The sequence below is a fragment of the Mameliella sp. LZ-28 genome (assembly GCF_012274245.1).
Classification (GTDB): domain Bacteria; phylum Pseudomonadota; class Alphaproteobacteria; order Rhodobacterales; family Rhodobacteraceae; genus Antarctobacter; species Antarctobacter albus.
Genome location: NZ_JAANYX010000032.1, coordinates 391,449 through 446,266 on the forward strand (window position 1 = coordinate 391,449; position 54,818 = coordinate 446,266).

Here is a 54,818-nt window from a genome sequence, read left to right on the forward strand (position 1 = left end):
AAGCTGGGACAGGATTGAACTGGTCGGGTTCGATTATGCCGACAGCGCCGAGGCGCTGAGCCATGTCACGCAAGAGGGGGAGGACGCGGTCTTTTACGACAACGGCGTGAGGATCATCCTCATGGATCGCGACGTGGGCAGCCTGACCGAGGATGTGTTCTTCCTGCTTTAGGGGTGGTTCCGGGCGCGCCGAGATGCGATGCCTGCGGGTGAAGGTTTTTTTCAGACGGGCGGCCGGCGAGGGGAGACGCCGGGCCGCCCAGTATTTCAGGAGGAGGCATCCGTGCCGGGACAAGGCGAGCAGATAGCCGCCCTGCCGATGCGCAGGGACGCCAAGGATCAGGTCAAGGTCCTTATGGTGACATCACGCGATACCGGACGCTGGGTGATGCCCAAGGGCTGGCAGATGGATGGCAAGAAACCCTGGCGTGCGGCAGAGATCGAGGCACTGGAAGAGGCGGGCGCCAAGGGTCATGTCGGGACCGAGATGATCGGCACATACAGCTATGGCAAGGTCATGGACGATGGCAGCGTCGTGCCCTGCACGGTTGAGGTCTACCCGATGTTTGTGGAAGAGCTGCTGCGTGACTGGAAAGAGCGCAAGGAACGCAAGCGCAAGTGGTTCACCCCCAAGGCGGCGGCACAGCGCGTCGACGAAGGGGACCTGGCCGAATTGTTGCTGCGGCTTCAGAAGAAGCCGCACAAGGAGCCCGCCATCCGCAAGCTGATCGACCGCATGGATTGAATGCGGTCGATGGACCGCGGTCCATTCGGGGCCAAGGGGCGTCAGTCCACCGGCAGTCCGCTGGGCACCGTGTCTGGCCGGCCCATCGGGCGTTTCTCTGCGGTTTCGCCGGTCAATGCGTTCAGAAAGGCCTCGAGCGCGTCGATATCCGCCTCGACCATGTCGACCGGGGAAATATCGAGGTAGGCGACCTGCTGCGCGGTTTCCAGCATGTCGCCGACAAGGGTGAAGTCGCGATCATTCAGCCAGGCCACGTCCGGCAGGCGGGCCATGCCGGGGGTCCATTCGCTGCGGGCGGTCAGCGGGTCGCACATGTGGCGGATCATGGCGCGCAGCGTGGGATAGGCGCCGTTGTGCCCATAGGGCGCGGTCAGGGCCACGTTGCGCAGCGAGGGCGTGCGGAACTTGTAGGCGTCCTCTGGGTTGCGGGTGGTTTCCATCCGTCCCAGGTCATGCGGCATGGTGTCTTCGCCAAAGGGCCGGCCCGGCCCGAACTGCGGGATGCCCACGGCGTAGAAATTCTGATCGGTAAAGCGTGGCCCGTTGTGGCAGCCGGAACAGCCCGCGTCCCCGAAAAAGAGCTGCCGCCCACGCTCTGCCTCGGGTGAAAGCGGCGTGCCCTCGGTCAACCACTTGTCGTAGGGGCTGTCATGGCTTTGCCATTCGGTCCCGATGAAGGCGGCGATGGCATTCACGATCTCGACGATGGTGATGTCGTCGGGATCGTGCACATCGGGATAGGTTGCCTTGAACAGGCGCTGGTATTCCGGCACCTCGCGCACACGGTCGGCCAGCATGGCCCAACCCAGGTCGATGCGTTCGGCAAAGGCGGCGCTGACCGGGTTTTCGTCCGGGTGCCCGGCCATTTCTGTCGGAGAGCTGATCGGGAACAGGGCCTGCGCCGCCAGCAGAGAGTTCAGCCCGGCGGGCGTGTATTCCTTGGCCGGTGTCTTGAATGCGACATAGCCTGCGCCGATCCGTTCGACCCGACCGTCATGGAACATCTCGCGCACCTCTCTGTGTCCGAGGTTCCAAAGCGCGGGCGCGTTTCGGGGCACCCGTTCGGCGATCCGGTGGGTGCCCTCGCCCGGGGTCCGGTCGGGCCCCAACCCGGTGCCGCCTTCGCCGATGCCCAAGCTGATGCCGTCGGCGCCGTGCAGGCTGTGGTGATGGCAGGTCGCGCAGCTGATGTTCTGGTTGCCGGACAGGATCTTGTCATAGAACAGCAGGCGGCCAAGCTGGGCCTCCTGGGCGTCGAAATCCAGAAAGTCCTGCGCCAGGATCGCATCTGCCCGCGAGTGCGTGGGCATCAAGGTGGCCAGGGTGATCAACAGGGCAGGGGCCCAAAAGCCGGGGAAAGAGCGATAAAATCTGAGGATCATGACGAACCTGTCTTTTGAAATGCCGAGTGTGTCAGCGGATAACAAAACTGTGAGCAATCAGGGGCCACTTGGCAAGCTTTGGAAAAGACGGGAATTTCCAGATCCCGCTTTCGCTAGGGGAAACAAAGGGTTTCCGTAGCGGAAATCGTTCCCGATCCGGGCCGTGACGCCCAGCTTTCCCGCCAACGCGGTTTCTTGCGGCGTTCCGGGCGATCAGTTGGCGGAAAAGCTGCCGTAGCGCCCGCCCTGAAACAAGAGCGGAGCACCTTCGCGGGAGCTGACCCGTTCCACATGGCCCAGCAGGATCGAGTGGTCGCCGCCGTCATGCGCTGCCACCTGACGGCACTCGAAACGTGCCAGGCAGCCCTCGATCAGGGGGACACCTGACGCGCTCCGGCGCCAGTCGAAGGCGTCGAAGGCATCGCCGTCGCGGGCGAATGCGCGGCAGAGATCGAATTGGTCGGCGCCCATGACATGTATCGCGAACCGATCTGCCGCCATGAAGAACGGGTAACGCGACGAGGATTTCGCCGGAGCCCAGAGCACCAGCGGCGGATCCAAGGAAACCGAGGAAAAGCTGTTGGCGGTGATGCCAAGCGGGCCGGTCGTCGTGGCGCAGGTGATCACCGTCACCCCGGTGCCGAAACGGCCCAGGGCATCGCGGAAAGCGCGGCCATCGGTCTGTGCGGGATCGAAGTCTTGCGTCATCTGGCTCGTATCGCAGCCGGGTCCACCTTGGCCGAGGGTGGAGAACCGGGCATCCTTTCCTTGTTGGCCGCCGGCACCATCCTAGATGCGCGCCGCCCGGTCCACCCCGTTTCCGGCCGGGAAGGAGGGATGGACAAGCGCAATCGCACCCTGTTGGTGGGCGCCACATTTTTGTCACAGCTCATGGCAGATATGGCGCATGGCGCCGCAGTTTCCCCCTCATATCGGGCAAATCGGGAAATTCTCTGTAGCGAAAGCGATAAAATTAGGTTATTTCGCGATGAGAAATAACAAGCCCGCCATACAAAAAATAAGGCGGGCACAGAGGTAGAGCGGTGTGATTATGAACGCGATTAAATTCGTGACCCGTACCCGTGCGGGCATTTTGGAACGTGGTGAAGTCAACAGCGATGGTCAAGGTTACCTGATCGACGCAACCGGCGGCCAGGAAATTTCCCTCAACATCAGTCAATCGGATGTGCGCGGCTACGATCGGACCGCGAATGACCTGCTGATCACCCTGGCCGATGGCCGCGTGATCGTGCTCGAAAATTACTTCGACGGCGGTGACGCGGGCGGCAAGCTGTATCTGAGTGCCTACGGGACCTTGAACGAAGTCACTTTCGTCGAGGCCGAGGGCGGGGCGCTTTTTGCCCAGTACGGCCCGACCGAGGAATGGGGCAAGTGGAGCCCGACAGACGCGCTCATCTTTATCGACGAACCGACCGTTGTTGCAGAGGCGCCGGTCCCCGTGGACGAGGGTAACGAGGTCAGCATGCTGGCCGCTGGCCTGATCGGCATGGGTGGCCTCGGCGCCGCAGGCCTGGGCGCGGCCGCGCTGGGCGGTGCCGCGCTGCTGGGTGGCGGAGACGGCGACAGTGGCGGCGGCGGTGGCGGCGGGGGGCTTGGCTGGACCCCGCCCACCGTGGATGACCCGGACGCTGATTACACCATCGACGGCGGCGATACGCCCAGTCTCACCATCACCGGCACGGCCAACCCCGGTTCGATCATCGAGATCACCATCGGCGGGATCACCGTCACCGGCGAGGCCGATGAGGACGGCATCTGGAAGATCGTCTTCGAAGGCGACAATTTCCCACCCGATGGCAGCTATGCGGACATTCCCGTCAAGGTCACGGACCCGGACGGGACCGTGACTCACCTCGATGGTCCCTCTTTCGTGATCGACACCACGCCGCCGCCGGTCGACGTGACCGACGGCACCGTCTCCACCGGCGACCTCGTCAACGATGACGACCATCAGGACGGTGTCACCGTGACCGGCGAGGGCGAGCCCGGCTCGACCATCACGATCACAGTGGACGACACCACGCAGACCACGGTTGTCGACGAGAACGGCAACTGGTTCTTCGACTTCTCCTCGGCGGTCTTCCCCCCGGGCACCTACGGCAAGGACATCACCCTTGTTGCCACCGATGATTTCGGCAACAGCACCACGGTCTACGACGTGGTGCAGGTGGACACCGAAAACACCATTAAGCTGACCAACCTGCCGTTGACCGGCGACAACGTTATTTCCTGGGGAGAGGTCGCCGCAGGCGTGACCTTCACCGGCACGACCGACGCGGGATCGACCGTCACCGTGACCGTCGATGGCGTGACCCACAGCACAACCGCCGATGCCGATGGCAACTGGAGCGTGACATTCGCCCAGGGAGACCTGGCCACAGGCACCTATTCCGCCACGGCGCAGATCGTCTCGACCGACCCGGCGGGCAATGTCGTCACGACGAGCCATGATTTCGACGTGGACACCGAGACCGCCGTCACCGTGAACACGGCAATTGTCGGTGGGGATGGGGTCATCAACGCGGGCGAGGCCGACGCAGGTGTCGCCGTGACGGGCACGGCAGAGCCGGGCGCCACGGTTGTCGTCTCGACCAATGGCGAAAGCTATACGACCACGGCCACCGCAACCGGTGGCTGGTCGGTCGACATCCCCTCTGTCAGCCTGCCGCGCGGCACGATGGCGCTTGAGATCAGCGCCACGGCCACGGACCTGGCCGGCAATACCATGACCGCCACCGGCAGCGTCGATATCGACACCGAACTGGCGCTGACGCTCGACACTTCGACCATCGCGGTGGACGGTATCGTCAACAGCACCGAACACGCGGGCATGATCGCCTTTACCGGCACGGGCGAGCCGGGCGCGACGGTCACACTGGAACTGAATGGCGAGACGGCCACCGCCGTCGTCGGCGCCGATGGCACCTGGTCCATGCCCTTTCCGGCCAGCGTCCTGCCGACAAATGCGGGGCAGGCCGACAGCATCGCGGTCCTGGCCACCGTCACCTCGACCGACCCGGCGGGCAACATGGCCTTCGCCTCGGGCGGGTTCGAGATCGACGTGACCAACCATGTCGAGGTTTACACGGCTTCCGTCGAAGGCGACGGGGTGGTGAACGCCGCCGAGCGCGCCGATGGTGTGCTGTTGACCGGATACACCGAGGCAACGGACGCGGGCTCCTCTGTCACCGTCACGGTGAATGGCACAGCCTATGACGCGACGATCAACTTCGACGGCACCTGGTCCGTGGTCCTGCCGGCGGCAGAGATCCCCGAAGGCCAGACCTCGCTTGACGTTCTGGCGACCTCCATCGACGGGGCGGGCAATGTGGTCACGGCCACCGGCACCATCGCCATCGACACGACAACCAATGTCGCGGTCATGACCAGCGGCGTCGAGGGTGACGGCGTGGTGAACGCCGCCGAGCGCAGCGATGGTGTGACCCTGACCGGCACCGCCGAACCTGGCAGCACCGTCATGGTGACGCTGGGTGCGGTGACACACCAAGCCACCGTGGCGGCCGATGGCAGCTGGACCGCCGATTTCGCCGCGGCCGAGATCCCGGCAGGCGAACGCACGCTGGACGTCACCGCGACCTCGACCGATCCGGCGGGCAACACTGCCACCGCGAATGGCAGCATCGATGTCGATACACTCGTGCGCAACTTTGCCATCACATCCACCCCGGGCGGGGTGGATACGGTCATCAACGCCGACGAGGCGGCGCAGGGCCTTGTCCTGACGGGCACGACGGAACCGGGCGGCAGCGTGCGCATCACGCTGAACGGCCACACCGTGCAGGCCTCGGTGGACGCGGGCGGCAACTGGACCGCCAGTTTTGACCCCGCGCAGCTGCCCAGCGGCGAGCAGACCGTCACGCTGACGGCAGTCTCGACCGATCCGGCCGGCAATACCGAGACCATCACCCAGCCCGTCACCATCGACACCGATGCGGGCACGCTGACCATCAGCCCCGACCCGGTCGAGGGGGACGATGTGGTGAACCTGGTCGAGGCCTCGGACGGGGTGACGATCAAGGGCACCTCGGACCCGGGGCAGGTGGTGAACGTGACGCTGAACGGCGTGACGCACGCGGTGCAGACCGATCCCTCGGGCAACTGGTCGCTGGACTTCGCCCCCGGAGAAATTGCGCCGGGCACCTATACCGCCGATATTTCCGCCACCATCACCGACAGCGCGGGCAACACCCTGACCCGTTCCGACAGCGTCCAGGTTGACACCGAGGTGCTGAACTTTGCCGCCTCCGGTGCGCCGGTCGAGGGCGACAATGTCATCAACGCCGACGAGGCCAGCGACGGCTTTGTCCTGACCGGCACGACAGAGCCGGGCGGCACCGTCTCCGTCACCTTCGAAGGGGTCACCCGTGACGCCACGGTCGATGCCTCCGGCAACTGGAGCGTCGGATTTCAGGCCGGGGACATTCCCGCCGGAGAAAAGGCCACCTCTGCGGTGATCGACACCACGGATGCGGCGGGCAACACGGCAACGACCTCGGTCGCTTTCGACATCGACACAGAGGTCAACCTGCTGGCCATGTCCTCGGACCCGGTCACGCCGGATGGAGTCATCAACGCGGCAGAGGCCCGTCAGGGCGTCACCCTGACCGGCGTGGTCGAGCAGGGGTCGAGCGTCTCGGTCACCGTGGGCGGCATGGTTCATGTGGCCACGGTAGACGCCTCGGGCAACTGGTCGGTGGACATTCCGTCCTCGGCCATTCCCACAGGTACGTTGTCTGCCCCGGTCCTGATCGAGGCCGTGGACGCCGCGGGCAACACTCGCGCCATCACGGAAACGCTGAGCGTGGATACCGATGCACCCGGCACGCTGAACTGGACCGGCTATGGCCGCGACGGATCCGGGGTGGACCTGATCCGGACCGAGATCACCGAGGACGATGTTTTCCTTGGCCAGCTGAGCGATCCTTCGGGAACGCCGGATGTGACGGCGGTTTCCATCGATGCCAGCACGGATATCGAGGCGATCGGCCAGACCTACATCGACCTCGACGGGTCGGTGGCGGATGGCACGCACCTTGTGCTGGCCTCGACAGATGCGGCGGGCAACACCTCCGGGTCCTACCTCGTCACCGACGATCCCCTGACCAACACGGTGCTGATGTCCGACGACATCGCAGAGGCCCTGTCCGACTTCCAGATCGACACCATCGACCTGCATTTCGCCGAGGACAGCAACCTCACCATCACCGAGGCGCAGATCAAGGCGCTGTCGGAGAACAGCGACACGGTCACCATCCGGGGTGGATCTGACGACAGCGTGACAATCACCGGAGCCACCGCCGAGGGCAACGACGGCAACGGGTTCAACGTCTTCAGCCTTGGCGACGCGACCCTGCTGATCGAGGATGACATCACCCAGATCCACGGCGTCACCTGACCCGATCAAGACCGTCCGCAGGCCCGGCGCAGAACCGGGCCGCGGATCCCGCTTCATAACCATAATCGCGCCGAGACGGGGGCACACATGAGGATAGGCAGGCACGGCCTGGGCATGATCGTGGTGGCGGTCGCGCTCTCGGGCTGCATGAAGGACATGGGCGTTGTGTCCCGTTTCGCAGGTGGCTCCAATCCGCCAGCGGAGGAAACCGTTGCGCGTGCGGCCAATGCGTCGCGCCCTGATCCCGCCCAGGCCGCCCCTGTCATCCATGCCCTGTCTCTGCGTGACACGGTGGTTGAGCCGGGCACGCCCTATGCCAGCGTCGCAAACGCGGTCATCGCCTCGGACAACCGGGTGGCGGCTGCGGAACTGCATGTGGCGCAGCTGCGGGCCGATGCGGCCAAATACAACTGGCTGCCTGCCATCGGACCTCGCATCTCTTTGAACTCGCTGGGCGATTTTGTGGCCGACCTGGTCATCAACCAAGTGCTCTTCGACAATGGCCGCAAAAAGGCGGAGCGGGACCTGGCCAGGGCGCATGTGGAACTGGCCGCCGTCAAGCTGGTCGAAGACGGCAACGACCGCGTGGACGACGCGCTGAAACTCTATATCCGGGCCGAGGAAAACCGCGAACTGGCCGCGCACCTGGAACTGGCGCTCAAGGATATGACCCATTTCGAGTGGATCATGAACGAAAGGGTGCGGGGCGGTGTCTCGGACATGTCCGACCTCAATATCCTGCGACAGAAGCTTGCCAGCATCCGCGCCCGGCGGGGCGAGGCGCTGGAAACCGCGCGCACCGCGCTGGAAGAGCTCGACGCGATGGCGGGGCGCCCGCTGACAGAGGTGCGAGGTCTTGGTGGGCTGCGCGATGCCTCGGGCGGGGCAGCGCTGGGCGTGCTCAGGGCGCAGGTCGAACGTGACATCGCCGTGGCCGAGGCGAAAATTGCCCGCGCAAGCCATCTGCCCAGTCTCGTGGCCAGCGGCTCGGTTGGTGACAGCGGGCGGCTGGGCAGTCTCGACATCGGGTCGGATTCGCTGTTTTCGCTGGGCACCGTGTCGGACCTGCGGGCCATCGAAGCCAGCAAGGAGGCCGCCGAGCGCCGGATCGGTGAAGCCCGCGAAACCGCGGACCGCGCCCTCCGCAGCCAGTCCAGCCAACTGGCCGCCTATACGCGCCAGGCCAAGGAGGCAGAGCTACTGACCCGGCAGGCCAAGCAGAACCTCGACCTGTTCCAGCGCCAGTACGACGGCGGCCAGAGACAGGTCATGGACGTGGTCGGCGTCTACGAGACCTATGCCGCCGCGCTGGAGACGGCCATAGAGCTGAAATACAAGGCCGCGCGCGCGGAACTGGAACTGGCCCGCCTGCGCGGGGCCCTGGCCGAAGGGGCGCAGATGTGAGCAAGGGCATGTTCGAGATGGCGGGGAAGGCCGGCAAGGCGATGTTGCGCGCCGTGCCCGCCGGGGCCGCCGCCAATGCCGCCCGCCGCGCCCCTCGTCATACCGACCGTGCCCGCGCCCGTGCCACGCTGATCCGCGTGCTGGCCGGGCGGCTTGGGGTCGAGCCCAGGCTCTCGGACATTCTCGAAGCCCTGTCGCCCCGTGCCGGATCGGGCGACAGCTATGATGCCGGGGCGCTGCTGGCGGGCCTGCAGGCCGCCGGGCTGGTCGCCCATGTCGAAACGCCGGACAGCCTTGTGCCCGGACTGTGGCCCGCGCTGGCGCTGATGACCAATGGCCAGGCGGTGCTGGTGCTCTCGCAAGAGGGGCACAGCCTCACCATCTACGACGAAACCGCCGCCTCGCGCCGGTCCGAGGTATCGCTGGGCGAATTCGGCTCGGTCTTTGCCGGGCAACTCCTGCAGGCCGAGGCGCCGGTGCAGGCCCTGTCCGAGGTCCATGCCGCGACCGAACGGCAGGCGCATTGGTTCTGGGGCCAGTTCGCGCGCTTTCGCAAGCATTTCGCCGAGGTCGCGCTGGGGTCCTTCGTGGCGAATATCCTCGCGGTTTCGGTCGCCCTGTTCTCGTTGCAGGTCTATGATCGGGTGATCCCGCACCAGTCCGAGGCGACGCTCTGGGTGCTGGCCGCGGGCGCCGTGATCGCTTTGCTGTTGGAGGCCCTGCTCAAGGTCTCTCGCTCGCAGCTCCTCGACGGGGCGGGGCGCCAAATCGAGATGGGCGTTCAGGGCCTGTTGATGAATCGCCTGCTGGGGATGCGGTCGGACCTGCCGGGGCGATCGCCCTCGCAGCTGTTTGCCGCCGTGCGCGAATTCGGCTCGGTGCGTGAGTTCTTTACCGCCTCGACTGTGGGGGCGCTGGCCGACATCCCCTTCATCTTTGTCTTTCTGCTGCTGGTCTGGTCCATCGCGGGCAGCGTGGTCTGGGTCCTGATCGCGGGCGGCCTGTTGATGGTCATCCCCGGTTTCTTCCTTCAGAAACGCATGATCCGCCTGACACAGAAAATGCAGGGCGCCAGTGCCCGGCAATCGCGCCTGCTGCAAGAGGCGGTGGTCGAACTGGACACGATCAAGACCCAGCGTGCCGAAGATCGCTTTGCCCGCGTCTGGGAGGAACTGACCGCCGTTCAGGCGCTGAAATCCTCGGATCAACGCCGTCTGGCCGCCACGCTGACCTTCTGGAGCCAGGGGGTGCAACAGGCCACCTATGTCGGTGCGGTCATCACCGGAACTTATCTCGTCTTTGCCGGGGAATTCACCGTCGGCTCGATCATCGCGGTGGGCATCCTGTCATCGCGAACGCTGGCGCCGCTGACTCAGCTTGCGGGCATCCTGGCCCGCTGGGGCAACGTCAAGGCGGCGCTAGACGGGCTGGACGGCATCGCCAATGTTCCCCAGGACCGTGCCGAGGCGCGCCATTACCTGCGCCGCGAACGCCTGCAAGGACAGTACGAACTGCGCGAGGCCAGCTATCGCTACGATCCCGAAGGCGCCGCTGTACTGGACCTGGACAAGCTGACGATCCAGCCGGGCCAGACGATCGCGGTGCTGGGGGCCAACGGGTCCGGCAAGTCGACACTGCTCAAGCTGTTGTCTGGTCTCTACGCGCCCGCCAGCGGCAAGATCCTGATCGATGGCACGGAAATGGCCCAGATCGAGCCGCGCGACCTGCGTCGGTCCATCGGTTATCTGGGCCAGGAGGTCCGGCTGTTTCACGGCACGCTGCGTGACAACCTCAACCTCAGCCTGCTGGAACGCGACGACGACCGCCTGCTGGAGGCGCTGGATTTTGCCGGGCTGGGACAGTTCGTGAAATCGCATCCCAAGGGGCTGGACCTCGACATTCGTGACGGCGGCGAGGGCCTGTCGGTGGGGCAGCGTCAATCCATCGGCTGGGCGCGGCTCTGGTTGCAGGACCCGGATGTCTGCCTGCTGGACGAACCCACGGCCGCGTTGGACCAGACGCTGGAAAAAACGCTGATCTCTCGGCTGGAGTCCTGGCTGGAGGGGCGCACGGCGGTGATCGCGACGCATCGCGTGCCGATCCTCAGCCTCGCCTCGCGCACGCTGATCCTGGCGAACGGCCGCATGGCGATCGACGGGCCGCGCGACCAGGTGCTGGATCACCTGCGCACCGTCCAGACGGGGAGCGCGTAAATGGCGACCACGGCAACCAATCTTTCCGCGCAGCTGTCGAAGGACATCAAGGGGCCATCGCTGACGATCTGGCTTTGCGCCGGGTCGGTCTGGGCCTTCATCATCTGGGCCAACTTTGCCTGGCTGGACGAAATCGTCCGCGGCGATGGCGAGATCATCTCGTCCTCGCGTCCGCAGATCATCCAGAACCTCGAAGGCGGTATCCTGTCCGAGCTGTTGGTCAAGGAAGGCGACGAGGTGCTGCGTGGCGATGTGCTGGCGCGGCTGCATGGAACACAATTCAGATCCTCGGTCGATGACCTGCAGGACCAGATCACCGCGCTGGAAATCCGCCGCCTGCGGCTGGAGGCCGAACTGCAGGGCGCCTCGGTGGTCGAGGTGCCGCGCGACCTGGCGCAGCGGTCACCGCAGATGGTCGCTTCGGAACAGGCGCTGCTGGCTGCGCGGCAATCGGACTACTTCAAACGACGGCAGGGCGCGGACAGGGTGCTGGAACAGGCGGCCTCGGAGCTGAAGCTGATGGAGGACCTGCTGGACAAGAAGGTGGTCGCCCTGATCGAGGTGACCCGGGCCCGCAAGGCGCACGCGGACGCGCAGAAATCCTATGACGAGATCGTCACCCAGACGGAACTCGTCCGGGCCGAGGAATACTCGGAAACGCTCAAGGAACTGGCGACACTGCAGCAGAACCTCAAGGCCTCGCAGGACCAGTTGGACCGGACGGTATTGACCTCGCCCATGCATGGTATCGTCAACAAGCTGTCGGTCACGACCATCGGCGGCGTCGTGCGCCCGGGCGAGGAGATCATGCAGATCATCCCCGTCGACGAAGACCTGTACGTCGAGGCCAAGGTGCGACCGCAGGACATCGCGGGCATTCGACCGGGGCAGGAGGCGACGATCAAGCTGACCGCCTATGACTACACGATCTACGGCACGCTGAAGGGCCGCGTTTCGGTGATCTCGGCCGATACCTTCAAGGACGAGCGCCGCCCCGAGTCGGAGCCGCATTACAAGGTCACGGTACGGGTGGACATGTCGGCCCTGACCGACCGCCAGGTGGCGATGGAAATCCGCCCCGGAATGCAGGCGCAGGCCGAACTGCACACGGGTCAGAAAACCGTCCTGCAATACCTGCTGAAACCGCTCTACAAGTCGCGCGAAGCCTTCCGCGAACCGTGATCCGAATGGGCCGCCTGCGGCGGCGCTTTGTCTCTCGCCCGCCGACTTCGGCTCTGGGCTCGGAGTCTTTCGGGTATTTGCGCCAAGAAGAAGCCCAAGGACGCGCCATGTGTTTCTTCTTGGTTCAAATACTCCCGGGGGTGCGGGGGCTGGCCCCCGCGTGGCGACCTATCCGTCCGAATCCATCCAGATGGTCACTGGCCCATCGTTGACGAGGCTCACAGCCATGTCGGCGCCGAAACGGCCCGTGGCAATGGGCAGGCCCTGCGCCTGTAGCGCGCTGGCGAAATACTCGTAGAGCCTTTCTCCCTCGGCGGGCGGTGCGGCGGTGGAAAAGCCGGGGCGGTTGCCGCGCGACGTGTCGGCAGCAAGTGTGAACTGGCTGACCACCAGCGCAGCGCCCCCGATGTCGAGGAGAGATCGGTTCATGCGCCCCTCGTCGTCCTTGAAGATGCGCAGCTTGGCAATCTTGGCGGCGAGCTTGTCGGCTTCTGCCTCGGCATCGCCCTGCATGGCGCAGATCAGCACCAGCATACCCTGGCCGATTTCTCCGATGGTGGCGCCGCCGACATCGACCCGGGCCGAGGTGACGCGCTGGATCAGGGCCCTCACAGCTCGGCCTCCCAGGGGGGATTGGCGCCCGCGCGGCTGACGGTGACGGCTGCGGCGCGGACGCCCAGGTCCGCAGCCTTGGCGAGATCGGTGCCCCAGGCTGCGGCCAGGGCGGGGCGGGTCAGCAGACCGGCCCGATGCAGGCCGGCAAGGAAGCCTGCGTTGAAGGTGTCGCCAGCGCCCACAGTGTCGACCACCTCGACTTTTCGGGCCGGGACGCGAGTCTCGCCCTCGCGGGTGACGACATCGACACCCTCGGCGCCGCGCGTGACCAGCACCACCGCAGTTCCTTCGCGCAGCAATGTGTCGGGGTCGGTGCCGAGCCAGTCCATGTCCTCGTCCGAGAGCTTGACGATATCGGCACGGGACAGCATCCGCACCAGGCGCGCGCGATAGGCGGTTTCGTCGGTGATGAAGCCGGGACGGATGTTCGGATCGATCATCACGACACGGTCGCCCGCACCGGCGCAGAGCGTGGCGTAGCTGTTGGCCTGCGGCTCCGAGACAAGGCTGATGCCGCCGAAGAAGAGCGCCTCTGTGCCAAGGCCGAGGTCCGGCAATTCTGGCTCCGACAGCATTCGCCCGGCGGTGTTCTCGTCGTAGAAGGCGTATTGCGCCTGCCCGTTCGTGAGGGTGACGAAGGCCAGCGTGGTCGGCCGGGACGAGCGGGGGCAGAGGCTGTAGTCGACCTGCGAGGCGGCCAGGGCCTCGGCCAGGATCTGGCCGAAGAGATCCTGCGACAGCCCGCCAAGATAGCCGGAGGGCGCACCAAGCCGGCCCAGGGCGATTGCCGTGTTGAAGACCGCCCCGCCCGCATAGGGCGCAAAGGCCTGTTCCCCTGTGCCCGTCTCGCGGGGCAACATGTCGATCAGTGCTTCGCCGCAGCAGAGGATCATGGGCGCTCTCCCTGTTTGTTGTTTGCGCTAACTATACCGCAGTACGGCCCTGGTCAAAGCCCGAGCGGCGTAGAAAGTGGAAGAGTTCGGTCCGCCAGCGGCAAGGCGCTGCGATTTACTGGTTCACGGCGATCAGGTAGCCGATGCCGCCGGCGACGATCAGGCCCAGCACCACGGCAAAGGTGATTTTCCAGACCGACCAGGGGCGTTCGCCGCGCACCCGGCCCGACCGGCCGTTGACCACGAACCGATAGCTTTGGCCGCGGTACTTGTAGGCGGCCATCCAGACCGGCAGCAGGACGTGCTTGAAGGTGATGTCGCGCATCTCGGTGTCGATGTTGTGCACGCGCTGGCGGTCTCCGCCGATGTCGAATTTCACGTCGCGGTGAATCTGCTGGTCCATCTTGACCTTGGCCTCGGCGAAACCTTCGTCGAGGTCGACCTGGTAGCCTTCGGCCCGGAAACCGGCCAGGAATTCCGGCCTGTAAGGCTCCATCGCCGAGAGATCCCAAGGCTCCAGCGCGTCGGTGTACCGTTTTGGCAGGGCCTTTGAGGCCAGCACCAGAACGTCGTCGAAGAAGCGTTTGACCCGGCCAGACACGCGGGTCCAGCGGATCTTTTGCACGCGCTCTGTTTCCATCTTGCCGTCGCGCATGACCTGCCGGGTCTCGTAGTAGACGGTTCCGCGTTCGCCGCGATAGTCCGAGCTTGTATCCGCATCGAAGGTCCAGAAGGGGACGTAGATGCCGGTCAGCTTGCGTCCCTTGCGGGCGTATTCCTGCAAGCCGTTGGGCGCGAACCAGAGCTTGCCCAGCCATTCGTTCATCGCATCGTGTGCAGCGCGTTCGTCCAGTGCGAAGGGCAGCAGACCGCGCGGCTTGATGTGCCGGTGCGTGCCGGTGTCGGTGACGACGGGCGTAGCGCAAAACGGGCATTCGGCGGAATGGACGTCGGGATCGAATTCCACCTGCGCGGCGCAGTTCGGGCAGGTCGAAACCCGGGTTTCCTCCATTTCCTGCAAGGGCAGGAGATTGTTCATCGCGGCTTGGAAATCGAGTTCGCGGATGCCGCCCTCCCAGGGGCCGGTGGCGACATCGACCTCGGAGGTGTTGCCGCAGTGTTCGCAGACCAACATGCCCCTGTCCGGGTCGAACCGGAAATCGGCGCCACATTGGTCGCAGGGAAAGCGGTGCTCGTCCGTGGCGTCCTTGGACGAGGCCGGTGGCGGTGGGGCGTCGGAGGGGGGAGGTGGGGGCAGATCACTCATGTCGAAAAAGGCATCAAGCTGTGGCGTTTGTCCGCATCCTTGCGCGGATTGGTTCCCGGGGAAAGGGAAAATCCCGGTTGCCTGCCCTTGGCGCTGCCCGACGCGGAGGCTAGCGTGGCGGCAGCTGGCAAGGGAGCGTTCGAATGATGCGAGGTCTGGTCCTGGGATTTGTGTGGCTGGCGGGGGCCGCCCTGGCAGAGCCCGTGACCTATGCCTTTGAATGGACCGGCGGTGGCGGCTACTCGGTCAAGGGCGCGCTGCAATATGACAGCGCCGCCATCAGTGGCCCCTTCGTCCTTGCGCAGGATCTGAGCTGTTTCGTGATCGAGGGCAGCAAGGAGGGAGAGCCGGTGGGCCGCTGGGCGCTAACCATGCTGAATGAGGAAACCAGCTGGCGGCTGCATTTCGACCCTGCGTCGGCTAGTTTCCTTGTGGACGGCGAAGGCATCTGGATGCCGCAGGCCTGGAATATGAACGGCGAGGGGAATGACTGCGGCAAGGACGGGTTCGGCTTCAACATCGGCAACGCGGCGCAGGACATCTGCGTCGACAACCGGTTGATCTTTGAAAGCCAGGTAGCACCGGGCGAGCCCTTTCCGGCGATCAGGGTCGAGGGGTTCGACTTTCCCGGCGATGCCTGCAATGCTCCGCCGATGCTGAGCCTGCTGACGCGGTGACACCCGTGGGCCGTCAGGTGTCTTCGGGTGGCCTGACGGCGGCGTGACGATCCCAAAAGGCAACGGCCCTGGCATAGGCGTCGGGGTCAATCTCTTGCCCCGACCCGCCGGCCGCGCGCCCCAGGGCGTTGCGCCATTGCGTGATCGGTGGCATCGGTGGCTCGACCGGTTCCAGAGTGCCTATGATAGAGACCACGCCCCAGTCACAATCGGGAACGCCCTGTTCCTCTGGGTAGTCGGCGGCCTCGGCCACCAGTTGCGCGTGGCTGTAGAGGATCACGTCCAGCCAGTGCGCCACGGGCGCCTCGCCTTCGAACCAGCGTTCCAGAACCGCCATTTCGCCCTCACGGCGTGCGGCGTAGCCGCTGCGCAGCAGGTGGGCGTTCTCCGGGGTGATGGGGCCAAAGCCGCAACGGGTGGGGGTGTCGTTTTCAAGGAACAGGTGTTTGCAGAAAGGGGCATAGCCATCGGCCAGCGCCGCGCCTCCCGCAATGGCGGCGTTGCATCGGTCGGTCAGCTCTTCGGGTGAGATACCCTCGATCAGCGTGCCGCTGGCGCGCGGCTGCCAATTGCGGCGCGCGAAATCGGTCATGGCGATCTGCATGATACGTCCTTGCTTTGCGATGTCTGTGGGGCGCGAGATCCCGGGGCAAGCCCGGGACGGGGGCACGCTGTCGCTTACATCGGCGGCGGCGGTGGCGGCATGACGGTGAAGAGCTGTGCAAGCTCCGGCACCTCTCCGGCCCGTTTCCATCCGTCCTGCCCCTGGGTCCAGGCATGGGTTTCGCGGGTCAATTCACCGCTGGCGACCATCTTGCCCAGGTCCGCCTTGGAGTAGGGGCCGGAAGTCTGCCCGTTCTTGGCCAGGTGCCAGACATGTTCGACCGGCGGTGGCGGCGGCGCCATCGGCGCAGCGGCGGGCTGCGGGCGTTCCTGCTGCTGGGGCGCTGCGCCCCAGGGGCCTTGCTGGCCCATCGCATTGGCCATCTGCATCCCCATGCCGGCGCCGAACCCCATGCCCATCGACTGGTCCATCGCGCCGCCCTGGCCCATTGCCTCGGCGGCCTTCCATTTCATGTGGTCGTCGAGGTTGCCCGCGATCCCGCGCGAAGTCCGCGCATCCAGCGCCTTTTCCACGGCTTCGGGCAGCGAGATGTTCTCGATGTAGAGCTCGGCCAGTTCAAGCCCGTACTGGTGGATCACCGGGTCGATGGCCTTGCGGATCAACTCGGCGACCTCGCCGGTATTGGCGGCCATGTCCAGCACAGGGATTCCGCTGGCAGAGATGTCCTTGGAGAACTCCTGCACGATGATGTTGCGGATCTGGAAACTGATCTCGTCCATCGTGAATTCGCCGTCGGTGCCGACGATTTCGGTCATGAAGAGCGCGGGGTCGGCCACCTTGATCGAATAGGTGCCAAAGGCCCGGATACGGGTCGGCCCGAATTCCGGGTCGCGCAGCATGATCGGGTTCTTGGTGCCCCACTTGAGGTTGGTGAAGCGGTTGGTGTTGACGAAATAGACCTCGGACTTGAACGGCGACTGGAACGCATGGTCCCAGTGCTGCAGCGAAGTCATGATCGGCATGTTGTTGGTCTCGAGCATATAGAGACCGGGGGTGAAGACATCCGCAAGCTGGCCCTCGTGGACAAAGACCGCGGCCTGGCCTTCGCGCACCGTCAGCTTGGCGCCGTACTTGATCTCGTGGCCTTCACGTTCGAACCGCCAGACCATCGTGTCGCGGGTGTCGTCCGTCCAGTGGATGACGTCGATGAACTGTCCCGAAAGGAAATCCCAGATGCCCATGTTACTCTCCCTAAATCAGCTTGGTCCCGTGGTGCCCATCAATTCTGCGGCTTTCTTCTGCACGATCGGCAGTGCCTCTTCGGCACTCATCCCCGGTTTCAGACGCGGGTCGTAGAGGATTTTCAGCAGCATCTCGTCATGGCCCGTCAGCAGCGCGAATTCATCGTCGTCGTTGAAGATGGACGGCCGGGCGCGGGGGCTGTCATTGCCCAAGCCCATGCCCTGTGCCAGTTCCTCGTGGATGCAGGATCGGCGCAAGAGCGGCGGATGTTCCGACCGGATCACCGCGATGGCGGTGCCATAGTCATAGCCGCCCGGGCTGCGCGAGAAGGCGACCACGACGCAGTGGATGCCGCGCGGCAGGTTGTCGAAGATGCGCAGCGCAGTCGGGTTCACGTCCGGCACGATCTCGCGGATGCGCGGGGCGATCAGGCCGGCGTCGTCCTCGGACATAAACAGGACGTGGTAATTGGGGTTGCGGTCGACCATCGAGATCGGATGCCCGGTGACCCGCGACAGGCGTGCCGCGAACGAGGCGACCTGGGCGCGAGACTCTGCGATCTGGTCCTTCGGGACGCCGGGGCCGAACTCGGTCGTCATGCGGACCGGGATTGTCCATTTCTTGATCGCGCTGGGCGCGCCTGACGACGGCCGCAGGCCGGCGCCGCGTTCGTATTCCTCTTCGAGCGCGATGGCCGCGAAGTTCCGGACCAGCATCGTGTCGGTAAAGGCCGTGTCCGGCCCGCCGCCATCGGTACGCAGGAGGCCGCGCGCCAGGAGATCGTTCTGCACGCGGCCATAGTATTGCGTCAGGGCCCGGCTGGCGCGCGAGGGCTCTGCAGCCGGCTTTTCGGCGGGGGCCAGCGTTGCCGGCCGTGCCGCCGGTTTGACCCCCGTCTTGCGCGGCGCAAGATCAGAGCCGACACACCCCGACAGGATCAGGGCAGCCGAAAGTGCCAATGCTGTTTTCAGGCCGCCCTTCATGGTCTTCCTCAGCCCGGAACCGATCCGGCCGCTTCGCGCCGGGACTTGGCAGAGGCAAGCGTATCGCGCAGTTCGTGCTCCATCTTCTGCAGTTCCTCCTCGGCCTTGGCGCGGCGCGCCTTGCCCTCGTCGGCGATCTGCAGGCTGTCCTCGATGGTGGCGATCAGGTCGGCGTTGGCCTGCTTGACGGCCTCGATGTCGAAGACGCCGCGCTCCATCTCTTCGCGGATCATCTTGTTGCTGTCGCGCAGGTTGGCGGCGTTCGAGGTCAGCAGTTCGTTGGTCAGGTCATTGGCGTCGCGCACGGCGGCGGCCGCCTGTTTCGACCGCTGGATCGTCAGCGCCTGCGCCAGCTGGGTTTCCCAGAGCGGCACGGTGTTGACGAGGGTCGAGTTGATCTTGGTGACCAGCGACTTGTCGTTTTCCTGCACCAGCCGGATCGAGGGCAGCGACTGCATGGTGACCTGGCGGGTCAGCTTGAGGTCATGCACCCGGCGTTCCAGGTCGTCGCGGGCGCCGCGCAGGTCACGCAGTTCCTGCGCCTTCATCACCTGTTCGCCCTCGGGTGCGGCCTGCACCTCGGCCTCCTTGGCGGGGATCACGGTGGTGTCGAGTTCCTCGATCTTGGCCTCGCCGGCCGAGATATACAGGGCCAGCTCATCGTAGAACTGCAGGGTCTTTTCATACAGCAGGTCGAGCGACTTGATGTCCTTGAGCAGGACATGCTCGTGCTTCAGCAGGTCGTCAGTGACCTTGTCGATCTGGCCTTGCACGGTCTCGAAACGGGCGGTGAATTTGGCGAAGGGCGCGGCGCGGCCCAACAGTTTCTCCCACCAGCTGCGCTCGCGGCGCACGTCCAGCTCGGACACGGAAAAACCGCGGATCGTGGTGACGATGTTGCGCAGCGAGTCGCCCGCCGGACCCACGTCCTTGTTGCGCACGTCGGTCAGCATGGCCTGGCTGATTTCCTGCAGTTCGGCCTGGGCGGCAGAGCCGAAGGAGACGATGGAATTGGTATCCGCCATGTCCAGTTCGTCCATCCGAGAGCGGATCTCGCCACTGACCTCGGCAGGTGCATCCTTGAGCGGCACGACGGCGTTTGCCTCGACCGGATCGGGCAGAACAACGGCGTTCACCTCGTCGACCAAGGCCACGGTCTTTTCGGCTTCCTGACGTATGTTTTCAGACATGGGATCCCCCGTTCAATAAATTCATCTTGGTTCGAGATGGACGCCTTCGCGTTGCAGGCGGTCGCGCAGCACCTCGATTTCCACGTTCAAGTCTTCGTTGTTGTCCGCCAGCAGCTTGTCGATCTTCTTGTCGAAGCTTTCTTCGAGATCGGTCAGCAGCATCATGTAATCGCTGCGGGCATCGCGGTCCTGCTGGCGGGAAAAGATGTCCGCGAATTTCACTGTCGCGTCACGCGCACCCATCAGGTAGACGCCCAGGAACTTGCGCGCACCGGTCAGGTCGCGGGGGTCTTCCTCGACCGTGCGGATCATCTCGCGGACCTTGACGGTAAAGCGGTCCACCCGCGCCTCGACCTGGCGGTCCCCGGCGCGTTTCACGGCGTCGGTCATGGCGTTGAGATAGCTTTCCGCCTCGTCCACGACCTTGGCGACGCGATCCTGGGTGAAGGTATCGATCCCCTCCATCCCCTTGTCTTTCAGCGGGTCGATACCAAAGGCACCAATGTGCAGAACGCTTGCGGCGCCGCCGAAGATTAGCGGCGCGATCAGGCCGGGTTCCGACCGCCATGCGGCGATGCCGGCCCCGATACCACAGAGCACGGCGGCGAAAATCTTGCGCGGGATGGCCGGGCGGCGGGCGATCTTGCGTTCGTGGTAGGCGGATTCGGCGATCAGCCCGTCACGCAAGAGCCAGGCGCCCAACAGCAGCGCCGCCGCACCGGCAAGGCCTGCGGCCATGCCGATGGCACCGTCATTGATCGACAGGATCGCCAGAATGACGCCGGGAATGAACAGGACATTTGACCGCGCGCCCGCGGGCGAAACCCGGGCGCCGTGGTAAGCCGGGCGGTCCTCGTGCGGCCGGTCGTCGGGGCCGTCCGAAGACCCGTCAGGGCTGAATTTTCCGCCGAACTTTTGGGCCATGCGATCAAAGCCCTCCCAGCCAGCCGGTCGCCACTCCGAAAAGCAGAACGATCAGCAGGACGTAGCTCACCTTCTGCAAGGCGTTTCCAGACATCGCACTCCCCGGGTATCGGCGCTTTTATCGCGCCTTTCCAAGGCGGAACTTAAGGGCAAAAAGCGGCGCTTGCTAGGGGGAAGTCCCGGAGCGCCACGTCAGGCCGCGGATTCCCGGGGCATCCTGTCGATCAGCTGGTCGGCCTGCCTTTCAAATGCGTCGCGGGCGCTCCGAATGCCGTTTTGCATGGCAAAGCTTTCAAAGCTGTCGGTCATGATATCGAGCTTGGCAAGAAACCGCCGCCGGGCAAAGACGTGGCCCTGCGCATTCCAGGCCGCCTCGAGTCGGTCGGTTTCCTGTTCCATGATCTCCACGACCCTGCGCGCGGGCCGATCAAGCCGCTCGGCTGTCCGGGGATCGCCCGAGATCTGCCGCATCGGGGTCAGCACCAGCCGGCGTGCGGCCTCGACCTTGAGCGTCAGCGTGGCATCGTCCAGCGCGGCAACGCGATCAGCCAGCGAGGCAAGGGCCGCTTCGACACTGTCCAGGGCCGCCTCGCGCCGTGCCCGTCCCGAACTCTTGTTGCGCATCGGGTCCGGACCGAAAGCGGAAAGGGCCAGCCCGGCGGCCAAGACCCCGGTCAGCGCCGGAATCCACAGGTTGTCGTACTTGTGTCCGGCGAGGATCAGCACGACGAGGCCGATCAAGATGGACCCGATCACCTTGCGAGGCACCCGCGGGGCACGCGCAACCTCGGCATGGTCGTAGTCATGATGAATCTGCTGCCCGGCCGCGATCAGGCGCAGCGCCAGCGAGTAGACCCAGAGCAGGGCAATCGCTGTGGCAATGCCGGCAAAGGAATCCTGGAAGACCCAGAGCAAAAGGGGGAAGGCGGCCAGAAAGAGGAAGTTCAGACCGGATTCGATCTGCGTCCTTTCGACGGCCAGACCGTCAGCGCCCTCGTCAGGGGCGGATTCCGCGGTATCGTGGATATGGTCCATCCGCCCCGGCGCCTCCTCAGGTGTAGCTCATGATGAAGATCATCAGCCAGAGTGCGAAATAGGCAATGTGTCTTATCAACTGCCCGTTCTTCCGTGCGCGACGGGTATAGGTGGCCACCGCGTCGAAGGTGTCCACCGCGACCATGCGCAGGTTCCCAACCACCAGCAGGGCGGAGGCGAGGAGAATCGAAAGGGCTATGAATGTTGTCACCATGAGGACAACATTCGTGCGAAACGGGGCGAAATCGGGGCAAGCGCCGGGAAAAATAAAGAAAAGTTAACGATGGGTGAAGCGAATGCCGCAGCCGGCCCTGTCGTTAACCCTTTCTCGGCTCCCGCCGGCGGCGTTGAACCTGTCGCTTGCCCGGATGCCCGGGCTTGCCGGGTTTGCCCTGTTTCGCGGGCTTGGCCGTGCCCTCCGGCTCGGGCTCCAGTCCCAGTTGATCGCGCAGGATCTTGCGGCGGACTTCCTGCACCTCGCCGGGTTTCATCTGGCCCAGCTGGAACGGCCCGTAGGACACGCGGATCAGCCGGTTCACGGTCAGGCCGATGTCGGTCATGGCGCGGCGGATCTCGCGGTTCTTGCCCTCGCGCAGGCCAACGGTCAGCCAGGCGTTGGCGCCCTGCTGGCGGTCCAGGCTGACCTGCATCGGCTGGAATTTCTGCCCGTCGACCTCGATGCCCTCGCGCAGCGGTTTCAGCACCTCGTCCGTCGGGCGGCCATTGACGCGGACGCGGTATTTCCGCAGCCACCCGGTCGAGGGAAGTTCCAGCTTGCGCTTGATCGCCCCGTCATTTGTCAGCAGCAGCAATCCCTCGGAGTTGAGGTCGAGCCGCCCGACGCTCATGACGCGGGGCAGATCCTCGGGCAGATCGTCGTAGATCGTGGGCCGTCCCTGTTCGTCGCGCGTGGTCGTCACCAGCCCGGTCGGCTTGTGATACAGCCAAAGCCGGGCGGCTTCGGGGGCCTCCAGCGGAGTGCCGTCGACGGTGATCTTGTCCGCATCGGTGACGTTCAGCGCGGCGCGGTCGATCACCTTGCCGTTCACGGTGACGCGGCCCTCGGCGATCATGCGTTCGGCCTCGCGCCGGCTGGCGCGGCCTGCGCGGGCGATGACCTTGGCGATTCGCTCTCCGGGTGGGGTCTTGTTTTCCATCCACGTCCTTTAGCGCGGCAGCGGGGCCGGGCGAAAGGGCCTTCGAAGGCCCTTTGAAGGCGCTTGCAAGCGCCTTTCCCCCACCCTCCACCCGCGCTAACAGGTGGCATGACATTCCGCAGCCACATGGACATCGCCCTGGAAGAGGCGCAGGCCGCCGCCCGGCGCGGCGAGGTGCCGGTCGGGGCTGTCCTCGTGTCGCCCGGTGGCGATGTGATCGCGCAGGCAGGCAACCGCACCCGGGAATTGAACGACCCCACCGCCCATGCCGAGGTGCTGGTGATCCGCGCCGGCTGTTCGATGCTGGGGTCCGAACGGTTGCCGGACCATGATCTCTACGTCACGCTGGAGCCGTGCCCGATGTGCGCCGCGGCGATCGGTTTCGCCCGTATCCGGAGGCTGTACTACGGTGCGTCCGATCCGAAATCCGGCGGCGTGGCGCAGGGGCCGCGGGTGTTTTCCCACCCGCAGTGCCATCACGTGCCGGAAATCTATGACGGCATCGGCGGGGACGCGGCCTCGGGGTTGCTGCGCGACTTTTTTGCGGCGCGGAGGTGAGGGCATGGCGCGCGTGATCCTGTTCAACAAGCCGTTCGGTGTGCTTTCGCAGTTCACCGACAAGGGCAACGCGGACACGCCGCGCGCAACCCTGTCGGATTTCATCGACGTGCCGGGGGTCTATCCGGCGGGCCGGTTGGACCGCGACAGCGAAGGGCTTTTGGTGCTGACCGACGACGGGCGGCTGCAGGCACGGATCGCCAGTCCGAAATTCAAGCGGCCCAAGACCTACCTTGTGCAGGTCGAGGGCACGCCGGCCCCGGATCAGCTTGAGGCGCTGCGCAAGGGCGTCACGCTGAAGGACGGACCGACTCGTCCGGCGCGCTGCGTGGCGATCGATCCGCCAGACCTCTGGCCGCGCGTTCCGCCGGTGAGGTTCCGCAAGACGGTGCCCGACGCCTGGCTGGAGATGACCATCACTGAGGGGCGCAATCGGCAGGTGCGGCGCATGTGCGCCCATGTCGGCCTGCCTTGCCTGCGTTTGGTGCGCTGGTCGGTCGGGGACTGGACGCTGGACGGGATCGCGCCGGGAAAATGGCGCGAGGCATGAAGGGCGACCGGCGCAAGGCCCCGGGTCATGCGCGGGGCCGGATTACCGGGACGGTGCCGAAAGGACCTGGATGCGGTCCCAGAGGGCCTGAATCGTGGTATCCGGCAGCACGAGGCCCAGCCTGACGCAAAGGACATTGCGCAGGGCTTCGGCGCTGGCCAGCAGCCGTTTCTCGCCCGCTTCGTTCAACTGTCGGTCCAGCAGGCCCAACGGTATATCCCCGTCATAGCCCTTGACCATGAGGTGATGCGGAAAAGGCGCCTGCGGCCAGTGCGTGCAAAGAAAGTTCCCGGCCTCGATGTCGCTGTCGCTGACATGCGCATCATCGAAGCCGTACAGCGCGAACTCCTCATCGGGCTTGCGCAGGAAAAGCACCCGCTCGCCGGTTCCGGGATCGTCGTGCAGGATATAGCTGCCGTTGGGGGCGGTCTGGGGGCCATTCTCATACAGCAAGAGCGGCTCTAGGGGAGTTGGTCCGCCAAATCCGGCGTCGGCCAGGTAATCGGTGCCATCGATCCGGCAGATCAACAGGAGATGGGTGCGCGCGCCGCCCTGCCTCGCCCCCTTGCGGACGCGGGCCAGGCGCCGTGTCACATCGAACCCCAGCGCTTGCAAGGCGTCCTGAAACAGCCGGTTCTGTTCAAAGCAATAGCCGCCACGGCCCCGGTGCAGGATCTTGTCGGCGACTTCTGCAGAGCCTACGCCGGGGGCTATCCCCAGGAAGGGGTCGATGTCCTCGAAGGGAATGCGCCGGATCTGAGCCGATTGCAGCCGGGACAGCCCCTCGACCGTGACCGGCACGTGGCTGATGCGCAGCCGGTCGAGATAGAGGGAGAGGTCGAAACCGCTCACTGGTCGGCGCTCAGACCCATTTCGCCAGTGGTGGCAGGCTCATCAGGACGGCATTGGCGTCATGGCCGGTGGCCAACCCGAACTTGGTGCCCCGGTCATAGACCAGGTTGTATTCGGCATAGAGCCCGCGGTGGATCAACTGGGTGTCCTTGTCATCCTCGGTGCAGGCCTGCACCCGGCGCTTTTCCACCAGCGGCAGGTAGGCGGGCAGAAAGGCGCGGCCGATGTCCTGTGTCAGGGCGAAATCCGCCTCCCAGTCGCCGGTGTTGCGATCGTCCATGAAGATGCCGCCGACGCCGCGCGCCCGGTGGCGGTGGGGGATGTAGAAATACTCGTCCGCCCAGGCCTTCAGCTCGGGGTAGAGCGTGTCTCCGTGCGGATCGAGATGCGCCTTTTGGGTGGCGTGGAAATGCGCCGTGTCCTCATCGTATTCGATGCAGGGGTTCAGGTCAGACCCGCCGCCGAACCACCAGGCGCCCGGGGTCCAGAACATGCGCGTGTTCATGTGGACGGCGGGGCAATGCGGGTTCTGCATGTGGGCGACAAGGCTGATGCCCGAGGCCCAGAAGCGCGGGTCGTTGTCCATGCCGGGCACGCCACGCGCCGCCATTGCCTTTTGCGCGGCCTCACCCAGGGTGCCGTAGACGGTCGAGACGTTGACGCCGACCTTTTCAAACACGCGTCCGCCGCGCATGACGCTCATCAGCCCACCGCCCGCGTCAGAGCCATCGTCGGAGGCGCGCTTTGTCTCGGTCACCTCGAAGCGGCCCGGTGCCATGTCAGAGAAGGGGCCTTCGGAATGGCTGTCCTCCAGCCCTTCGAAAGCGGCAACGATCTCGTCGCGCAACTGGCGGAACCAGCTGCTGGCGCGGTCCTTTTCGGTGTCCATCATGCGGTGCTCTCCCTTTTCAGGGATGTCTAGGTCAGCATGGCACGCGCGACAAGCGTCAGTGCGCCGGGGCCGCCACCGGGTCCAGCAGGGTGCGCCCGCCGTCGACCGTCATGATCTGGCCGGTGACAAAACCCGCGCCCTCGCAGGAAAGAAACTGCACCGACTCGGCCAGTTCGCGTGGGGCGGCGATGCGGCCCAGCGGCGTGTGGTCCTCGATGTCAGAGCGATAGCTCTTGTGCTCGCGCAGCGTGTCCTTCAGGCTGGAGGACATGACCGAACCGAAGGCGACCGCGTTCACGCGGATCCGGTGCGGCGCCAGCGCCACGGCCATCGAGCGGGTCATCTGGTCCAGCGCGGCGCAGGACACGGAATAGCCCAGCAGTTCGGGATGCGTGCGGCGCGCGGCGATGGACGACAGGTTGACGATGGCGCCCACCTGTCCCTCTTCCTGTCCCGCCGCCTGCTTGATCATCCGGCGCGAGACCAGCTGTGTCATGCGGTAGGCCGTCGTCAGGTTCTGCGACAGAAGCGTCTCCATCGTGTCATCCTCCAGGTCCAGTGGATCGGAGGTCAGCAGCTGGCGCGAGCCGTTGATCAGGATGTCGACCCGGTCAAAGGCGTCGAGCGTGGCGGAAAGAAGGTTTGCCATTGTCAGGCGTTCGCGCAGGTCGCCGGCAAAGTAGCGGATCGCGCTGTCATCGTCGGACCCCTTGCATTCCTTGACCAGCTGCGGCTCGTCCATGTCGGCGAGCATGACGTTGGCGCCCTTGTTGGCGAAATGCCGGGCGATGGCCAGGCCCACGCCATTGGCGGCGCCGGTCACGATCGCGGTCTTGCCTTCGATGGAGAAACTCATGGGGGCCTCGTGAGGGTTGTCCGGTCAAGCTAACCGGGTTCAGCGCCGTTGACGAGAGGGGCGTGCGGCCTGAAGGATCTTGAACCGGTTGTCGCCGCCGATTTCGGTGGTTTCACGGAAACTCTCGGCCAGCGTGGCCTCGTAGGGCAGGTGGCGGTTGGCAACCAGCCAGAGCCGTCCGTGCGGCGCTAGGATGCGGGCGGCAGAGGTGATGAAGGCGCGACCGATATCCGGATCGGCCTTGCGGCCCTGGTGAAAGGGTGGGTTCATGATGACACCGTCCAGCGCACTGGCAGGCGTCCACTCCGTTGCATCGGCCCAGTGGAACTGCGCGCGGGTGTCGGTGACGTTTTCGCGCGCGCAATCCAGCGCGGCCTTCTCTGCCTCGACGAGATGCAGTTCGGTGACGGACTCACGGGCCAGGATCTGGCGCGATAACCAGCCCCAGCCGGCGCCGAGATCGGCAAAACGCCCCTTGAGCGTGGCCGGCAGGGCCTTGGCCAGGGCCTGGCTGGCCGGATCGGGGCCGTCGGCGGAAAAGATGCCCGGCGCGGTCAGGTCGCCCGAGGGCAGGCGCGCGGGGTCATGCCGCCAGTCCGCCAGATCGGCACCGCCGTCGAACCAGAGGCATTTGCCATGCGCCTTGGACACCTGGCCCAGTAGCGTCACGCGGTGGCGCAGCGCCTTGGCCAGGGCCTCGACCCCGTCGGTCTTGGCGCCATTGACCACCACCAGCCCGCCGGGCGCCAAGGCGCTGGCCCGGGCGATGCGGTCCTCGGCCAGGTCACGGGCGCGGGGTAGGTTCACGATGACCGCGGCATAGGGGCCTTGTGGCTCGGTCTGCACGGCGATGCCCCGCTGTTGCCAGGCGGTGTGATCGGGAAAGAATGTCTGGATGACCTTGACGCGGGTCGGGTCCAACCCGTCAAGCGCGGCATCTCCGGGCGCGCCAAAGAGGGCAATACGCCCGTCGGAAGGCAGGGAAAGGCCGCCGGAGGCGAGGGCGAAGGAAAGGCGATCGGACGACATGGGACGGAAAGGCGCGGGCGCCTATTCCTTCTCCATCGTGCATTGCAGGGGATGCTGGTGCCGGCGGGCAAAATCCATGACCTGTCCCACTTTGGTCTCGGCGATCTCGTGGCTGAAGACGCCGACCACGGCGACACCCTTCTTGTGGACGGTCAGCATGACCTCGAAGGCCTGCGCATGGGTCATGCCAAAGAACCGTTCCAGCACGTGAACGACGAATTCCATCGGCGTATAATCATCGTTCAGCAGCAGAACCTTGTAGAGCGGCGGGCGCTTGGTCCTGGGCTTGGTCTTCACGGCGATACCGGCGTCGCCCTCGCCGTCATCGGGCGGGGTGCCGGTCATCATGAACGTCCGTGTGAAGTGGGCGTCTGTCATCAGGGCAATCGCGCTTTGGGTTTCCGTCTACGGCCCCTGTATATAGGGTAGGGGACGTTGGCGAAAAGGGGGCCGTTCGCGGCTGCATACAGGATGCCGAAAAAACTGCAAACAATCGGTTTCGATGCGGACGATACCCTGTGGCACAACGAGCGCTTTTTCGTGCTCACACAAGAGCGATTCGCCGATCTTCTGCGCGACTACGCGGAAAAGGACCACCTGGCCGAACGCCTGATCGAGGCCGAGCGGCGCAATATCGGCCACTACGGATTCGGGGTGAAGGGCTTTGTCCTGTCGATGATCGAGACCGCCATCGAGGTTACGGAGGGGCGGGTGCCGGCTTCTGTCATCTCGGACCTGATGGCGGCGGGGCGCGATATGCTGGCCCACCCGATCGAGCTGTTGCCGCATGCGCAGGAGGCGGTCGAGGCGGTGGCCGATACGCACCGGGTGCTGCTGATCACCAAGGGCGACCTGCTGCACCAGGAACGCAAGCTGGCTCAATCGGGCCTAGGGGACCTTTTTGACGGGGTCGAGATCGTCTCGGACAAGCAGGCCGACACCTATGCGCGCATCTTCGGTGCCCTGCCCGGCGGCGCCGGTGCGGCGATGATGGTGGGCAACTCGATGAAATCGGACGTCGTCCCCGCCATCGCGGCCGGGGCCTGGGGCGTGCATGTCCCGCATGACCTGGCCTGGGCGCTGGAACATGCCGAGCCCCCCGAAGCGCCGCGATTCCGGACCCTGATTGACCTTGGGGACCTTCCCGGCCTCGTTCACGAGATCGGTTGAAAGGGGGGCGACCCGAGTCGCCACATTTCGGCCATATTTCGCCACAGTCCCGCCCCAATGGACGGTCTAGGGGGCGGACCTGTCTTGACCCGCTACATCTAGCGCGTTCACAATGATAAAAACCTATGAATATCAGGGCATTGTCCGCTTCTCTTGAAGCTGTTTTCGTGTTAGCATCCTCTTAACCACGGCTGCGCAAAATGGGGCCGGGACATAAGCAACAACCCCAACCGAAAAATCGGGGGGACGAGGCAGAAAGGCAGTGTATCGTGACGGGACGTCGCAGGCAGTCAGGCCATTGGGGCCTGTATTTCTTCATGTTCGTGTGGCTCATGGTTCTGTTGCCGCTCAGCGTAGCGGCTGCGCCCTATGCAGCCTTGGTGATGGACGCACGCAACGGCAAGGTGCTGCATGCGCAGAATGCCGACACCCGCCTGCATCCCGCTTCCCTGACCAAGATGATGACGCTCTATATCGCCTTCGAGGCGGTGCAGAACGGTGAGCTGACGATGGACACGCTGATCACCGTGTCGCGCAAGGCCGCCGCCGAAGAGCCGTCGAAGCTGGGCCTTCGACCCGGCCAACAGATCAAGCTACGCTATCTGGTGCGTGCGGCGGCGGTCAAATCGGCCAATGACGCCGCCACGGCCATCGCCGAGGGGATCGAGGGTTCCGAGGCCGCCTTTGCACGCCGTATGAATCGGACTGCCAAGGCGATGGGCATGACGCGCACCACCTTCAAGAATGCCCACGGCCTGACCGAAAGCGGGCACCTGTCGACGGCGCGCGACATGACGATCCTGGGGCAGCATGTGATCTACGACTACCCGCAGTACTACAACCTGTTCTCGCGCAAGACAGCGGATGCGGGTGTGCGCCGGGTGAATCACACCAACTCGCGGCTGCTGAGTTCGTACCCTGGCGCGGACGGCATCAAGACGGGGTACACCCGCGCAGCCGGTTTCAACCTCGTTGCCTCGGCCGAGCGTGGCAGCGAACGGGTGATCGCGACCGTATTTGGCGGTCGGTCCACTGCCACGCGCAACGCACGAGTGGCCGAACTGCTGGACCTGGGGTTCAAGAAGTCCCCGACCTGGGTGAAAATGCGCACACCGGACCGCCCACCCTACCTTGGCAAGGGGGCTGGCGCCGGTGGTATCGTGGTTGCCAATACCTCTGATCCGGCACCGGGCACGCGCGCCAAGTCGATACGGGTTGCCTCTGCTGCCGTGACCCGCAGCCTGCGGCCCAAGGCGCGGCCTGGCAGCACGGTAGACCCGGCCAAGGTGGCGCCGCTGGTGGCCTCGGTGGGCAAGGACATCGAGCGCGAGTTGCAGGAGATTGTGCTGGCCTCCGATACGGCGCCGGACCCCGCGCCCGACGATCCGGAGGTGGTTATCTTGGCCGATGTTACCGATGTGGCGGCGCCAGCGGAATCGAAGAAACCGGTGCAGCGGCCCGCCGCGGTTGCGGCTGCCGCCGCCACGCTCACTTTCAAGGATACGCCGACGCCGGCCCGCAAGGCCGAGGTCGTCACGCGTCTGTCGACCTCGGGCGGGCGGCATTGGGGCATCAACGTGGGCCGTTTCCCCAACGAGTACCTGGCGCAGAAGATGCTGTTGAAGACCGGGCTCACGGAAACCGCGACTCTGGATGATGCACTGCGTAAGGTGGTGCGGGGCAAGACCGGCTTTGATGCGATGTTCATGGGAATGACGCGCGACGGGGCGGAACTGGCCTGCCGCCGGCTTCAGGCACGTCAGATGACCTGCTTCATGGTCGGGCCCAGCTGACCCGTCGGGGCGTTAACCGAACAGAAGAAAGGCGGCTGCACCGGGAGGTACAGCCGCCTTTTTTAATGTCCGCAGGTTCAGCGGACCGCGTCCAGGATCTGGTCGAGTACACTCATGACCCGTTCGACGCGGCTTTCCTCGGACAGGAGATCGGCGACGAGGGTGCGCAGTTCGTTGCTGGTCCGCAGGTGGCGGGACTGGGCGTAGGAAATGACGCCGATCAGGTCGTTCGAGGGGCAGACCCCTTCGCGGTACTCCCAGACGGTGCCGTCGCGCGCGGGACGCGCCTGCAACCCGCAGCGGCGTTCCGGCGGCACGTCGCGCCAGAACAGCGTCATGATGTCGACCAAGGCCGAACTGTCGTTCGAAAAGTAGTTGTGCGCCAGCATGTCGTCGCCCAGCGAGGTCATGTCGATGCTGTCGAAGGCCGGGTGTGCCAGGATCACGTCCCCGCCCAGCCCGGCGCGAGGGGCAGATCCGTGCAGCTTGCCCGAGGAGACCAGCGCCCAGTCCGTGGACGAGGCATAGAGCGTCATGCGCTGTGCAAGCGGCGCAAAGGTGCCCGCCATCGCGCCGAACAGCTCTGCGTCGACGTCGGGGGCGGCAAACATCACCTGGTCGAGGATCGGCTGGTCGCCGGGACGGGCATCTCGGCGCAGGGCCATGATCTCCAGTGCGTCGGTCAGGGCGCGGTTGCCCATTGAATGCGCGACGACGTTGATCGAGCGCGCGCCGGAGCGCAGCACCAGGTCTTCGAGAAAGCGGGCGAGGCGGCGGCCCGACAGGCGCACGACGGCGGCGTCGGCGTTATAACCGATGGTCGTGTCGCGCGAGGGCCAGGAATACAGCACCGGAACCGTGCCGTTGCCCATGTCGTGCACCACCTGGGCCGTGCGCTGGGCGGCATATTCGAAACTGGTGTTGTAGCCATGGATGAAGACCAGCAGATCGCGCTGGCCGTCCTCCTCGAACTCGTCCTGCAGGCGCCCGTAGAAACTGTCGGGATCGACCGGCTCAACCGATTTAAGCAGGATGTGCTTGGACGGGTTGGCGCGGAATTCCAGCCGCCAGATCGAGGGTTTCTCGACCTGTCCGGCGACGTGGATGTTGGGGATCGTGACCGTGGCAATCCCAAGTTCCAGCCGGTCGCCGCGTTCGCCGCCATAGAACCGGGCGGGATGCGAATCGCCACTGCGGGCGCGGTCGGTGGCATAATAGACATCGACCGCGTGGAATCCGTCGTCATCACCGGCAAACGATGTCTCGAGCGACGGCGAAGCCAGCGCCTCGAGCGCGGCGCGCGCCCGGTCGGCGGCGTCGTCATCGCCCATCAGTTCCGTCAGTCGCACGAGTTCGGCATAGAGATCGCGCAGCACTGCATCGCTGCGGCCGGTTTCCTCCTCGGCGGTGATGGCGGCCTCGATCATCGTGCGGGCCGAGCTGATCGCGCCCTGCGCCTCGTAGGCTTTGGCGGCCTTGATGAAGGCGGGCACCGGGTCCTCGCCCAGTTCGGTCCGGGCAAAGGCCCGGGTACGGGCGAGGTCGGCCCAGGCGTCGGCGGCCTGGACATAGCCCAGCCCGTCCAGCAGGTCGGCCCGCAGCTGCATCAGGTCGACCAGGATGCGGATATTCGGTGGGGTGCCCAGGACAATCGGGTCTCTCAGAGCGATATCGACCTGCTGCAGGGCCTGGAACGGATCGGTTCCGGCCAGCGCGTCCAGCGCGATGACCCGGCTGATGTCCTGCGCCCGGCCAGGTGCCGGCACAGCTGTCAGGCTTGCGAGAAAAGCCAGGAATACGAAACGGGTAAACTGTGTCATCGTCCCCTCACGGGCATAGAGAGTCCATCTTGCGATGATTATGATGCCTTGGGGGGCTGGAACAAGGTGGGGAATACCCGCGCTTGTCCGTTGCGGGCATGAGGCCGTCCCAAAAAGAAAACCCCCGCGAGCGGGTCGCAGGGGTTCGTGTCTCAAATTGCGTTCGGTCGCTTACAGCAGCCCTTCGCGCTGGGCCTTTTTGCGCGCCAGCTTGCGGGCGCGGCGAATCGCCTCGGCCTTTTCACGGGCTTTCTTCTCGGAGGGTTTCTCGAAATGCTGCCGAAGCTTCATTTCGCGGAACACGCCTTCGCGCTGCAGCTTTTTCTTCAGGGCGCGGAGCGCCTGATCGACATTGTTGTCGCGAACACTGACCTGCATGTGGTTGTCACCACCTTTCTAGATTTGAGTTGCAAGGAGAATTGCAGGAGGTGGCCGTATAGCAACCGCTGGCCTAGTTGTCTAGAGTGACGCCGCAACGAGAGGAACCCGTTCCATGCCCGACACAGCAGACAAGATCCTGGACGCCGCCTTGATGCACGTGCCCTTCGACGGCTGGTCCGAAACGAGCTTTCGTGCCGCGGTTTCCGACGCCGGGGTGGACCCGGTGGTCGCCCGTGGCCTGTTCCCGCGCGGAGCGGTGGATCTGGCCGTCGCCTATCACAAGCGCGGCGATGCCGAGATGCTGCAGCGGATCGAGGCGGCAGACCTGGACGAGATGCGATTTCGCGATCGCGTGGCCTTTGCGGTGCGCGCCCGGATCGAGGCCGCCGAGGACCGCGAGGCGGTGCGGCGGGGGACGACCCTGTTTGCCTTGCCGATCTACGCGCCCGATGGCGCCCGGCTGATCTGGGGCACGGCGGATGCGATCTGGACCGCGCTGGGGGACACCTCGCGCGATTTCAACTGGTACACCAAGCGGGCGACGCTCTCGGGCGTCTATTCGTCGACCGTGCTGTACTGGCTGGGCGACGATTCGCTGGACAACGAGGTGACCTGGGCCTTCCTGGATCGCCGGATCGAGGACGTGATGCGCTTTGAAAAGGCCAAGGCGCAAGTGCGTGGAAACCGTCTATTGAGTGGTTTGATGGCTGGCCCGGCAAAGATCCTGGAAAGAGTGCAGGCGCCGGCGCGCGATGGCTCGGACCTGCCGGGGGGACATCCCTTTCCCCGCTGACCTGGCGGCCCTGCCGCGCGCAATCGGCGCAGGGGGTGGCACGGGAAACCGCTTTGCCACCCCGGCCCTGCTTGCTACCAAATCCGCAAACAGGGAGGCTGAACCATGACAGAAACCATGCGCGCGATCGAGATCACCGAGCCGGGCGGGCCGGAGGTACTGAAACCGACAACCCGACCGATGCCGCAGCCGGCGGCAGGACAGGTGGTGCTCAAGGTCGCCTATGCCGGGGTCAACCGCCCCGACGCGCTGCAACGCGCAGGCAGCTACGCGCCGCCTCCCGGCGCCTCGGACCTGCCGGGACTTGAGGCCTCGGGCGAGGTGGTGACACTGGGTGCAGGTGTTGATTCCCTCTCGCTTGGCGACAAGGTCTGCGCGTTGCTGCCCGGCGGCGGTTACGCGGAATATGTCGCCACGCCCGCCGCGCATTGCCTGCCGGTGCCGCAGGGTATGGGCATGAAAGAGGCGGCTTGCCTGCCGGAAACCTTCTTCACCGTCTGGTCGAACGTCTTTCAGCGCGGTGGATTGCTGGCCGGTGAGCGGTTCCTCGTCCACGGTGGTTCCAGCGGAATCGGGACGACGGCGATCCAGCTTGCGCATCATTTCGGGGCGCGGGTCTTTGCCACGGCGGGGTCCGATGCCAAGTGCAAGGCCTGCACCGACCTGGGCGCGGACCGGGCGATCAACTACCGGGACGAGGATTTCGTATCGGTGATGAAGGAGGAAGGCGGCGCCAACCTGATCCTCGACATGGTCGGAGGCGACTACCTGCCGCGCAACGTCAAATCGCTGGCCGAGGATGGACGCCTGGTGCAGATCGCCTTTCTGCAGGGCCCCAAGGTCGAGTTGAACTTTGCCCTGGTCATGGTGCGCCGTCTGACCATCACCGGCAGCACCCTGCGCCCGCAAAGCGATCTGGCGAAGGCGCGCATTGCCGAGAGCCTGCGGGAGAAGGTCTGGCCCTTGCTGGATGCGGGCAAGGTGGCGCCTGTGATGGACAGCGAGTTTCCGATGGACCAGGCCGCCGAGGCGCACGCGCGAATGGAAAGCTCGGGCCACATCGGCAAGATCGTGTTGAAGGTGAGCGGGTAAGGGGGCGCTGCCCCCTCTTGGCCGCTGGCCAATTCACCCCCTGAGGTATTTTCGGCCCAAAGAAGCAGGGGCGCGGCACAGTTGTGCGCCCCTTTTAGGATCAGGCGACCGCGCGGCGGTATAGGTGCCAGGTGGCGTGGCCCAGGACAGGCAGGACGATCACCAGTCCGATCAGGGCGGGAATGCTGCCCAGCACCAGGCCCAGGGTCACGATGGCCCCCCAGGTCAGGATCACGCGCGGGTTTTCCCGGGTGACGCGGATCGAGGTCAGCACTGCCACGGGCAGGCCCACTGCGCGGTCCAGCAGCAGCGGGAAGGAGACCACGCTGGTGGCCAGGACGGCCAGCGCAAAGACCCCGCCGATGGCACAGCCCAGGACGATCATCACCAGTCCGGGGCCGGTTGCGAGGCCGCCGAGGAAGGTGCCGATGGAGGCCGGGGCCTCTGGCCCGAGCGTGGCGCCGTAGAGGTGCCCGGCCACCACCAGCCACAGGCAGAAGATCACCGCCAGGTAGATCCCCATGACAAGGATCGAGGCGAAGCGCGGGCTTTCCACCACCTTGAGCGCGCCGAGCCAGCCGATTTCCTCGCCCTGTTCACGGCGGCGGCTGATTTCATAGACCCCCACCGCCGAAACCGGCCCCAGCAGGGCAAACCCGGCAATCAGCGGAAAGATCAGCGGGACGAGGTCCATGTTGAGTGCGGCTAGCGCCAGGACGATGCCGATGACCGGGTAGAGCAGCACCAGGAACATCACGTCGGTCCGGCATTGCTGGAAATCGTGCCACCCGGCAGACAGGGCCTCTCGCAGGTCCTGGTTGGTCAACTGGCGGGTGCGGGGCGGGGTGGTATCCTCGCTGCCGAGGGCCTGGGCCGAGTCCGCCGCGTGGCGTCCGGCGAGGCCGAAGGCACTGGCCAGCCAGGTTCCGGGATTTCCGATGGTCTGAGGCATGAGTCCTCTCCTCTTGGCGATGATCGCGCCAAGAGGAGGGCCCGCCGCGCGGCGACGGGAAGGCCGGTTGAACGCGCTGATGCGTCAAAAGGTAGCATACATGCCGTGAATTTCCCATCACGGTCACGAGAGGGTGTCAGAGTTTGTGGTCGAAGAACCCGTCGCCTGCGCGCGACAGCAGGTCAGCCGCCAGGCTGCGGCCCAGCTCGGCACCCTGCGCAACCGGGCCAGTGATCTCGCCTGCGTGGGCCTCGGAGCCGTCGGTCTTCAGGATTTCGCCGCGCAGGCGCAGGCTGTCGCCGTCCAGTTCTGCTAACGCCGCGATGGGCGTCTCGCAGGAGCCGTCGAGCGCGGCGAGGAAGGCGCGTTCCGCGTTCAGCCGCAGGGCGGTCGTCGCATCATGGATGGCCGCCAGCATGTCACGCGCGCGGCTGTCGTCACTGCGGCGTTCGATGCCGATGGCGCCCTGGGCAACGGCGGGCAGCATGTCCTCGGGCTCGATGGCGGTTTGCGGCACCTCGGTCATGCCGAGGCGGTTCAGCCCGGCACAGGCCAGGAAGGTGGCACGCGCCACGCCGTCGTGCAGCTTTTTCAGCCGGGTCTGCAGGTTGCCGCGGAACTCGACCACGGTCAGGTCGGGGCGGCGGTGCAGCAATTGCGCCCGGCGCCGCAGCGAAGAGGTGCCGACCACGGCGCCTTCGGGCAGGTCGTGGATCGAGGAGAACTCGGGGCAGATGAAGGCGTCGCGCACGTCCTCGCGCGGCAGGTAGCAGTCCAGCACCAGCCCCTCGGGCTGTTCGGTGGGCATGTCCTTCATCGAATGCACGGCCAGGTCGATCGTGCCCGCCAGCATCGCCTCTTCGATTTCCTTGGTGAACAGGCCCTTGTTGCCGATCTCTTTCAGCGGGCGGTCGGCGTCGATCAGGCTGCGGTCGTCGCCGGTGGTCTTGATGACCACGATTGCAAAGGCGTCCAGCGGCAGATCGAAGGCGGCGGCAAGCCGTTGCTGGGTCTCATGCGCCTGGGCCAGCGCCAGGGGAGAGCCGCGGGTGCCGAGTTTCAGCGGGGAGTGGGGCGTGGGCAGATCGGTCATGGCAAAGGGTTAGCGCGCTGCGTGAGGAAAGGAAACGGGATTTGCGGGCGCCGGCATGCGTCACGCGCGCCCGCTCCGTCAAGGCGGCTTGACACCGGCGGGCCCGCATCGGACCAAGGCCCCCGGACCTGGAGGAGCGAAAGCGATGACCAAGACGATCTTGCGTGCCCTTGCGGGCGAGACCCTGCCGACGCCGCCGATCTGGATGATGCGGCAGGCGGGTCGCTACCTGCCGGAGTACAAGGCGACGCGGGCCGAGGCGGGGGATTTCCTGTCGCTCTGCTACAACCCCGACCTGGCGACCGAGGTGACCTTGCAGCCGATCCGGCGGTACGGGTTCGACGCGGCGATCCTCTTTGCCGACATCCTGCTGCTGCCGCAGGCGCTGGGTATGGACCTGTGGTTCGTCACCGGCGAGGGACCGCGCCTGTCGACCATCACCAGCGATGCGGAGTTCGACAAGCTGGGCCGGGGAGAGATGATCCACGACACGCTGAACCCGGTTTACCAAACGGTGCGGAACCTGTCGTCGGCGCTGCCCTCCGAGACCACGCTGATTGGGTTCGCCGGTGCGCCTTGGACCGTGGCGACCTACATGATCGCGGGCAAGGGCACCAAGGATCAGGGCCCGGCCCATGCGCTGAAGGCTGAGAACCGGGCACTGTTCGAAAAGATCATCGACCGGCTGACCGAGGCGACCATCGACTACCTGTCCGAGCAGGTGAAAGCCGGGGCCGAGGTGGTCAAGATCTTCGACAGCTGGGCCGGGTCGCTGCAGGGCGAGGATTTCGACCGCTATTGCACCGCGCCCGCGCGGACCATCACGCAGGAACTGAAAAGTCGTTTCCCGGGGCTGCCGGTCATCGCCTTCCCGCGCCAGGCGGGAGAGAAATATGTCGGGTTCCACGCCGCGACAGGCGCGGATTGCGTGGCCGTTGACGATAGCGTGACGCCGGAATGGGCGGCGGAAAACGTGCAGGTTACGGGTTGTGTTCAGGGCAACCTGGCCTCATCGCACATGGTGACGGGCGGTCAGGCGCTGGTGGATGAAACGCGGCGCGTGGTCGAGGCTTTCCGCAAGGGGCCGCATATCTTCAACCTGGGCCACGGGATCACGCCGGACGCGGACCCCGAGAACGTGCAGTTGATGATCGACACGGTTCGGGGGATGTAAGGGGCGACTGCGCCTGTCTCAGACATGCGCAGGCTGACCGCGTCCGCCAAGGATGACGTCCATGCTCATCCCGCCGACCCACATGCAGAACAGCGCCAGCCAGGCGGTGCCGGCAAAGATCGACCCGCCGGACACGCCGGCGCCAATGGCGCAGCCGCCGGCCAGCATCCCGCCAAACCCCATCAGCACGGCGCCGATCATCGCGTTGCGCATCGGTGTCGGGCCTTCGAATCCCTGGAACTTCAGCTCTTTGCTGACCAGGGCGGCCAGGAAGGATCCCAGAACCACCCCGGGCACCAGCCCGATGTCGAATTCCAGCACCGAATTGCGGTCGAGGAAGAACATCAGCGTGTTGGCCGAAGGGCCGGTGAAGGTCAGGCTTTCGATCTGGACCGGCTCGAAGGCCACCTGGCTCAGCGCATGGGTCAGCCCATAGCCCACGGCGGCAGCGAAGCCGACGCCGGAGGCAAAGACCAGTCGCGAAAAGCCGATCCGGTTGCGGCGGCTGAGCTCCAGCGCCAGGAGCGCGATGGCAAGCCCGATCACAAGCCCGGCCTCGCGTGGCAGGTGCAGCGCGGCCAGCAGGTCCATGTTGCGGCCGCCGGAGGTGATCCACATCGCGGCCAGCCGGTCGCGCAGGGGGGCCAGCCAGCCGGTCAGCGACATCTGCGCCACCACGGCAAAGATCAGCCCGGACACGACCGAACGCAGGTTGCCCGTCGCCGCCAGCACCAGCAGGCGCCCGGAACAGCCGCGCGCCAAGACCATGCCCGCGCCGAACAGCAGCCCGCCGATGATCGCGCCGGACCAGCTGCCCGGAACCGCCATCATGCGCGCCTCTGACGTTTCCAGCAGGCCGAGGATCTGCGCCCCCTGTACCCAGACCACGGCGGTGGAAAAGGTCAGCAGCCAGACCGCGACCTTGTCCTTCATCATGCCGCGGGCAAACTCGACCGTGGCCGCCCGCAGGCAGAACCGGGACCGTTGGGCCGCGACGCCGAAGATCACACCGGTGATCAGTCCAAAGAGCGCCGCCGTCGGGTTCTCTCCGATCCGGTCGATCAGGGGGACGATATCCATGCCAGTGCCTCCGCGCGCGTGATGCGCCGTGTGATGCACCGGAACGGGCCGGAGTTGCCTTGACACAGATCATGAAAGTGGAATGTCGCGCGGCGACGGTGACGGCCGTGCGGGTTGTCCACAGGCGACAGTCCTGTCGCAAACCGGCCTCCCCGTGGCGACAGAACGCGGTCGCAGCGGGAACAGAGGACCGGGGTGCGATTCGGGCATGTTTGATGGAACACCCGTGCGCAAGAGGAGAGGCGTCATGGACTTCGACATGGATTTCGCCAACGAGATGATGATGGCCGTGGCCAGGCTGCCGGTTGTCGCCAACGCGGACCACGCCCCGCTGGAAGGCGGAGAGGATCCGGCCTTTGGCACCGTGCGCTGGCGGACCCTGTTTTCCGCCGACAAGACCTCGACCTCGGGCATGGTGATGGGCGTGGCGGAATTCGGTCCCGCCGGCACCCTGCTGCCGCATCGTCACAGCCCCGCCGAGATCTATTTCGGTCTCGAAGGATCGGGCATCGTGACCATCGACGGGGTGCAACATGAACTGATGCCGGGCACCGCGCTTTATATCCCCGAGGACGCCGAGCATGACACCGTTGCCGGGGCCGAGGGGCTGCGGTTCCTCTACGTCTTTGCAAAGGACCGTTTCGCAGAGGTGGAATACCGGTTCTCGGCGGCGCAGGCGGTCTAGACCTCACAGGCTGGCCGCCGTCCGGGCCGGTGCCCGGGGCGGCGGTCGCAATGTGCGCCAACGCACCAAACCGGGACTCGCCAAGCCCAGTGTGGCGGCTTAAAGCAAGACCATGACCCCGGTTCCCCTTTCAGAAGCGTGCCACCTTCCGGTCTGGCGGCGCCCGATTGCCCTCTTGGCGCTCATGGCGATTGCCATGCCGCTCAGCTTTGCCACATGGTCGGCTTTGCTCAACAATTTCGTCATCGAGGTGGCCAGTTTCGAGGGCAAGCACATCGGTTGGCTGCATTCCGTGCGCGAGATCCCCGGGTTTCTGGCCATCGGTGTGATCCTGGTCCTGCTGCTGGTGCGCGAACAGGTGCTGGCGCTGGTGTCGCTGGCGCTGCTGGGGGTGGCAACGGCGATCACCGCAATGTTTCCCAGCCTCGGCGGATTGCTTTTCGTGACGCTGCTCAGCTCGATCGGGTTCCACTACTACGAAACGGTGAACCAGAGCCTGCAGCTCCAGTGGCTGCCCAAGGACCGTGCGCCGCAGATCCTGGGCTGGCTGGTGGCCGTGGGATCGGCCGCGACCTTTGTCGCCTACGCCTGTATCGTGGTGACCTGGCGGACCTACGATCTGCCCTACGGCCTTGTTTATGCTGTGGCCGGGGTGCTGACGCTGGGGATCACCGCCTGGTGCGCCTTTGCCTTTCCACAGTTCGAAAGCCCCAATCCGCAGGTCAAGAAATTCGTCCTGCGCCGCCGTTACTGGCTGTACTACGCGCTGCAGTTCATGTCGGGCGCGCGGCGTCAGATCTTCGTTGTCTTCGCTGCCTTCATGATGGTCGAAAGGTTCGGCTATGATGTGCACGAGATCACTTCGCTTTACCTCGTGACCCTGGTTCTGAGCATGGTGGCGACACCGATCTTTGGCCAGGTGGTTGCGCGGTTCGGCGAACGCAATGCGCTGACCTTCGAATACATCGGGCTGACGTTTGTGTTCCTGGCCTACGGCGGGCTGTTCTGGTTCGGCTGGGGCGTGGTGCTGGCGGCGACGCTTTATGTGCTGGACCATATCTTTTTCGGTTTCGCCTTTGCGCTGAAGACCTATTTCCAGAAGATCGCCGACCCGGGTGACATGGCGCCCACCGCCGCGGTGGCCTTTACCATCAACCATATCGCGGCGGTCTTTTTGCCGGCGGCACTGGGCTATCTCTGGGATTCCTCGCCGGGGTCCGTCTTTGGCCTGGCGGCGGGCATGGCGCTAACCAGCCTTGCGCTGGCACTGATGATCCCGCGCCACCCGGAGCCGGGCAATGAAACCGTCTTTTCCGGGGTCGTTGCGGCCCCGGCGGAATAGGCGTGGCCGGCGAGGCGACCGGCGCCGGGGGGCGTTTCCTCACCGGGCCGACCCTGGGGCATGTCGTCCGGATGACGCTCAGCGGCGCGGCGGGCATCACCTTTGTCTTTGTCGTCGATGCGGCCAACCTGTTCTGGCTGTCGCAACTGGGTGAGCCGATCTTGATGGCGGCCATCGGCTATGCCTTTGCCGTCCAGTTCTTCACCGTTTCCATCGGCGTCGGCCTGATGATCGCCACCACGGCGCTTGTCTCGCGCAGCATCGGGCGCGGCGAACGGGCGATTGCGCGGGAGCAAGGGTCGGCGGGCATGCTGCTGTGTTTCCTGGTACAGGCGGCGACGGCGGGGCTGGTGGTGCTGTTCCGGCATGACCTGCTGGCCAGGGCGGGGGCCGAAGGCGAGGCATTGGACCTGGCCGCGCGCTATGTCGCGCTGTCGATGCCTTCGCTGGCGGTGATGGCCGTGGGTCTCTGCGGCAGCGCGGTCTTGCGCGCCGACGGGCTGGCGCGGCAGGCGATGATGGTGACGATGGGCGGCGGGCTGATCATGCTGGGGCTGGACCCGCTGCTGATCTATGTGTGGGGTTGGGGACTGGACGGCGCGGCGCTGAGCGTCTGGATCTTTCGCGGCATCATGGCGGGGCTGGCGATCTGGTTCGCTGCCCACCGGAATGGATTGCTGGCTATGCCACGGCCCGCCTTGCTGTTGCGCCACGGCCCGGGCCTGTTGCGCGTGGCGCTGCCGGCGATTATCACGCAAATGGCCACGCCTTTCGGAAACTTCCTGCTGACCGGGTTCATCGCGATGCATGGCGATACAGCCGTGGCGGCCTGGGCGGTCATCAACCGGCTGACGGTTGTGGCCTTCGGCGGGCTGTTCTCGCTGGCCGGGGCGATCGGGGGCATCTTTGGCCAGAATTTCGGCGCGCGTCAGTTCGACCGCCTGCGCCAGACCTACCGCGATGCGGTTTTGTTTTGCGTTGTCTACGCGGCGGCTGTCTGGCTGATCCTGATGGCATTGACCGGTCCCATTGCGCGAGGTTTTGGGCTGGAGGGAGAGGGCGCAGAGGTCTTGCGGGCCTTCACGCAGTTCGGGGCGCTGTCCTTCACGGTGGGCGGGCTGTTGTTTGTCTCGAACGCGGCGTTCAACACGCTGGGCCGACCGCTCTGGGCCTCGGTGCAAAGCTGGCTGCGCGAGGCGGTTCTGATGTGGCCCGTGGCGCTCTGGCTGTCGGGGGTCTACGCGGCCCAGGGCGTGATCTATGCGCAGGCGCTGGTGGGGGCCGTCATGGGCGTTGTGGCGGGTGTCCTGGGCTGGCGCTATGTCTGCGGGATCGGTGAGGGGGCCTTGCCCAGGGTCAACCTGCGCGAACGGCGCGCCCTGCGCGACCCGAACCGCTGGCGCCGGCGCTAAAGCAAACCGCGCAGCGCAAAGGCCAGGACGGCCAGCACGATCACGAGGGTCAGGACCCAGAAGGCGCGCGCGATGCGTCCACGGCTAGTCATAACTGAACTGCTCCAGCAGGATGTTGCGGGCAGACACGCCAAGACCCAAGAGCGCGTCCTCGACGGCGTGCAGCATGGGGGGCGGGCCACAAAGGACAAACACCCAGCTTGTCAGGGCCTCCGCGTCGAGGTGCCGGTTCAGCACCTCGGACGTGACGAAGCCGGTCTCTCCCTGCCAGCCTTCGGGCGGACCGGACAGGACATGGACCACGCGAAGCGGTCCGGTTTGGGAGCGCTGGTGCAGTTCCTCGCGGCAGGCGATCTGCTCTTCGGCCCGGTTGGCATAGAACAGAACGCGCGGGCGCGGGTCATCGTCGGCATCCAGCTGGCGCAGATGAGACAGCAGCGGGGCGATGCCCACGCCGCCGGCAATCAGCGCAACGCCGCCGGCCTTGCGATGCCGTTTCAAGGTCAGTGAGCCAAAGGGGGCATCGACCCAGGCGCGGGTGCCGGGGGTCACGCCGCCAAGCCGGTTGGTGAAATCACCCAGCTCCTTGATGACGAAGCGCAGCCTGCCGCCTTCGGCCGGGGCAGAGGCGATGGAAAACGGGTTCTCGTTCAGTGAGACGGCGGGCTTGCCGATGCTGATCCAGGCGAAATGTCCGGGCAGGTAGTGCAGGCCCTTGTGGCCCTCGGGGTCGAGGCAAAGCTCCCAGGTCCTGTCTGCCAGACGGGTCACGCTGCCGACGCGCCAGGGGCGCCGCGCCTTCATCAGGGGTTTGACCGCGTAGACCCAGGCCAGTGAGAGAACGGCAATGGCAAACAGGGCCCACCAGAACCCCCAAAGCGCCGGATCGCCGCTATACCGTCCGGCGCGGGTGGCGTGCAGAACACCCAGTCCCGCCATGACCAGCGCCATGATCCCGTGCAACGCGCGCCAGATCTCGTGCCGATACAGCCCGTCTCGGCCCAGTGCCATGACCATAACGGCGCCCAGCAACAGCCAGGCGACGATCCCGGGCCAGAGGCCGGACCAGTCGAAATTCAGGGCCGTCGATCCGGGGGCCGTCAGGCCGGGGCGCAAGCTTTGTGGGCCGGAATAGAGAAACGGGTGCAGCAGGATCAGCATTGAGGCGGCGCGGGCCAGCAATTGGTGCAGCCGCATCGTTACATCCATGCCGATCCGCCCCGAGATCACGCGAAACCGCCCGGACAGGGCAAATTCCACCAGCAGGATCGCCAGCCCGGCCAGGGCCACGCCGGAGGCCAGTTCGTCACGCAAGGGGCGCGGGGGGTGTCCCTGGAGCGCGGCAAGCGCCAGCGGTGCGCAGGTCAGGGCAAGGTAGAACAGGACGAGGAATGCGGCGGGCATGATGTCTTGGCCTAGGGTCAAATGCCTCTAGCACGGCTGCGTGACGGAATCACGTCAAACGCAGTGCGACTTGCGGCGGTCGGGCTTTCGTGCCACAGCGAATGCGCTTTTTTCCATCAATGGATCACCCACATGCCCAAGACCTGGACCGCCTTCACCAAGCTTGCCGACAAGGACAAGGCCGAGGCCCTGGGCCTTGCTCTCGAGGAACTCGATCCCGAGCCCACAGGCATCGGCGTCTTCGAGATCGAGGACGGTTCTGGCACCTGGGAGATCGGCGGATACTTCACCGAGGCGCCGAACGAGATCGAACTGGCCCTGCTGGCCGCCGCCTATGACGCCAAGAGCTTTGTCGTCTCCGAGGTGCCGGACACCGACTGGGTCGACAAGGTCCGGCGCGAACTGACACCAGTCGAGGCCGGGCGCTTTTTCGTCTACGGTAGCCATGATGCCGACAAGATCCCCGAAGGCTCGGAACCGCTGCTGATCGAGGCGGCGATGGCCTTTGGCACGGGTCACCACGGCACCACTCAGGGCTGCCTCGAGGCGCTGGACCGGCTGGCCTCGGAGGGCTTCCAGGGCCGCAACGTGGCCGACATCGGCTGTGGCACGGCCGTTTTGGCGATGGGGGCGGCGCGAATCTGGCCCGATCCCGTGATCGCTTCGGACATCGACGAGGTCGCCGTCGAGGTGGCCGAGGCCAACGTGCGCGCCAATGACCTTGGCGACAAGGTCATCTGTGTTGAGGCCGCCGGCTTTGACAACCCCGAACTGCACGCTCGCGCACCCTATGACCTGGTCTTTGCAAACATCCTGAAGCAACCGCTGATCGACCTGGCGCCCGACATGGAAAAGCATCTTGCCCCAGGGGGTTATGCTATCCTTTCGGGTATTCTGACTTGGCAGGCCGATGAGGTGGTCGAGGTCTACACTGCCCACGGGATGCCGCAATTACGCCGCGATGTGATCGGCGAGTGGGTGACGCTGACGCTCCGGAGAAACCAGTAAATAAAGGGTTAACCGGGGCAATCGAGGCAAAATTAAATCCAATTGCCCCAATCTTGCCATAAAGTTTGGCTAAAAATTGCCTCATCCGGTGGGGGCCGGTTGAAATGAGGCTGTCATGGACGACGCTCAGAGAAGTTTTCACAAGCGTGAACAAGCGCTGCGGCGCAAGCACATCCGGATGTCACAAGGGTATGTGACCCGGATGAACCGCAACGGCGTGATCGAACAGGTCCCCCAGAGCAGGATGAGCGGTTTCGGCCTGCACCTGGTCTTGCGTCTTGCGGTGGCGGTGATGCTGTTCAAGATGGTCGCCCTGGCATGGCTGGGAGACGCGATTTACACCGGACACGTCGAACGCCTGTCACAGGGCGTTTTTTACGAAAAGGCCGGGGCGTGGATCCTGCAGGTCGATCCGGTAACCCGCATGCTGGCCGACTTCCTGACGCCGGTCATGGGGTGAGGCTCCCCTCACATCAAGAGACAAGAAAAAACCCGCGCTTCCGATGAAGCGCGGGTTTTGCCTTTGCCGTGAGTGGCGATGCGCAGCCGGTCGATCATCCCGGTCGACCGTCTGCGCGAACTGTCCTCAGTAACGACGTGCAACGCTGTCGATGTCGCCGCGGTGCAGGCCGATGTCTTCCAGCTCGCGGTCGGTCAGGGCCGACAGGCTGTTGCGGGTCATGCGTGCGTCGTTCCATGCGGCGACCGCACCGAAGACAGCGGCGAAGATGCTGCCGATCCGGGCTGCGGTTTCCGACGCATGGTAGGGGCGGGTTGCGCCGAATGCGGAGGTGAAGATGTTACCGATCTGGGCGGCGGAGCCCGACGCGGCGAAGGGGCGGGAAGTGTCGAATGCGGCCATCGCTGGTCTCCTTTTGGATGGGGGGTGTATTCGTTCTGAAACCGCACATAGTTTGGGCAATCTGCTGCAACAAGGCGCATTTTCTGCATGGGTCACATGCGATTTCTGCATGACGGAAATCGCGGTTAACCCTTCTGATAAACAAGCAAAAATCCGCTCTACCCGTCGTCGTTTTCCGGCGGTACCGTGCCGGAAACAAATGTCATGTGTCGGGGCTGGGACAATCGGTGTCGCAAACGGCCCTCGCCGCATTAACCTTGGCTTTTGTTCGCCTTTCGTGCTAGCCGTGTCTGAAAAACAACACGGGCGGGCATCCATGCGGATATTGGGCATTGATCCGGGGCTTCGGACCCTTGGATGGGGTGTGATCGAGGTCGAGGGCAGCCGACTCAGGCACGTCGCAAACGGGCTGTGCAAGCCCGGCGGCAAGGAGCTGGCCGAACGACTGCTCGCATTGCACGAATTGCTGACAGATGTGTTCAACCGGATGATGCCCGACGAGGCGGCCGTGGAACATACCTTCGTCAACCGCGACGGGGCGGGCACGCTGAAGCTGGGCCAGGCGCGGGCGATCGCCCTGCTGGTCCCGGCGCAGTTCGGTTTGCCGATCGGGGAATACGCGCCGAACTCGGTCAAGAAGACGGTCGTGGGCGTCGGCCATGCCGAAAAACACCAGGTCGAGCACATGGTCAGCCTGCAACTGCCCGGCGCGAAGCCCGCCGGGCCGGACGCGGCGGACGCGCTGGCGGTGGCGATCTGCCACGCGCATCACATAGGCGCCCGGCGCATGAAGGTGCGCGCATGATCGGGCGTATCGCAGGGCGGATCGTCTACCACGGTGAGGATCATGTTCTGATCGACGTGCAGGGCGTCGGTTATGTCGTCTATTGCAGCGACCGGGTGCGCGTGGGTCTGCCCGGCGCCGGCGAAGCCGCGGCGCTGTATACCGATCTGCTGGTGCGCGAGGACCTGCTACAACTGTTCGGCTTTCCGACGCTGGTGGAAAAGGAATGGTTCCGCCTGCTGCTGTCGGTGCAAGGCGTGGGCGCCAAGGCGGCGCTGGCGATCCTGGGCACGCTTGGGCCGGATGGGGTCAGCCGCGCGCTGGCGCTGGGCGACTGGACGGCGATCAAGGCGGCCAAGGGGATCGGCCCCAAGACCGCGCAGCGCGTCGTGAACGAGCTGAAGGACAAGGCACCCGCCATCATGGCAATGGGCGTCAGCGACCCCCTCGGGGACGACCCGCAGGCTGCCTCCGCCGAGGTGATCGAGACGTCGCCTGCTCCCGATGCCCCCCGCAAGGCGCCGCCGCGCCGGTCCAGCGCGCAGGCCGAGGCGCTTTCTGCGCTCGGCAACCTGGGCTACGGCCCCTCCGAGGCCGCCGGTGCCGTGGCCGAGGCCGCGGGCGCCGAGCCGGAGGCCGACACTGCCGCCCTGATCCGCGCGGCGTTGAAGCTATTGGCGCCGAAGGGGTAAGGGATGGACATGAGCGATCCTGACCCCACCCTGCGCCCCGATCCCCTGCCGGAGGACCGCGACCGCGCGCTGCGTCCTCAGATGCTGGAGGATTTCATCGGCCAGGCTGAGGCGCGGGCGAACCTGCGTGTCTTCATCCAGAGCGCGCGCTCGCGCGGCGAGGCAATGGACCACACGCTGTTCCACGGCCCCCCGGGCCTGGGCAAGACGACGCTGGCGCAGATCATGGCGCGGGAACTTGGGGTCGGCTTTCGCATGACTTCGGGTCCGGTTCTGGCCAAAGCAGGCGATCTGGCGGCGATCCTGACCAATCTCGAACGCAACGACGTACTGTTCATCGACGAGATCCACCGGATGAACGCCGCCGTCGAAGAGGTCCTGTACCCGGCGATGGAGGACTACGAACTGGACCTCGTCATCGGCGAGGGACCGGCGGCGCGCACCGTGAGGATCGAGTTGCAACCCTTCACGCTTGTCGGTGCGACAACGCGGCTGGGCCTGCTTACCACGCCCCTGCGCGACCGTTTCGGCATCCCGACGCGGCTGAATTTCTACACGATCCCCGAGCTTGAAACCATCGTCGCGGGCAATGCGTCCAAGCTGGGCGTGCGGATGGAGGGCGACGGCGCGCTGGAGATCGCGCGCCGGTCACGCGGCACGCCCCGGATCGCCGGACGGCTGCTCCGTCGCGTGGTGGATTTCGCCGTGGTCGAAGGCGGTGGCGTGGTCAGTCGCGCCCTGGCCGACAATGCGCTGACTCGGCTGGGGGTCGACAGCCTGGGGCTGGACGGGGCCGACAGACGTTACCTGATGCTGATGGCCGAGAATTACGGCGGCGGTCCCGTGGGGATCGAGACACTCTCTGCTGCTCTGTCGGAAAGCCGTGACGCGTTGGAGGAGGTCGTGGAACCCTATCTTCTGCAACAGGGTCTCATCAGCCGCACGCCGCGCGGGCGGATGCTGGCGCAGAAGGCCTGGAAACACCTTGGACTCGCTGCCCCGGTGCCACCGGGACAAAGCGACCTTTTCGAGGGCTGACGTCAGTCCGTCAGCCCCGCAGCCTCGCGCAGGCGGGTGGCCAGCTCCCGGACCTCGTCGGCGGTAAAGCCGCCGGTGACCTGCAAGGCCCCGCCTAGGATCGGTTGCGCCACGACCGCGTTCCAGACAGGCTCTCCGTCCAGTGTCAATGCGATCTGCTGGCCGACGGCCTCCTTGGTCATGCAGGCAAGGACTGGCGCGCTGTCGGCGCAGAGCGACAGGTTGATCGTGGGCTGGCCGCTTTGCGTGAAAGAGGGACTGGCATCGGCAAGGGCGACGACCTCGGTCCGGTCGCCTGCCGCCAGGGCTATGCGACCCGCGTCATTGCCGTTGCACATGGCAAGTGCGGGGGTGGCGGCGGCAAAGACGAAGGCGCTCACCAGGCTGAGCATGGTGCGTCGGCTGTGCATGTGGTCTCTCCTTTGCGTTCCAATATGACATGGGGGCCGGACGCCGGACGGCCAAGCCGCAGGCCGGTCGGGTAAACCCGACCTTGCAGGGGCGGTTTGCCTTTCGGGTCGTTTTCGGGCAGGTCGCGGCACAGCGCTATGCCAAGACGTGAAAAGGACAGCCGGCATGACCCAGGACTTGACCCCCGAAGAGATCGCCACGCTCTTTACGCGGTCGGACGGCAGCTATCTTTGCGCACGCTGGGGGCGCCCGCTGGCGCCGATCGTCTTTGGTGTCGAAGAGGCGACACTGCAGGTGATCAAGGGCGCCTTCGAGGCGGTCTGCACGCTGGCCGGGCACCAGATGGCGGAAACCGACCCCGAGCTTGGGGCCAATGTCATGGTCTTCTTCTTCCGCGACTGGGCGGAACTGCTGGAGGTGCCGGATCTCGACCGTCTGATCGAGGGGCTGGGCCCGCTGGTCGACCGCCTGCAGGCAGCAGAGGCGAACCAGTACCGGGTGTTCCGGTTCGATGCCAAAGGCGGGATCAAGGCCTGTTTCGTCTTCCTGCGGATGGACGGCGAACTGACCAAGGTGCCGGCAGAGACGCTGGCGCTGAGCCAGGTGGTGCAGACCATCCTTCTGTGGTCCGACAGAGCCTTTTCCGACCGCTCTCCGCTGGCGCAGGTCGAGGGTGGGCGGGTGATCCTGCGGCCGGACCTGGCGAAGGTGATCCGCGCGGCCTATGACCCGGTCCTGCCGGTGGCCGCGACGGACCCGAGCCACGCCCTGCGGCTGGTGGCCCGGATCGCCGCCGGGCGGGGGGCGCAATAGGCCGCCCTGACGTGGGCATGGTGGAAGTATACTAGAAATCAATTGCTTGCGATGTTGGCTTCGCCTTTTGGCAAGAATTGGCCATGATCCGCTTGGCGGATCTGCGCCCTTGCGAGATGGGGCATCCGGGCGCATCCTGATCCCCGGAGGGGAGCGCCATGACGATAGAATACCAAGAGGATGACGCCACCAAGGTGGTCGAATTCCACATCACGGGCCACATCAGCCACGCGGATTATGCGCCGCTGGTGGACAGGCTGCAGGACTTCATCGACCGTAACGGGACTGTGCGGATGATCGAGGTGGTCGAGCATTTCCCGACCTTCGATCCGTCGATCCTGATCCCGGGGCTGAAATTCGATATCCGCAATATCCGCTACATCACCCATGTCGCCGTCGTGTCGGACATGGGCTGGATCAGCCCGGTGGTGAAGGCCGCTGGCGCACTGATTTCGACGAAGATCCGGACGTTCGGCATGGCGGAACTGGAGGCGGCGCGGGACTGGGTCCGCAGCGCCGATCCGGAGGGCGGCGCAGCAGGCTGAGCCACCGCGAGATTTGTACGTTTTGTACAAAACGTACGGCGAAATCGGCATTTTGTACAAACCGGCAAGGTCCCGTTAACCTTCGCGTCGCGGGATCCTGCTGTCTGGCCGTCAGCCACCCGACATGGGAGGCACGAGGTCCCGGGTCAGGCCCGGGACAGGCGTTTTCGAAATCGGCCCATTTTGTATGTACCGGCTGCTGTTCGCAAATGATTTCTGGCATGATCTCGGAAGTCGCTCATATGTATCCGGCCTGTTGATCGACACGCGGGTCATGGCCTTGTTGGGGTTACGCACGCGCCGTGATCTAATTAGCGGAAAGGTCCACAGGGACCGAATGGGCCGTCAGATTCTGGGGGCGTAATTGTTCCGTTCCATGCTTTCGATCTGTCGCGAACTCCTTTGGGTCACCCCGGCTCAAATACCGGCGGCGACCTCGTCTCGTGGTGCGTCAAACGCGGTTCGGTGCCTCAGGATGCTCCAGGCCATGCGTGCCAGCTTGTTTGCCAGAGCGACGGCCAGTTTGTTCCTGTTCATCCTTTCCGATGCCCGGATCAACCAATCGCCAAAGCTGAAGTCAGGCCATCGATTGGCGCGCATCAAGATGACCTTCGCGGCTTGAACGAAGAGCATCCTCAGGTACCGACTGCCACGTTTGGAAATGCGGCCGAGCACCGTTCGGCCACCCGTGCTGTATTGCCTGGGAACCAGGCCGACCCATGCGGCAAAATCCCGTCCACGCCCGAATGCCTCTCCGGTACCAATCGCGGCAACCATGGCCGTCGAGATCATCGGTCCGATACCGGGAATGGTCATGACGTTGACGCAGTTCTCCTCGGTGCGACTGATCTGTTCGATCTCCCCCGAGACCGCATCGATCCGGTCATCCAGCCAGAGCCAGTCGCCATACAGGCCGATCAGGATGGCCCGCATACGCGACGAAATCTCGTCCTTCCGCTCTTCGAAGATCACCTCGAAGGAGTTCTTCAAAGCCCGAAGCCCTTTTCGCACCGTGATCCCTTGCTCGATCAGGAAGGCGCGGATCTGGTTTATGGTCGCGGTCTGGCGCGACACCAGACGCGAGCGCACCCGATGGAGGGCCTGCAGGTCGAGCTGGTCCTGACTCTTCTCCGGCACGATCGGCAGGTTCGGGCGCAGCGCCGCCTCCGCGATGGCCTCGGCATCATTGTAGTCGTTCTTCTGCCCCTTGATGAAAGGCTTCACGTAGATCGCGGGGATGATGCGCGGCTTGAAGCCAAGCTGACGCAGGGTTCGACTGACGAAATGGGCGCTCAGGCAAGCTTCCATCCCGACGATGCATCGCGGCAGCTTCTCGAAAGTCGGGACGAGTGCCAACCGCTTGATCTGCTTGCGCAACACCAATTGGCCCTCCCGGTCAAACCCCACGAGGTGAAACGTATCCTTGCCGATGTCGATCCCGATGGACATCAGCTGATCGAAGGTCTTCTTCTCCATGCTACTTCTCCAACTTGCAGACATAGGCACAGCCTAACCTGCTGGGTGAAGCAGCCGGTACATCCCATTAGCGGACCATGCCCACGATCTCGTAGGTCTTCTCCATGATCGGCGCGGCGATCTCGCGGGCGCGTTCGGAGCCGTTCCGCAGGATCGTGTCGATCTGTGCGGGGTCGGCGGTCAGGCGCTTCATCTCGGAGGAGATCGGTTCCAGCTTGGCCACCGCCAGGTCCGCCAGCGCGGGCTTGAAGGTGCCGAACTGCTGGCCGCCATGTTCCGCGATCACCTGCTCGACCGAGAGATCGGCGATTGCCGCGTAGATGTTGACCAGGTTGCGCGCCTCGGGACGCTCCGCCAGCCCCTCGACGCTTTCAGGCAGCGGCTCGGGGTCGGTCCGGGCCTTGCGGATCTTCTGCGCGATGGCATCGGCATCGTCGGTCAGGTTGATGCGGCTCATGTCCGAAGGATCGGACTTGGACATCTTCTTGGTGCCGTCGCGCAGGCTCATGACCCGGGTGGCGGTGCCTTCGATCACCGGTTCGGTGATCGGGAAGAAATCGACGCCGAAATCATTGTTGAACTTGATGGCGATGTCGCGGGTCAGTTCCAGGTGCTGTTTCTGGTCCTCGCCCACCGGCACATGGGTGGCGTGGTAGACGAGGATGTCCGCCGCCATCAGTGCGGGATAGGCGAACAGGCCCAGCGAGGCGTTCTCCTGGTTCTTGCCGGCCTTGTCCTTCCACTGGGTCATGCGTTTCATCCAGCCCATGCGGGCGACGCAGTTGAAGATCCAGGCCAGTTCGGCGTGGGCCGCGACCTGGCTCTGGTTGAAGAGGATCGACTTTTCCGGATCGACGCCGGAGGCGATGAAGCCCGCGGTCAGCTCGCGTGTCTGGCGGCGCAGTGCCTCGGGGTCCTGCCAGACGGTGATCGCATGCATGTCGACCATGCAGAAGATAGACTGGATCCCCGCCGTCTGGCTGTCCGCAAAGCGTTTCAGAGCGCCCAGGTAGTTGCCCAGGTGCAGGTTGCCCGAAGGCTGGATGCCCGAAAAGACGCGCGGCGTGAAGGCGGCATTGGGCTGAGACTCGGACATTGGTGATCCCCTGTGGATATTCCTGCGCGGCTGGCTTACCCATGCCGCCGGACACCGTCAAGAAAGAGGTCCCCATGACGCACCCGCATAACGAGGCCCCGGTCAACCCGCTGCCGCCGGTGGTGGCGGCGCTGTTCCTTGTGCTGGCGGGGATCGAACTGACCCTTTGGCTGGGCGGACAGGGCATCGTCGGCGGCCCCGGTGCAGTCGGCTGGCGGACCTCGGCGATCGAGACCTATGCTTTTTCGGGGCGGGCCTTCGACTGGATGCTGGAGACGGGACAATACCCGCCCGAGCACCTGTTGCGGATGGTGGCCTATCTGTTCCTGCATCCCAGTTTCAGCCACGGGCTGTTCAGCATGGTGATCCTGCTGGCGATGGGCAAGATCGTGGCGGAATCCGTCGGCTCTCTGGTCTTCGTCGCGGTGTTCTTTGTGTCCGGGATCGTCGGGGCGGTGGGCTTTGGCCTGTTCAGCGACGATCCCTGGCTGGTGGGCGCCTTTCCGGGGGTCTACGGGCTGATCGGCGGGTTCACCTTCCTGCTCTGGGTGCGGCTGGGGAACGAGGGCGCGCCGCAGGTGCGGGCCTTTGCCCTGATCGGGATGCTGCTGGCGGTGCAACTGGTCTTTGGCATGTTGTTCGGGGGCGGCAGCGACTGGATTGCCGACGTGGTGGGCTTTGCCACCGGGTTCGCTCTGACCGTCGTGCTGGCACCCGGCGGCGTGGCGCGGGTGCTGGAGCGTATCCGGCGCCGCTAGGCGTGGTTCAGAACAGGTCGTCCGGCAGCAGGCTGCGACCGGGGGTGCCCGTGGGGACGCGCAGGGCCGGGCCACGTGCGGCCCAGGTGGCGGCGCGGTCCGGGTCCCCGGACAGGCCGGCGCCCAGGTGGGCCAGCAGGGACCTTGTCAGGCTCTCGTCGCGGACCAGGGCTGCCGCCTCGCTGTTCCAGCGGCAGGCGCGGCGGGTCAGCGTCTGTGAGCCGATGACGGTGGTGCCGTCCACCAGGCACAGCATCCCCTCGGCCTGCGGATCGGCAACCAGCGCGAGGCGGTCGCCATAGGCATGTCGCAGGCGGGTCAGCGCGGCGCCCTGAAGGGCGGCGGCGCGGGCATCGTCCCATGTTCCCTGCGTCTCGGGGGGCAGCAGCAGGATCAGGTGCAGGTCCGGGCTCTGCGCGGCCTGTGCCAGCGCCTGTGTCAGGCCATCGTGGCGCAGGGCGCTGGTGCGGATCAGGATGCGCCGTCGGGCTCCGCTGAAGAGACGGAGAAGCGCCGGTTCGGCGTCGTTGGCAAGCGTGCGGGGGGCAAACCCGCGCGCGGGGCGCGACAGGGTCCGCAGCAGGCGCAGGTCATCGCGGCTTTGCGGGCGGGAGGGGCTGTCCAGCGCGCTGGCCGGGGCGGCGAGGCTGGCGCCGGTCTTGAGCGCATCGGCCCAGCAATCGGCGAAATGGCCCCGCAGGGCGCCGCAGAAATCATCGTCCGCGATCCGCAGGCCAATCACAAAGGTGGCATCTGTCCCGAGGTCCGGCCCGCCGATCACGGCATTGGCGCCATCGGCCAAGGCAAACCCCTGATGGATACCGGCGGGGCGGGGGCTGGCCCCGTCCTGGACAAGGGCGCGCTGGACCGGGGTCAGGCGCGCCGGGTCCTCGGCCCGGAGTGCGGTCAGTGCGGGGCCAAGGCGGCGGTGCAGGAGAGCGCCGCGCAGGCCGTGCGCAACATGTCCATGCGGGGCACAAACCAGTTGCGCGCTGCCCTGCAGGACATCGGCAAGGCCCGAGACGCGGCGCCAGGCGGCGCGGTGGGCCTGCACAGCCAGCAGGGGATCGGGATCGGCCACGAGGATGCGCAGCGACAGGCCGCGCCGGGACAAGAGCGCCAGCAGGTCGCCCCATGTCTCGAGCCCGCGTTCGCGCAGCTCCGGCAGGACCAGCGGCCTGTCGGGTGCAAGGCGCGGCAGGCAGAGCAGCAGCTCTGACCGGGCGCTGGCGGCAAGGGTTTCGAGCGCGGCGGCCGTCTCGTCGGCAGAGAGCAGCGCGCGCACTGTCATGCGCGGGACCGTTTGAACATCGCCTTGATCTCGGCCAGGCGGAAGGCGCCAAGGGCCTGCCCGGCGACGCCGTAGGTGAGGATGCCCATGCCGATCAGCCCGGCAAGCACGGCCAGCCGCAGGTAGGGCAGGGCCAGCCAGGGTGTCAGGACGATGTTCAGCCCCCAGAGTACCGCGCCCATGACCAGCGAGGCCGCCACGATGC

Annotated in this window: 56 protein-coding genes (2 of these 56 cut by a window edge); 26 read left to right on the forward strand and 30 right to left on the reverse strand. The window is 65.4% G+C overall.

Translation table 11 applies throughout. The annotated features are described in order from the left end of the window. Both G9Q80_RS17105 and G9Q80_RS17110 read left to right on the forward strand, forming a co-directional pair. Positions 1-172: the end of a DUF4214 domain-containing protein gene (locus tag G9Q80_RS17105; protein WP_088714740.1), read on the forward strand. The gene continues 1,892 nt to the left of window position 1, outside the view; only the last 172 of its 2,064 coding nucleotides appear in the window; its start codon lies beyond the left edge, outside the window; its stop codon occupies positions 170-172. Between the two features lie 111 nt (positions 173-283). After that, complete coding sequence (locus tag G9Q80_RS17110; RefSeq protein ID WP_088714741.1) at positions 284-745, forward strand: NUDIX hydrolase; 462 nt, start codon at positions 284-286, stop codon at positions 743-745. 41 nt (positions 746-786) lie between these two features. On the opposite strand, the gene G9Q80_RS17115 is transcribed toward G9Q80_RS17110, so the two are convergent. Continuing rightward, positions 787-2,127: a cytochrome-c peroxidase gene (locus tag G9Q80_RS17115; protein WP_232788178.1), complete on the reverse strand. Its 1,341-nt coding sequence runs from the start codon at positions 2,125-2,127 to the stop codon at positions 787-789. Between the two features lie 213 nt (positions 2,128-2,340). Beyond that, positions 2,341-2,835, reverse strand: coding sequence for a flavin reductase family protein (locus G9Q80_RS17120; RefSeq protein ID WP_088714742.1), 495 nt, complete (start codon positions 2,833-2,835; stop codon positions 2,341-2,343). Between the two features lie 361 nt (positions 2,836-3,196). Here G9Q80_RS17120 and G9Q80_RS17125 point away from each other — a divergent pair, with 361 nt between their 5' ends. From G9Q80_RS17125 to G9Q80_RS17140, 4 genes are all read left to right on the forward strand, one after another. Further along, positions 3,197-7,564, forward strand: coding sequence for an Ig-like domain-containing protein (locus tag G9Q80_RS17125; RefSeq protein ID WP_168246506.1), 4,368 nt, complete (start codon positions 3,197-3,199; stop codon positions 7,562-7,564). Positions 7,565-7,651: 87 nt separating this feature from the next. After that, on the forward strand, positions 7,652-8,968 hold the full coding sequence (locus tag G9Q80_RS17130) for a TolC family protein (protein WP_232788179.1): 1,317 nt from the start codon (positions 7,652-7,654) through the stop codon (positions 8,966-8,968). Positions 8,969-8,985: 17 nt separating this feature from the next. Further along, complete coding sequence (locus G9Q80_RS17135) at positions 8,986-11,181, forward strand: ATP-binding cassette domain-containing protein (protein WP_088714832.1); 2,196 nt, start codon at positions 8,986-8,988, stop codon at positions 11,179-11,181. Then, complete coding sequence (locus G9Q80_RS17140) at positions 11,182-12,363, forward strand: HlyD family type I secretion periplasmic adaptor subunit (RefSeq protein ID WP_088714745.1); 1,182 nt, start codon at positions 11,182-11,184, stop codon at positions 12,361-12,363. It abuts the gene before it with no gap. Between the two features lie 168 nt (positions 12,364-12,531). Here the strand turns inward: G9Q80_RS17140 and dtd are convergent, their stop codons facing one another. The 3 genes from dtd to G9Q80_RS17155 all read right to left on the reverse strand — a co-directional run bounded on the left by dtd (position 12,532) and on the right by G9Q80_RS17155 (position 15,138). Then, the gene (gene dtd, locus G9Q80_RS17145; RefSeq protein WP_088714746.1) at positions 12,532-12,975 is read right to left on the reverse strand and encodes a D-aminoacyl-tRNA deacylase; all 444 of its coding nucleotides are present in this window, start codon (positions 12,973-12,975) and stop codon (positions 12,532-12,534) included. Next, positions 12,972-13,871 (reverse strand): carbohydrate kinase family protein, encoded by a 900-nt coding sequence (locus G9Q80_RS17150; protein ID WP_088714747.1) that lies wholly within the window; start codon positions 13,869-13,871, stop codon positions 12,972-12,974. Before G9Q80_RS17150 ends, dtd begins: the two co-directional genes overlap by 4 nt. A gap of 115 nt (positions 13,872-13,986) precedes the next feature. Then, positions 13,987-15,138, reverse strand: a complete 1,152-nt coding sequence (locus tag G9Q80_RS17155; protein WP_223306193.1) for a TFIIB-type zinc finger domain-containing protein — start codon at positions 15,136-15,138, stop codon at positions 13,987-13,989. Positions 15,139-15,281: 143 nt separating this feature from the next. Between G9Q80_RS17155 and G9Q80_RS17160 the strand changes: the two genes are divergently transcribed. After that, positions 15,282-15,815, forward strand: coding sequence for a hypothetical protein (locus tag G9Q80_RS17160; protein WP_088714748.1), 534 nt, complete (start codon positions 15,282-15,284; stop codon positions 15,813-15,815). A gap of 13 nt (positions 15,816-15,828) precedes the next feature. Here the strand turns inward: G9Q80_RS17160 and G9Q80_RS17165 are convergent, their stop codons facing one another. The 8 genes from G9Q80_RS17165 to G9Q80_RS17200 all read right to left on the reverse strand — a co-directional run bounded on the left by G9Q80_RS17165 (position 15,829) and on the right by G9Q80_RS17200 (position 22,911). Next, complete coding sequence (locus tag G9Q80_RS17165) at positions 15,829-16,419, reverse strand: DUF3228 family protein (protein WP_198549973.1); 591 nt, start codon at positions 16,417-16,419, stop codon at positions 15,829-15,831. A 74-nt stretch (positions 16,420-16,493) separates the two neighbouring features. Then, a complete protein-coding gene (locus G9Q80_RS17170; RefSeq protein WP_088714749.1) occupies positions 16,494-17,621 on the reverse strand; it encodes an SPFH domain-containing protein in 1,128 nt (375 codons plus the stop codon). Positions 17,622-17,636: 15 nt separating this feature from the next. Then, entirely contained in the window at positions 17,637-18,605 is a 969-nt protein-coding gene (locus tag G9Q80_RS17175) for a DUF2927 domain-containing protein (protein WP_043141014.1), read from the reverse strand. A gap of 8 nt (positions 18,606-18,613) precedes the next feature. After that, on the reverse strand, positions 18,614-19,795 hold the full coding sequence (locus G9Q80_RS17180; protein WP_043141016.1) for a toxic anion resistance protein: 1,182 nt from the start codon (positions 19,793-19,795) through the stop codon (positions 18,614-18,616). A 21-nt stretch (positions 19,796-19,816) separates the two neighbouring features. Further along, positions 19,817-20,719 carry a 5-bromo-4-chloroindolyl phosphate hydrolysis family protein gene (locus G9Q80_RS17185; protein WP_088714750.1) on the reverse strand — a complete coding sequence of 301 codons (903 nt, stop codon included), beginning with the start codon at positions 20,717-20,719 and terminating at the stop codon, positions 19,817-19,819. 192 nt (positions 20,720-20,911) lie between these two features. Continuing rightward, entirely contained in the window at positions 20,912-21,754 is an 843-nt protein-coding gene (locus G9Q80_RS17190) for a hypothetical protein (RefSeq protein ID WP_088714751.1), read from the reverse strand. A 16-nt stretch (positions 21,755-21,770) separates the two neighbouring features. Further along, positions 21,771-21,968: a hypothetical protein gene (locus G9Q80_RS17195; RefSeq protein ID WP_043141026.1), complete on the reverse strand. Its 198-nt coding sequence runs from the start codon at positions 21,966-21,968 to the stop codon at positions 21,771-21,773. Between the two features lie 103 nt (positions 21,969-22,071). Next, entirely contained in the window at positions 22,072-22,911 is an 840-nt protein-coding gene (locus G9Q80_RS17200) for a pseudouridine synthase (protein WP_088714752.1), read from the reverse strand. Between the two features lie 108 nt (positions 22,912-23,019). Between G9Q80_RS17200 and G9Q80_RS17205 the strand changes: the two genes are divergently transcribed. Next, on the forward strand, positions 23,020-23,469 hold the full coding sequence (locus G9Q80_RS17205; protein WP_088714753.1) for a nucleoside deaminase: 450 nt from the start codon (positions 23,020-23,022) through the stop codon (positions 23,467-23,469). A gap of 4 nt (positions 23,470-23,473) precedes the next feature. Beyond that, on the forward strand, positions 23,474-24,019 hold the full coding sequence (locus tag G9Q80_RS17210) for a pseudouridine synthase (RefSeq protein WP_069208259.1): 546 nt from the start codon (positions 23,474-23,476) through the stop codon (positions 24,017-24,019). Between the two features lie 42 nt (positions 24,020-24,061). Here G9Q80_RS17210 and G9Q80_RS17215 read toward each other — a convergent pair whose 3' ends face one another. The 5 genes from G9Q80_RS17215 to clpS are packed head-to-tail and all read right to left on the reverse strand — an operon-like array spanning position 24,062 to position 28,026. Continuing rightward, positions 24,062-24,871, reverse strand: coding sequence for an arylamine N-acetyltransferase family protein (locus tag G9Q80_RS17215; protein WP_088714754.1), 810 nt, complete (start codon positions 24,869-24,871; stop codon positions 24,062-24,064). A gap of 10 nt (positions 24,872-24,881) precedes the next feature. Beyond that, the gene (hemF, locus tag G9Q80_RS17220) at positions 24,882-25,763 is read right to left on the reverse strand and encodes an oxygen-dependent coproporphyrinogen oxidase (protein ID WP_088714755.1); all 882 of its coding nucleotides are present in this window, start codon (positions 25,761-25,763) and stop codon (positions 24,882-24,884) included. A gap of 55 nt (positions 25,764-25,818) precedes the next feature. Beyond that, positions 25,819-26,619, reverse strand: a complete 801-nt coding sequence (locus G9Q80_RS17225) for an SDR family NAD(P)-dependent oxidoreductase (RefSeq protein ID WP_043141041.1) — start codon at positions 26,617-26,619, stop codon at positions 25,819-25,821. Between the two features lie 39 nt (positions 26,620-26,658). Then, a complete protein-coding gene (locus G9Q80_RS17230; RefSeq protein WP_088714756.1) occupies positions 26,659-27,648 on the reverse strand; it encodes a class I SAM-dependent methyltransferase in 990 nt (329 codons plus the stop codon). A gap of 21 nt (positions 27,649-27,669) precedes the next feature. Beyond that, positions 27,670-28,026, reverse strand: a complete 357-nt coding sequence (clpS, locus tag G9Q80_RS17235) for an ATP-dependent Clp protease adapter ClpS (RefSeq protein ID WP_052244451.1) — start codon at positions 28,024-28,026, stop codon at positions 27,670-27,672. 93 nt (positions 28,027-28,119) lie between these two features. Between clpS and G9Q80_RS17240 the strand changes: the two genes are divergently transcribed. Continuing rightward, complete coding sequence (locus tag G9Q80_RS17240; RefSeq protein WP_088714757.1) at positions 28,120-28,818, forward strand: HAD family hydrolase; 699 nt, start codon at positions 28,120-28,122, stop codon at positions 28,816-28,818. Positions 28,819-29,135: 317 nt separating this feature from the next. Next, positions 29,136-30,611 carry a D-alanyl-D-alanine carboxypeptidase family protein gene (locus G9Q80_RS17245; RefSeq protein ID WP_232788180.1) on the forward strand — a complete coding sequence of 492 codons (1,476 nt, stop codon included), beginning with the start codon at positions 29,136-29,138 and terminating at the stop codon, positions 30,609-30,611. A gap of 77 nt (positions 30,612-30,688) precedes the next feature. Here G9Q80_RS17245 and G9Q80_RS17250 read toward each other — a convergent pair whose 3' ends face one another. Both G9Q80_RS17250 and rpsU read right to left on the reverse strand, forming a co-directional pair. Then, a complete protein-coding gene (locus G9Q80_RS17250) occupies positions 30,689-32,431 on the reverse strand; it encodes an alpha/beta hydrolase (protein WP_074623073.1) in 1,743 nt (580 codons plus the stop codon). A 171-nt stretch (positions 32,432-32,602) separates the two neighbouring features. Next, a complete protein-coding gene (gene rpsU / locus G9Q80_RS17255) occupies positions 32,603-32,809 on the reverse strand; it encodes a 30S ribosomal protein S21 (protein WP_007818122.1) in 207 nt (68 codons plus the stop codon). A gap of 115 nt (positions 32,810-32,924) precedes the next feature. Between rpsU and G9Q80_RS17260 the strand changes: the two genes are divergently transcribed. After that, a complete protein-coding gene (locus G9Q80_RS17260; protein ID WP_088714758.1) occupies positions 32,925-33,605 on the forward strand; it encodes a COQ9 family protein in 681 nt (226 codons plus the stop codon). Positions 33,606-33,710: 105 nt separating this feature from the next. Next, positions 33,711-34,697: an NAD(P)H-quinone oxidoreductase gene (locus G9Q80_RS17265; RefSeq protein ID WP_088714759.1), complete on the forward strand. Its 987-nt coding sequence runs from the start codon at positions 33,711-33,713 to the stop codon at positions 34,695-34,697. 100 nt (positions 34,698-34,797) lie between these two features. Here the strand turns inward: G9Q80_RS17265 and G9Q80_RS17270 are convergent, their stop codons facing one another. After that, on the reverse strand, positions 34,798-35,649 hold the full coding sequence (locus tag G9Q80_RS17270; RefSeq protein WP_069208252.1) for a DUF2189 domain-containing protein: 852 nt from the start codon (positions 35,647-35,649) through the stop codon (positions 34,798-34,800). 136 nt (positions 35,650-35,785) lie between these two features. After that, complete coding sequence (hemC, locus tag G9Q80_RS17275) at positions 35,786-36,742, reverse strand: hydroxymethylbilane synthase (protein ID WP_088714760.1); 957 nt, start codon at positions 36,740-36,742, stop codon at positions 35,786-35,788. A 145-nt stretch (positions 36,743-36,887) separates the two neighbouring features. Between hemC and hemE the strand changes: the two genes are divergently transcribed. Further along, a complete protein-coding gene (gene hemE, locus G9Q80_RS17280; RefSeq protein ID WP_088714761.1) occupies positions 36,888-37,916 on the forward strand; it encodes a uroporphyrinogen decarboxylase in 1,029 nt (342 codons plus the stop codon). Positions 37,917-37,934: 18 nt separating this feature from the next. On the opposite strand, the gene G9Q80_RS17285 is transcribed toward hemE, so the two are convergent. After that, positions 37,935-38,996 carry a YeeE/YedE family protein gene (locus G9Q80_RS17285; RefSeq protein ID WP_069208250.1) on the reverse strand — a complete coding sequence of 354 codons (1,062 nt, stop codon included), beginning with the start codon at positions 38,994-38,996 and terminating at the stop codon, positions 37,935-37,937. 247 nt (positions 38,997-39,243) lie between these two features. Here G9Q80_RS17285 and G9Q80_RS17290 point away from each other — a divergent pair, with 247 nt between their 5' ends. From G9Q80_RS17290 to G9Q80_RS17300, 3 genes are all read left to right on the forward strand, one after another. Further along, positions 39,244-39,681, forward strand: coding sequence for a cupin domain-containing protein (locus tag G9Q80_RS17290; protein ID WP_088671078.1), 438 nt, complete (start codon positions 39,244-39,246; stop codon positions 39,679-39,681). Positions 39,682-39,793: 112 nt separating this feature from the next. Continuing rightward, the gene (locus tag G9Q80_RS17295) at positions 39,794-41,023 is read left to right on the forward strand and encodes an MFS transporter (protein ID WP_088714762.1); all 1,230 of its coding nucleotides are present in this window, start codon (positions 39,794-39,796) and stop codon (positions 41,021-41,023) included. 2 nt (positions 41,024-41,025) lie between these two features. After that, positions 41,026-42,435 (forward strand): MATE family efflux transporter, encoded by a 1,410-nt coding sequence (locus tag G9Q80_RS17300; protein ID WP_232788181.1) that lies wholly within the window; start codon positions 41,026-41,028, stop codon positions 42,433-42,435. Positions 42,436-42,519: 84 nt separating this feature from the next. Here G9Q80_RS17300 and G9Q80_RS17305 read toward each other — a convergent pair whose 3' ends face one another. Then, positions 42,520-43,839, reverse strand: coding sequence for a ferredoxin reductase family protein (locus G9Q80_RS17305; protein WP_088714763.1), 1,320 nt, complete (start codon positions 43,837-43,839; stop codon positions 42,520-42,522). 132 nt (positions 43,840-43,971) lie between these two features. On the opposite strand from G9Q80_RS17305, the gene G9Q80_RS17310 reads away from it, so the two are divergent. After that, positions 43,972-44,847, forward strand: a complete 876-nt coding sequence (locus G9Q80_RS17310) for a 50S ribosomal protein L11 methyltransferase (protein ID WP_043141068.1) — start codon at positions 43,972-43,974, stop codon at positions 44,845-44,847. A gap of 115 nt (positions 44,848-44,962) precedes the next feature. Next, complete coding sequence (locus G9Q80_RS17315; protein ID WP_088714764.1) at positions 44,963-45,307, forward strand: hypothetical protein; 345 nt, start codon at positions 44,963-44,965, stop codon at positions 45,305-45,307. A gap of 126 nt (positions 45,308-45,433) precedes the next feature. Here the strand turns inward: G9Q80_RS17315 and G9Q80_RS17320 are convergent, their stop codons facing one another. Beyond that, entirely contained in the window at positions 45,434-45,709 is a 276-nt protein-coding gene (locus G9Q80_RS17320; RefSeq protein WP_043141071.1) for a DUF1127 domain-containing protein, read from the reverse strand. Between the two features lie 316 nt (positions 45,710-46,025). Between G9Q80_RS17320 and ruvC the strand changes: the two genes are divergently transcribed. From ruvC to ruvB, 3 genes are read left to right on the forward strand one after another with little or no spacing between them, the layout of a single operon-like run. Continuing rightward, positions 46,026-46,514 (forward strand): crossover junction endodeoxyribonuclease RuvC, encoded by a 489-nt coding sequence (gene ruvC / locus G9Q80_RS17325; RefSeq protein WP_088714765.1) that lies wholly within the window; start codon positions 46,026-46,028, stop codon positions 46,512-46,514. Next, positions 46,511-47,185 carry a Holliday junction branch migration protein RuvA gene (gene ruvA, locus G9Q80_RS17330; RefSeq protein WP_069208245.1) on the forward strand — a complete coding sequence of 225 codons (675 nt, stop codon included), beginning with the start codon at positions 46,511-46,513 and terminating at the stop codon, positions 47,183-47,185. The genes ruvC and ruvA overlap by 4 nt, the downstream gene beginning before the upstream one ends. A gap of 9 nt (positions 47,186-47,194) precedes the next feature. Next, complete coding sequence (gene ruvB, locus G9Q80_RS17335; protein ID WP_043141294.1) at positions 47,195-48,223, forward strand: Holliday junction branch migration DNA helicase RuvB; 1,029 nt, start codon at positions 47,195-47,197, stop codon at positions 48,221-48,223. Positions 48,224-48,225: 2 nt separating this feature from the next. Here the strand turns inward: ruvB and G9Q80_RS17340 are convergent, their stop codons facing one another. Beyond that, positions 48,226-48,633, reverse strand: coding sequence for a SecDF P1 head subdomain-containing protein (locus G9Q80_RS17340; RefSeq protein ID WP_088714766.1), 408 nt, complete (start codon positions 48,631-48,633; stop codon positions 48,226-48,228). Positions 48,634-48,662: 29 nt separating this feature from the next. Between G9Q80_RS17340 and G9Q80_RS28465 the strand changes: the two genes are divergently transcribed. The 3 genes from G9Q80_RS28465 (at position 48,663) to G9Q80_RS17350 (ending at position 49,992) form a co-directional block, all read left to right on the forward strand. After that, positions 48,663-48,785 carry a hypothetical protein gene (locus G9Q80_RS28465; RefSeq protein WP_282593851.1) on the forward strand — a complete coding sequence of 41 codons (123 nt, stop codon included), beginning with the start codon at positions 48,663-48,665 and terminating at the stop codon, positions 48,783-48,785. A 14-nt stretch (positions 48,786-48,799) separates the two neighbouring features. Beyond that, positions 48,800-49,447 carry a hypothetical protein gene (locus G9Q80_RS17345; RefSeq protein ID WP_232788182.1) on the forward strand — a complete coding sequence of 216 codons (648 nt, stop codon included), beginning with the start codon at positions 48,800-48,802 and terminating at the stop codon, positions 49,445-49,447. A 158-nt stretch (positions 49,448-49,605) separates the two neighbouring features. Next, positions 49,606-49,992 carry a SpoIIAA family protein gene (locus tag G9Q80_RS17350; RefSeq protein ID WP_043141081.1) on the forward strand — a complete coding sequence of 129 codons (387 nt, stop codon included), beginning with the start codon at positions 49,606-49,608 and terminating at the stop codon, positions 49,990-49,992. A 417-nt stretch (positions 49,993-50,409) separates the two neighbouring features. Here G9Q80_RS17350 and G9Q80_RS17355 read toward each other — a convergent pair whose 3' ends face one another. Next, entirely contained in the window at positions 50,410-51,468 is a 1,059-nt protein-coding gene (locus G9Q80_RS17355) for an IS110 family RNA-guided transposase (protein ID WP_088714767.1), read from the reverse strand. Positions 51,469-51,535: 67 nt separating this feature from the next. Beyond that, complete coding sequence (trpS, locus tag G9Q80_RS17360; RefSeq protein ID WP_069208243.1) at positions 51,536-52,564, reverse strand: tryptophan--tRNA ligase; 1,029 nt, start codon at positions 52,562-52,564, stop codon at positions 51,536-51,538. A gap of 74 nt (positions 52,565-52,638) precedes the next feature. Here trpS and G9Q80_RS17365 point away from each other — a divergent pair, with 74 nt between their 5' ends. Next, positions 52,639-53,322 (forward strand): rhomboid family intramembrane serine protease, encoded by a 684-nt coding sequence (locus G9Q80_RS17365; RefSeq protein ID WP_088714768.1) that lies wholly within the window; start codon positions 52,639-52,641, stop codon positions 53,320-53,322. Positions 53,323-53,329: 7 nt separating this feature from the next. Here G9Q80_RS17365 and G9Q80_RS17370 read toward each other — a convergent pair whose 3' ends face one another. Beyond that, positions 53,330-54,613, reverse strand: a complete 1,284-nt coding sequence (locus tag G9Q80_RS17370) for a phospholipase D-like domain-containing protein (RefSeq protein ID WP_088714769.1) — start codon at positions 54,611-54,613, stop codon at positions 53,330-53,332. Further along, positions 54,610-54,818: the end of a murein biosynthesis integral membrane protein MurJ gene (gene murJ / locus G9Q80_RS17375; protein WP_088714770.1), read on the reverse strand. The gene runs 1,339 nt beyond the window's last position; only the last 209 of its 1,548 coding nucleotides appear in the window; its start codon lies off the right edge, out of view; the stop codon is at positions 54,610-54,612. Before murJ ends, G9Q80_RS17370 begins: the two co-directional genes overlap by 4 nt.

What these genes read in the sequence shown, in the direction of transcription:
- G9Q80_RS17195 (WP_043141026.1), bottom strand. Translation starts at nt 21,968, where the DNA reads ATGGTGACAACATTCATAGCCCTTTCGATTCTCCTCGCCTCCGCCCTG.
- G9Q80_RS17260 (WP_088714758.1), top strand. Translation starts at nt 32,925, where the DNA reads ATGCCCGACACAGCAGACAAGATCCTGGACGCCGCCTTGATGCACGTG.
- G9Q80_RS17240 (WP_088714757.1), top strand. Translation starts at nt 28,120, where the DNA reads ATGCCGAAAAAACTGCAAACAATCGGTTTCGATGCGGACGATACCCTG.
- clpS (WP_052244451.1), bottom strand. Translation starts at nt 28,026, where the DNA reads ATGACAGACGCCCACTTCACACGGACGTTCATGATGACCGGCACCCCG.
- G9Q80_RS17185 (WP_088714750.1), bottom strand. Translation starts at nt 20,719, where the DNA reads ATGGCCCAAAAGTTCGGCGGAAAATTCAGCCCTGACGGGTCTTCGGAC.
- trpS (WP_069208243.1), bottom strand. Translation starts at nt 52,564, where the DNA reads ATGTCCGAGTCTCAGCCCAATGCCGCCTTCACGCCGCGCGTCTTTTCG.
- hemC (WP_088714760.1), bottom strand. Translation starts at nt 36,742, where the DNA reads ATGACCGATCTGCCCACGCCCCACTCCCCGCTGAAACTCGGCACCCGC.
- ruvA (WP_069208245.1), top strand. Translation starts at nt 46,511, where the DNA reads ATGATCGGGCGTATCGCAGGGCGGATCGTCTACCACGGTGAGGATCAT.
- G9Q80_RS17170 (WP_088714749.1), bottom strand. Translation starts at nt 17,621, where the DNA reads ATGGGCATCTGGGATTTCCTTTCGGGACAGTTCATCGACGTCATCCAC.
- G9Q80_RS17150 (WP_088714747.1), bottom strand. Translation starts at nt 13,871, where the DNA reads ATGATCCTCTGCTGCGGCGAAGCACTGATCGACATGTTGCCCCGCGAG.
- G9Q80_RS17320 (WP_043141071.1), bottom strand. Translation starts at nt 45,709, where the DNA reads ATGGCCGCATTCGACACTTCCCGCCCCTTCGCCGCGTCGGGCTCCGCC.
- G9Q80_RS17370 (WP_088714769.1), bottom strand. Translation starts at nt 54,613, where the DNA reads ATGACAGTGCGCGCGCTGCTCTCTGCCGACGAGACGGCCGCCGCGCTC.
- ruvC (WP_088714765.1), top strand. Translation starts at nt 46,026, where the DNA reads ATGCGGATATTGGGCATTGATCCGGGGCTTCGGACCCTTGGATGGGGT.
- G9Q80_RS17135 (WP_088714832.1), top strand. Translation starts at nt 8,986, where the DNA reads ATGGCGGGGAAGGCCGGCAAGGCGATGTTGCGCGCCGTGCCCGCCGGG.
- G9Q80_RS17140 (WP_088714745.1), top strand. Translation starts at nt 11,182, where the DNA reads ATGGCGACCACGGCAACCAATCTTTCCGCGCAGCTGTCGAAGGACATC.
- G9Q80_RS17290 (WP_088671078.1), top strand. Translation starts at nt 39,244, where the DNA reads ATGGACTTCGACATGGATTTCGCCAACGAGATGATGATGGCCGTGGCC.
- G9Q80_RS17155 (WP_223306193.1), bottom strand. Translation starts at nt 15,138, where the DNA reads ATGAGTGATCTGCCCCCACCTCCCCCCTCCGACGCCCCACCGCCACCG.
- G9Q80_RS17365 (WP_088714768.1), top strand. Translation starts at nt 52,639, where the DNA reads ATGACGCACCCGCATAACGAGGCCCCGGTCAACCCGCTGCCGCCGGTG.
- ruvB (WP_043141294.1), top strand. Translation starts at nt 47,195, where the DNA reads ATGAGCGATCCTGACCCCACCCTGCGCCCCGATCCCCTGCCGGAGGAC.
- G9Q80_RS17180 (WP_043141016.1), bottom strand. Translation starts at nt 19,795, where the DNA reads ATGTCTGAAAACATACGTCAGGAAGCCGAAAAGACCGTGGCCTTGGTC.
- G9Q80_RS17265 (WP_088714759.1), top strand. Translation starts at nt 33,711, where the DNA reads ATGACAGAAACCATGCGCGCGATCGAGATCACCGAGCCGGGCGGGCCG.
- G9Q80_RS17305 (WP_088714763.1), bottom strand. Translation starts at nt 43,839, where the DNA reads ATGCCCGCCGCATTCCTCGTCCTGTTCTACCTTGCCCTGACCTGCGCA.
- G9Q80_RS17285 (WP_069208250.1), bottom strand. Translation starts at nt 38,996, where the DNA reads ATGGATATCGTCCCCCTGATCGACCGGATCGGAGAGAACCCGACGGCG.
- G9Q80_RS17270 (WP_069208252.1), bottom strand. Translation starts at nt 35,649, where the DNA reads ATGCCTCAGACCATCGGAAATCCCGGAACCTGGCTGGCCAGTGCCTTC.
- G9Q80_RS17345 (WP_232788182.1), top strand. Translation starts at nt 48,800, where the DNA reads ATGACCCAGGACTTGACCCCCGAAGAGATCGCCACGCTCTTTACGCGG.
- G9Q80_RS17200 (WP_088714752.1), bottom strand. Translation starts at nt 22,911, where the DNA reads ATGGAAAACAAGACCCCACCCGGAGAGCGAATCGCCAAGGTCATCGCC.
- G9Q80_RS17130 (WP_232788179.1), top strand. Translation starts at nt 7,652, where the DNA reads ATGAGGATAGGCAGGCACGGCCTGGGCATGATCGTGGTGGCGGTCGCG.
- G9Q80_RS17205 (WP_088714753.1), top strand. Translation starts at nt 23,020, where the DNA reads ATGACATTCCGCAGCCACATGGACATCGCCCTGGAAGAGGCGCAGGCC.
- hemF (WP_088714755.1), bottom strand. Translation starts at nt 25,763, where the DNA reads ATGATGGACACCGAAAAGGACCGCGCCAGCAGCTGGTTCCGCCAGTTG.
- G9Q80_RS17120 (WP_088714742.1), bottom strand. Translation starts at nt 2,835, where the DNA reads ATGACGCAAGACTTCGATCCCGCACAGACCGATGGCCGCGCTTTCCGC.
- G9Q80_RS17315 (WP_088714764.1), top strand. Translation starts at nt 44,963, where the DNA reads ATGGACGACGCTCAGAGAAGTTTTCACAAGCGTGAACAAGCGCTGCGG.
- G9Q80_RS17175 (WP_043141014.1), bottom strand. Translation starts at nt 18,605, where the DNA reads ATGAAGGGCGGCCTGAAAACAGCATTGGCACTTTCGGCTGCCCTGATC.
- G9Q80_RS17310 (WP_043141068.1), top strand. Translation starts at nt 43,972, where the DNA reads ATGCCCAAGACCTGGACCGCCTTCACCAAGCTTGCCGACAAGGACAAG.
- G9Q80_RS17210 (WP_069208259.1), top strand. Translation starts at nt 23,474, where the DNA reads ATGGCGCGCGTGATCCTGTTCAACAAGCCGTTCGGTGTGCTTTCGCAG.
- G9Q80_RS17355 (WP_088714767.1), bottom strand. Translation starts at nt 51,468, where the DNA reads ATGGAGAAGAAGACCTTCGATCAGCTGATGTCCATCGGGATCGACATC.
- G9Q80_RS17295 (WP_088714762.1), top strand. Translation starts at nt 39,794, where the DNA reads ATGACCCCGGTTCCCCTTTCAGAAGCGTGCCACCTTCCGGTCTGGCGG.
- G9Q80_RS17245 (WP_232788180.1), top strand. Translation starts at nt 29,136, where the DNA reads ATGTTCGTGTGGCTCATGGTTCTGTTGCCGCTCAGCGTAGCGGCTGCG.
- hemE (WP_088714761.1), top strand. Translation starts at nt 36,888, where the DNA reads ATGACCAAGACGATCTTGCGTGCCCTTGCGGGCGAGACCCTGCCGACG.
- G9Q80_RS17230 (WP_088714756.1), bottom strand. Translation starts at nt 27,648, where the DNA reads ATGTCGTCCGATCGCCTTTCCTTCGCCCTCGCCTCCGGCGGCCTTTCC.
- G9Q80_RS17160 (WP_088714748.1), top strand. Translation starts at nt 15,282, where the DNA reads ATGATGCGAGGTCTGGTCCTGGGATTTGTGTGGCTGGCGGGGGCCGCC.
- G9Q80_RS17250 (WP_074623073.1), bottom strand. Translation starts at nt 32,431, where the DNA reads ATGACACAGTTTACCCGTTTCGTATTCCTGGCTTTTCTCGCAAGCCTG.
- rpsU (WP_007818122.1), bottom strand. Translation starts at nt 32,809, where the DNA reads ATGCAGGTCAGTGTTCGCGACAACAATGTCGATCAGGCGCTCCGCGCC.
- G9Q80_RS17165 (WP_198549973.1), bottom strand. Translation starts at nt 16,419, where the DNA reads ATGCAGATCGCCATGACCGATTTCGCGCGCCGCAATTGGCAGCCGCGC.
- G9Q80_RS17190 (WP_088714751.1), bottom strand. Translation starts at nt 21,754, where the DNA reads ATGGACCATATCCACGATACCGCGGAATCCGCCCCTGACGAGGGCGCT.
- G9Q80_RS17225 (WP_043141041.1), bottom strand. Translation starts at nt 26,619, where the DNA reads ATGAGTTTCTCCATCGAAGGCAAGACCGCGATCGTGACCGGCGCCGCC.
- G9Q80_RS28465 (WP_282593851.1), top strand. Translation starts at nt 48,663, where the DNA reads ATGGGGGCCGGACGCCGGACGGCCAAGCCGCAGGCCGGTCGGGTAAAC.
- G9Q80_RS17340 (WP_088714766.1), bottom strand. Translation starts at nt 48,633, where the DNA reads ATGCACAGCCGACGCACCATGCTCAGCCTGGTGAGCGCCTTCGTCTTT.
- G9Q80_RS17350 (WP_043141081.1), top strand. Translation starts at nt 49,606, where the DNA reads ATGACGATAGAATACCAAGAGGATGACGCCACCAAGGTGGTCGAATTC.
- G9Q80_RS17115 (WP_232788178.1), bottom strand. Translation starts at nt 2,127, where the DNA reads ATGATCCTCAGATTTTATCGCTCTTTCCCCGGCTTTTGGGCCCCTGCC.